Raw genomic sequence first — 57,671 nt, 5'->3', positions numbered from 1 at the left:
AGTACAGAATTTTCTTTTACTATAATTGGCCTAACTGATGCAAATACATCTTTTCCAGTATCTTCACTGATACCCAGAAGTTTTATACTGCACCCTCTTGTTTTAGCATATCTAAAATCATGATCATCAATATCTGTAATTCCTTCGATGCCCATATCCTTCCAATAAATTCTTTTGTTATATGCTATTGTAGAGAGTATTGATAATTTTCGTGCAGCATCATATCCCATAACGTCTGATTCAGGGTTTGCCTCTGCAAATCCAAGATCCTGAGCAAGTTTTAATGCCTCATCATATCCCATATTCTCATGATTCATCTTAGTCAATATAAAATTAGTAGTACCATTTAGAATAGCTCTTATACTCTTTATTTCATTTCCAACCAAACACTCATTCATGGATTTTAGTATAGGTATTCCTCCACCTACACTTGCCTCAAAATGAATAGAAACTCCATTTTCCTTAGCTAATTCCAAAAGTTCATGTCCACATTCTGCAATTAAATCCTTATTTGCTGTTACTACATGTTTTTTCATCTTTAAAGCTCTTTTAATATATTCATAAGAAGGATTTAGTCCACCCATAGCTTCTACTACTATATCAACTTTTTTCTTGAAAATATCTTCTATGTTATTTGTAAGTAATTCCTTATATTTACTGTTTTTATACTTTCCTACATTTCTTACCAGAATATTTGATATAGTAAGTTCCTCATCCAATCTACTTTTAAATTTATTTCTATTTTTTAATATAAGTTCAGCAACCCCGCTGCCAACAATTCCATATCCAAGCATAGCTATAACTGCCATATTCATTTTCCTCCTTAATTATGTACTTTTTTAACTAATTTAATATATAAAAAGAACTCATCCCTTACTGGGGCAAGTTCTACATGCGGTTCCACCCAATTTAACAGCAATTCTATATTATATTTACATAGTAATACTGTCATCTATTACAATTTAACGCAACCAAGCGGAAATACTTACTAAAATTCAGTATTCAATTCAAAGGTGATCTTCAATATTCTTACTTAAAGGATATTTCAGCATATTATCCTTTTCTCTACAAAAGCAGTTTATATCTACTCTTCCTCTTCATAATCTTTGATTTATTTTTATTCTACTGCTACCAACCTAACGTTTACTATACTATCTATAAGTTTTATGTCTTCAATCAATTCATTAATGTCTATTATAAGTTTGGATGCATCGAAAGTTATAGATACACTAGCTGCATTGTTTATAGGTATATCCTGATTTATAGTCAAGATATTACCGTGCTTTTGCGCTATTTTATCAATTATCTGTGATAGAGCTCCGGCTTTATGCAAAATCATAAATCCTAATGTAACTTTATGACCATTTACTCCTTCTGACATTGCAAAAACTGAGTCCTTATATTTATAATATGTGCTTCTACTTATTCCTACCTTTTTTACACCCTCCGATATATCTTTTACCTTTCCAGTTCTAAGAAACTCCTTTACCCTTATAACTTTCAAAAAAACATCTGGAAGAATATCTGAATCTATTATTAAAAACTTATTATTCATAAGCTCTCCTTATTTGTTTGTCATTCGCGTACATATGTATGTGAAAAATTATATTTCTAATAATATCACATAATAATTTAAAGTTCAATTATTATTTTGAATTATTTATTTCATTTATTGAGTATGTTATATTATGAATACGGTGCCTTTTATCTTATTGATAAATGATAACGTTATATGTAAATATATTTCAATTAATTATAATGATTAAATAAAAAATAGATAAAAATTTGTGAGCTCACAGATTTTTATCTATTAATAATCTCTATTTTTCAAATATTATATAAGGCACTGTTACTATGGCTATATTTCTTCTCTTAAGAAGTATGGTTTTAATTAAAAGTGCAGTCTGATTATGTAGTATGTTTCCCCACCACTTAGTGACTACAAATTGAGGTAAAACCACCGTTACCGTATCTTTAGGTCCAGCTGAATACTCTTCAGATTCTATAAATTTAACAAGCGGTCCAACAATACTTCTATAAGGAGATTTTTTTACTATTATAGGTATATCCATATTATACTCATTATTGTATTCATTCCATTTTTTCAATAGCTTTTCAGTTGCCGTGCCATCTACGGACACATGAAATATTATTATATTATCTGATATGGTTCTGGCATAATTCAATGCCTTTAAAAATGATTTATTCAAAGTATCTATAGGTACTATAACATATCTCTTTTGATCTTTAAAATTTATTTCTTTAGGCCTTTCATCTATAGATAATTTTAACTGTCTTGCAACTTCTGAATAGTGTTTTTTTATAATAAGCATAAAATATACAAGTATAGGTATAACTATAAATACTATCCACGCTCCACTGATAAATTTAGTTATTCCAAGTATTACTGCCGTTACAAAAGTTATAAATGCCCCAATTCCATTTATGATTGATTTACGTCTCCATGCATGTTGTTTTTTTCTTCTCCATCTAATAAACATACCCAATTGGGAAAGAGTAAATGATATAAATACACCTACTGCATATAAAGGCATTAAATAATGTGTATCACTTTTAAATATTATAACCAATATAATTGATATAATACTAAGAGTTACAATTCCATTGGAATATCCAAGTCTCTTTCCTCGTTTTGCAAATTGCCTTGGTGCAAATCCATCTTTAGCTATATAAGCAAGAAGCATAGGTAGTCCTGCAAATGCAGTATTACTTGCCAATATAAGTATAATTGCCGTAGCACCCTGAACTACATAAAATAATATATTATTGCCAAATACTTGAGACGCAATTTGTGCCACTACAGTTACTTGCGAATTTGGTACTGCGTGATAAAGTGTAGCGAGATAAGATAGTCCTCCAAATATTAAAAATACAACCAGAGACAGTAGTCCAAGCACCTTTTTCGCATTTTTCTGGGATGGTTCTTCAAAATTAGGTATAGCATTGCTTACTGCCTCAATACCTGTCAAAGCTGTACACCCGGATGAAAAAGCCCTTAGAAATAGAAACAATGTTATATCACCAGTAATCTGCGGAACTCTATAAACCGGCATAGGAGTATATCCTAAAATTTTAACTTTAAAAATCCCCCATACAATCATGGCCAATATCAATATCATAAATATATAAGTAGGAGTACCAAATGTCTTTGATGATTCTCTAAGGCCTCTAAGATTTCCAATTGTCATAACAATTATCAATAATATAGTTATTAAAACCTTATAATGCAAAATTTCTGGTATTGCAGATGTTATAGCCGCCGTTCCAGCAGATGCACTAACAGCAACTGTAAGTATATATCCTACAGTTAGTGATGCTCCGGCTACTAATCCAGGAATTTTTCCCAAATTATCTTTTGCAACAACATAGGAACCTCCTCCTCCAGGATATGCATCTATAGTTTGTCTATAAGAAAGAGTAACAACAAACATCAAAAATACAATACAAAGCGATGCAAGGAACATATATTTATAAGCCATCATTCCAATCACAGGTATGAGAACCCATAATATTTCTTCTCCTGCATAAGCTACTGAGGAAATTGCATCACTAGACAGTATAGGCAACCCCCAAAAAACATTTAATTTTTGGCCTTTTAACTCTTCAGTTTTTAAACTCTCTCCTATCAGAAATTTTCCTAATTTAAATTTCATTTTCTGCACCTCTAAAAGTAATTTTGTTTTCATTTGATACGGAATGATTATATATTATTATTTATTTTTAGCATAACTCTTTTTTTTATACTTAAAGACTATTTATAACTGTATTTATCTATCTTATGGTATACATATATGTTTTTATCTGTTTTTCACAATAATTCTCCCATTTTTAAATAACATAAGATCTAATTTTAATATTTATATAAAAATGTTATACTTAACCTAAATAATTATAATTAAGGATGATATCTATGGATGATAAATTTATTTCAAACAACAGTTTATTAAATTCAACATTTAAATCTATCTTTCAATCTGTATATGATGGGCTTATAATAACAGATGATAAATTCAATATAAAAAAGGCAAATTCAACTGCACTTAAAATATTTAATATAAAAGAAGACATTTTGTATAATACAAACTTGAAAAATATTTTAAAAGATACCATGTTGAATTCAATAATAATTACAGGTGAAAATATATTCAATGCAGATTGTATATTTCATTTAGGTAATAAAAAAATAAGATGTATAGTAAATATTGTGCCTATAAAGCTGGAAGATAAAGTATTGGGAATTGTTCTCTCCATAAAGGATACCAAAAGATTGCACAAAATAGTAAATAATGTGGTAGGATATAAAGCTTCATATACATTTCATGACATAATAACCCGCTCAGCAAAAATGGAATACATCGTTAAGCTTGCTAAAAAAGCCTCAAATACAGATTGCACTATATTGATTGAAGGAAAGAGCGGAACAGGAAAGGAAGTATTTGCACAATCTATACATAATTACAGTAATAGACATAATGGACCTTTTGTAGCTGTAAATTGTGCTGCTATTCCAAGAGAATTAGTAGAAAGTGAACTATTTGGATATGAAAAAGGGGCCTTTACGGGAGCTTCAAAAGGCGGCTATCCTGGAAAATTTGAATTAGCTGATGGTGGTACTATATTTTTAGATGAAATAGGAGAACTCCCTCTTGATATACAATCCAAGCTTTTAAGAGTACTTGATAATCTAAAAATAGTAAGAGTTGGTGCAACCTATGAAAAATCAATTGATGTCAGAATTATAGCAGCTACAAACAAATTATTAAAAGATGAAATAAAAAATAGAAATTTTAGAGGCGATCTATATTATAGGCTGAGTGTACTTAATTTAAATCTTATACCTTTGCAGGAAAGGAAGGAAGATATTGAAATTCTAGCAAGACATTTTATAGATAGATTAAATTTCAAAAATCCCAACTTTCCAAAATACTTGGATAATTCCTATATTGGAAAATTAATTTTATATAATTTTCCGGGCAACATAAGAGAATTGAGAAATATAGTGGAGAGATCCTACTACCTGTGCGAAGATTTATTAATAACTGATAAATATCTAATACATGAAAGCATTAATTTGGATTTTAAAATAGATCCGATTACCCCTGATATACCAATGCCTCTTGAAAAAGTAGAAAAGGCTTATATAAGTAATGCTTTAAAATACTTTCATGGAAACGCTTCCGAAACAGCTCACGCTCTTAAAATTGGTAAAGCTACCATATATAGAAAAATAAACAAATACAATATAGATATAAAAGCATTAAATAGTTGACAATATAAGTGAATCTAGTTATAATACATATGTATCAATCAGCTATGCGAGAGTGGCGGAATAGGCAGACGCGCACGTTTGAGGGACGTGTGGGAGACCGTACGGGTTCAAGTCCCGTCTTTCGCACCAAAATTTAAAAAGTATACTATTGACTTTTTAAATTACACGTTTTATAATGTGTATGTGGACATGATATTGTTTACATGTTTTAATATGATATTAATTGATTTTTTCTAGAATATGCGTAAGGCTTTAATTTGAACCTACATTACTAAATTGGGAGTTTAATATTTAGATGTGTATATGTAACCTTTGAGACATAGGAAGTGATAGATGCATCTGTGAGAACACCCACCTATCGAGAGATAGGTGTCAAATTAAGTTCAGCGGTATTTTGGAGTATCAATGAGAATGAAAGAGAGATTTTTATCTCTCTTTTTATTTTATAAAAAATAATTTTTCAAAATAAATACGGATTGAAATCAATCCGTATTTATTAATATAGATATTTATATACCTTGTAACTAACCTTAACTTTTTTTACGTACTTATCAGTTTCCTTAAAGGGTATATAATCCAAATTTTTTCCATCGTATGAATGATTTGAATTATTAAGCCATTTTTTTACATTTCCCCTTCCACCATTATAAGCTGCCAATACTAAATTCATATTGTTGTTGAACTCACTTTTTAAATCACTTATATACCAACATCCCATTTTTATATTGAATTCAGGATCATAGAGCATATCTTCATTAAAATTATTTATTGTCATTCTTTGTGCAGCCCACTCAGCTGTATCTGGTGTTATTTGCATAAGACCTATTGCATTTTTATTTGATCTTACATTTTCTTTAAATCCACTTTCAGTTTTGATTATAGCCATAACCATATATGGATCCAGGTCATATCTTTGAGAGTATTCTTTTATATATGATGAATATTTAAGAGGATAAAAACTTTTTGCTATATTTTTGGCATTTAATACTATCACTATAAGAATTATAATAGTTATTACTCTTTTTACAAATTTCAATGATGTATATGTCCTAAATATTTATTTCAGGACACTTCACCCCCTTATATTTTATGACTATCCATTCAAGTATATCCTTTAAATTCTTTTTGGTTGTATCAATATCTTTGGAATTATCCAATATATAATTGGAATACTTTTTCTTTTCATCTAATGACATTTGAGAATCAATTCTTATAATAACCTGGTCATATGTCAAGTTATCCCTTTCTTTAACTCTATCTATTTGGGTTATTCTGTCAATCCAAACCAATATAAGTTCATCTACATATTTTCTGAAATTATTTTCTATCAAGGTTGCAGCATCAAGTATGCATAATTTATTTCCTTCTTTATCTAATCTGTCCATTTCAAATAATATGTATTCTTTTATATATGGCATTATTATACTTTCATATTTACATCTTCTGTCACTACATTTAAATATATAATCACCAAATTCTCTTCTCTTAAGATTGTAATTTTCATCAAAAAACTTTTTTCCAAAAACATCCTCAATATTTTTAATTATATGTGGATATTTACTTAATACTGTTTTACTTATAAGATCTGCATCTATTACAGGTATATTGGCCTTTTTTAACATATTGGAAATTGTGCTCTTCCCACTTCCAATTCCGCCTGTAAGACCTATTTTTATCATAAATACACCGCCTTGCTATTTAATTTCGTACCAGTTATTTCCTGCGTTTATATCTACTTCAAGTGGAACTTTAAGAGAAACTGCATTTTCCATTTCTGTTTTTACAATATTTCTAACTACATCCAATTCATCCTTGAACAAGTTCAAAATAAGTTCATCATGTACTTGAAGTATAACTCTGCTCCTTAGATTTTTTTCTTTTAACTTATTATATACATTTATCATCGCTATCTTTATGATATCTGCTGCGCTTCCCTGTATAGGTGTATTCATTGCAAGTCTTTCACCCAAAGATCTGACTATTTTGTTGGAAGATCTTATTTCTTTTATAGCCCTTCTTCTATTCATTATAGTAGTAACATATCCATTATTTTTTGCCATATCAACAATATCCTCCATATATTTTCTTACATTGGGATACCTTTCAAGATAAGTTTCTATATAATTTTTAGCTTCAGCCCTTGATATATGTAAATCTTTTGCAAGGCTAAAATCACCTATACCATATATTATTCCAAAATTTACAGCCTTAGCATTACTTCTCTGACTCTTTGTAACCTTGTCTATTGGAATATTAAATACTTCTGATGCCGTTTTAGTATGAATATCACTATGATGTTTAAATGCATTTATAAGATTTTCATCATCTGCAATATGTGCAAGAACCCTAAGTTCTATTTGAGAATAATCTGCAGATAATATTATACAATCTTCATTTTCAGGTATAAATACCTTTCTTATTTCTTTCCCCATCTCATATTTTATGGGTATATTTTGAAGATTTGGTTCTGTACTTGAAAGCCTTCCTGTAGCAGTTACAGTTTGATTAAAATTAGAATGAATTTTGCCATCATCATCTATAACAGATTTTAATCCTTCAATATATGTTGAATATATCTTGGTAAGCTGTCTATAATATATTATTTTCTCTATTATAGGACTTTTATCTATAAGCTTTTCAAGTACCTGAGCATTAGTTGAATATCCGGTTTTAGTCTTTTTTATAACTGGAAGATCCAATTTTTCAAAAAGTATTTTACCAAGCTGCTTTGGTGAATTTATATTAAATTCTTCTTCGGAAAGAGCATATATCTCAGTTTTAACTTTTTCTATTTCTATTTTAAACTTTTCACTTAATTCATTTAATTTGTCCAGATCAGCTCTAAAACCTTCACATTCCATAGAAGATAATACCTTTGTAAGTGGCAATTCTATTTTATACAAAAGATCCTCCATATTTAAATCATTTATTTTTTTCTGTAAATTTATATAAAGTTTACTTAATAAGAAAGTTTCTTTTATCTTAAACTCACTGTCTTCTTCAGACAAATCAACTCCAGTATATTCCCTTATTATATCTTTCAAATAATACTTTCCTTTAGAAGGATTTAAGAGGTATGCTGCTATTTTTACATCAAATTCAACATTAGTCAAATCCAATCCAAGTTTATCAAGTATACTGTATTGCGATTTAATATCATATCCTACCTTTTTAATACCTATACTTTCAAATATTTTTTTTAAAAGTTCCAATGATTTTTCATTGTTTTCATCCATTATAGATTTCATATTTATTACATAATTATCGTTATAAATATTTATAAATATATTTTCAATATAACTATTAGAATAACTTCCTCCATTGCATATTTCAAAATTAAAATACAATATATATTTACTATTGTATTTTACTATTTTATTCACTGAATTTTGAAACTTGTCAATACTATCTATAACCTCAAATTCTAAATTTAATTGTTTTTGTTCTTCCTTCTCAATTACATCCAAGCCAGGGATCTTATTTATTAGTGATTTAAATTGAAGTTTTTCAAATATATTTTTCAATCCTAGAGCATCATAGTCCTCTTTGGACTCTATAGATTGCAAATCTATTTCCACAGGTACATCTATCATAATTGTGGCTAATTTTTTACTGAATACTGCCTGTTCCCTATACTCATTTAAATTTTCCTTTAACTTCTTGCCTTTTATATTTTCTATATTTTCAAGTACATTTTTAAGACTTTTATATTCCTGTATAAGCTTGAAAGCTGTTTTTTCACCTATGCCTGGAACTCCTGGTATATTATCAGAACTATCCCCCATAAGTCCTTTTACATCTATAAATTCAGTGGGTGTAACCCCATATTGCTCTATCATCCTATTTCTATCATATATCTCTTTTTCCGTAATTCCCTTTTTAGTTATAACTATATTGATATTATCTGAAGCCAGTTGAAGTAAATCTCTATCCCCTGTTACTATATAAACCTGTATTCCCTTGCTTTCGGCAAACACAGATAAGGTTCCCATAAGATCATCTGCTTCAAATCCATCTATTTCAAATATATTTATAGAAAGAAGCCCTAAAATTTCCTTTAAAATTGGAAATTGTTCTGCAAGTTCAGAAGGCATTTTCTTTCTTCCAGCTTTATAATCATCATATTGTTTATGTCTGAAAGTTGGTGCACTTCTATCAAAAGTGCAAACTATATAATCAGGATTTATTTCCTCCTTCATTTTAAAAAGCATATTTATAAATCCATAAACTGCATTTGTATGAAGGCCTTCATCATTAGTCAATTCTGGAAGTGCATAAAATGCTCTGTTCATCAAACTATGACCATCCAATATCAATAATTTTTCATTAGTCATTTAACTACTCCTTTTTAATCTTACTATTCCAACTAATATTTTATCACAAATATTAAAATAAGCTATTTCAAAAATATTAAAAAAGAACTAAACTTAACATATACAAAGGGGGATTTTTTTATGTCACTTAATTATAGCTTTTGTAATAATATTCCAATATTTAAATGTGATTCCTGTGGAAAATGTTCTAACACCATAGAATCTATTTCTTATACCTCTATCAAAAACAGAGGCTGTTGTTGGTATTTTCCAGAATACAGATTACTAGATATTAAAAATATAATAGATAATAATAAATTTAGTTTCATTTATTATTTAGTTTCTCTACCAAATTCTTTATTACGAAATTACTCTATAAAAATAAATGGCACTTTTTTAAAAAACAAATATAAAGACTTCAAAAACTCTTGTTTCAAAAAATATAGTAATTTTGATTCATCTCTTTTTTTTAAATTATGCCCGTTTTCATCTAAAAATGGATGCAGTTTAAGTTTTTTATTAAGACCTCATCCCTGTAATCTATATTTATGTAGAGAAATAATAAATTTATGCTCTAAAAAATACAAACCTTATTGTGACGAACGTAAAGACTACTTTGCTTACTGCAATTATTTCAACAAATGCATAAAACAAGACCTTATAGATAATCATGTAAGTCTAATCAGCAATATAAACAAGGCTGTAGAGGTAATAAAAAATTCCCATATAGAAAAGTTTCATGCAAGATATTTAAAACCTATAATTTTCAACTAATATACTAAAGAATTAAAATTTTTCTCTTTTTCTATTGAGATAGATTAATATATTTGATAGAATTAAATTGTTTGTGAATATATTTGCTCTTTGTGGGATAATTAAAGTCCCAGTGGGATAATTATAAAACCATATGCAAATATAATAATTTAACTTATTGTGTTAATTTAATTAAGTATATACAATTATTTACTAATACGATAGTTAATTATAAATCAGGAGGGAGATAAAAGATGATTTATTCAACAGAAGTAGATAGAATGTGCTGTGTAGCTAAAGGCCCAAATCATGGACCAGCTCCAATTCCAGAAGAAGGAAAATGGGTACAGGCTAAGGAAGTTAAGGATATTTCAGGATTAACTCATGGTGTAGGTTGGTGTGCTCCACAACAAGGTGGCTGTAAGTTAACTTTAAATGTTAAAGACGGTGTAATTGAAGAGGCTCTAGTTGAAACTATAGGATGTTCAGGTATGACTCATTCAGCTGCTATGGCATCAGAAATTCTTCCAGGAAAAACTATACTTGAAGCATTAAATACTGATCTTGTCTGTGATGCTATAAACGTAGCAATGAGAGAATTATTTTTGCAGATCGTTTATGGAAGAAGTCAAACTGCATTCTCAGAAGGTGGTCTTCCAATAGGAGCAGGTCTTGAAGATTTAGGAAAAGGCTTGAGAAGTCAAGTTGGTACTATGTATGGAACAAAAGCAAAAGGAACAAGATATCTTGAAATGGCTGAAGGTTACATAAATCACATAGCTCTTGACAAAAACAATGAAGTTATAGGATACGAATTTATAAGTCTTGGAAAAATGATGGATATGATTAAAAAAGGTACAGATCCTGCTGAAGCTATTAAAAAAGCTACTGGTACATATGGAAGATATGCTGAAGCTGCAAAAATTATAGATCCAAGAGAAGAATAAGGTATGGGAGGAGTAGATTGTTATGGCATTATTTGAAAGTTATGAGAGAAGAATAGATCAGATTATACCTGTATTAAAAAAATATGGTATGAGCTCACTCGAAGACGCTAAAGCTGTCTGTGATGAAAAAGGAGTAGATGCTTATAATATAGTTAAAGGTGTTCAGCAAATTTGCTTTGAAAATGCCTGTTGGGCATATACAGTAGGTGCCGCAATAGCTATCAAAAAAGGCTGTACCAAAGCTGCTGATGCTGCTGAAGCTATAGGTGAAGGCTTACAATCATTTTGTATCCCTGGTTCTGTTGCAGATGATAGAAAAGTTGGACTTGGACATGGAAATCTTGCTGCAATGCTTTTAAGAGAAGACACTAAATGTTTTGCATTTCTAGCTGGTCATGAATCCTTTGCAGCTGCTGAAGGTGCTATAGGACTTGCTAACTCAGCTAATAAAGTAAGAAAGAATCCATTAAGAGTAATATTAAATGGTCTTGGAAAAGATGCAGCTTTTATAATATCAAGAATTAATGGTTTTACTTATGTTCAAACTAAATTTGACTATTATACTGGAGAACTTAAAATAGTTAAGGAAACTGCTTATTCAGATGGAGAAAGAGCAAAAGTTAAATGTTACGGAGCAGATGATGTTAGAGAAGGTGTTGCTATAATGCATCACGAAGGAGTTGACGTATCAATAACCGGTAATTCAACTAACCCTACAAGATTCCAGCATCCAGTTGCAGGAACATATAAAAAAGAATGTGTTGCTCTTGGAAAAAAATACTTCTCAGTTGCATCAGGTGGTGGTACTGGAAGAACTCTTCATCCAGACAATATGGGTGCAGGTCCTGCTTCATATGGAATGACTGACACTATGGGAAGAATGCATTCCGATGCTCAATTTGCAGGTTCATCATCAGTTCCAGCTCACGTTGAAATGATGGGACTTATAGGAATGGGTAACAATCCAATGGTTGGAGCTTCAGTTGCAGTAGCAGTTGCTGTGGAAGAAGCAATGTCCAAATAATAAATAAAATACTAAAAGTTCTACTTAATTAGTTATAAACTAATTTGTAGAACTTCTTTTATTATTATAAACTAAATATTAAGTAATTTTTGACAATTCTGCAACTCGCCCTTATATAACCTACTGGAATGAGTTGCATAAGATTCTTCAATGATTTTATCATCTATAATATCCCTGGTATTCACATAGTTTTCAAAATCATATGCACACATAACAGAACTTCTAGTTTTATATATAATACCTAACATATCGGAATCAAACTTTAAAAAATCTTCTTTAGAGGAAATAGATATTATATGCTTCACATCTATAATGAATCTAATTCCATTATACCCTTTCTCAATAATTCCATTCTCATATTCAATTAATTTATTCCTAATTGATGATACTCCATAATATTTATAAAGATTTAATATTTTAGGAAAATTACATATGTTATGATACCAGTTTTCATATGCTCCTATATAACTTTCAATATTTTTATACACATCATTATTTACACATAACCATACAATTTCATTTTTTCTTATACCATTCTTTATATAATTATATATATTTACATAAAAATGCTCTAAGCCGAAGTAATAAAATGCAGAATTAACTCCAAAAATATTTTTATCATACATAATTTTTATCCCTTATCCTCACAATTAATTTATTATTTATATTCTACATACTATGCATATACTCCTCTTAATATTAATTAAATCAAATTAAATATTTTTATTATTTATCCCTAAAATATTCTACAATATCACTATTTTAGAATATTTTATATAATATTAGACATATATTCGATAAAACATATAAAAAAATACAATTTTATTATATATACATCATATAATATTGCAGAAAATTTCAATAATATTTTTTTATATTGACATTATACAAATATCATGATATAGTATATAAGTAATCGCAAAAAGAGCTTAATATATTATGCCGAAGTGGTGAAATTGGCAGACGCAACGGACTCAAAATCCGTCGCTGGTAACAGCGTGCGGGTTCAAGTCCCGCCTTCGGCACCAAGTGTTTTCAACGTTTAAGAGAGTATTATTAATTTAATACTCTCTTTTGATTTTTACTATTTGTCATCACTTTGTCATCACATTTATTAATATATGTTAAAGTATAAATTACTATAATAGGATTTGAAGGATTACATTTCTAAATTATTCACATAATAAGGTAGAAATTTTTATAAATATCTAAAACAAATAATATTAATTAAAAAAATATAACTCCAGCTTAATTTCAAGCTGGAGTTTCTACCTTTAATCTATATTCAACATTAGCCTTATATCATAGAATACCTACTTCATTTTTTTAGGTTGCACTCACTTTTCGATATAATTTATTTAAATCTTTATATGATTTAAGAAAATATTAAGGAAACAGATTTAAAATTATAGTAAAAATATAAAGGAAGTGTAATCATGTCTAATGACATTAGCTCGTTAATTCCATATTTATACACCAACAGTATAAATACAAGTAATCAAATTTTTCAGAATCCACTTTTAAATTCAGATGATGATTCTGATAATGCAAATGACTCAATTTCAAGTTTGGGTTTGGATTCAATGCAACTTAGTCCTGAAGCATTAAGTCATCATATCATTCTATTAGAGTATTTGGTCGTATAAAACTTAATATTACATATTTATATGCTGCGTTAGTGCTTTGTATTCTCATAGGTGCCGAATTTGGTTTTACTATAGTAAATATATTTTAATTACCTGGCTGCCCTACAATTGCATCAAAATCATTATGCTTTGGATTTTTACCTTCTATTTCTACAATAAGTTTATATGGAGCACATACAACATTATCACCGGGGTTTGATATCCACCCCATCTTCATCCCTATTTTCCGGGGACTATTGGAATCAGAAATACGTATTCTACCTTTTTCAACCTTGATCTTATTAAAACCTGATTTACCATATTTTATAGTGAATTCATAGGATTTTTCTACTTTATTCAGATCAATAGTTTTTATTGTATTTCCATTTTCTTTTATAACTGCTATTTTATTTGAACTACCTAAATGGTTTCTGTATGTATAAACTCCAGTTAAACTTATAATAATTAAAATTCCTATAATTAAAATAACAATTCTATCTCCTTTTTTCATACACAACCTCTTTTCAATCATCATAATTAAAATTTAACCATAATATCAATATTATTTGAAAGGCTCTGGAATAATCCAGAGCCTATATCAACCAATTATTTACAAACAGAATAATACTACTTAATTATTTAACAGACATAATAAAAATTTTATATCTATCTACATTTATTATATAGATATAATTCAATAAGTGACACTAATTATCCTACTTTATCCTGTAATTTTTTTATGCTATCTTTATTATTGTTTATTCTGCTATTGTATAACCTTAAACCAGTTATTAATACTGCTACTAAACACATAATTCCAGCAAATATATATACATATCTCATTCCATATATAAATATGTCATTTCTTCCTTTTACATAATCAATTACTCTATATCCAATTTTATGACTCATCTTATTATACAAAAGCAGAGTAGCCACAGCAGTACCTATAACCATTCCTATATTTCTAATAAGTGCATTTACACTTCCTGCAATTCCAAGCCTGTATTTAGGCACTGTTGACATAATTAGTGAATTGTTAGGTGCCTGAAACATTCCATTCCCTGCACTCATAATAACTATATAAAGTGTCACCATAGCCAATGAAGAATTTTGATTTAAACTTGATATAAGAAATAATCCTAAGGCCATAAATATAAGTCCAATTAATGTAATTATTTCTGATCCAATTCTATCTGATAAATGACCGCTTAATGGAGCTGCTATTGACAATACAATTGGTGATACCATCATAAACAGACCTGTAATGGCTGGAGAAAGTTTCATAGAATCCTGAAAATAAAATGGAATTATTATATTAAATGCACTAAGGGCAACAAAAGCAAGAAAACCACAAACTATACCTATGGAAAACAAACTATTGTTAAAAATTTTTAGTTGAAGCAGCGGAATATTCACTTTTCTTTCTACAATAATAAATAATATAAAACTTATAATTGAAATTACAAAACAGGAAATCATAATAATATTATTGTACCCCATACTCTGTCCCTGAATAAGTGCACCCATAAACAGAACAACAGCCATCATAAACAATATGGCACCTTTGCCATCAAGTTTTTCATTTACAACACTTTCTTGCTTTGGAAATACCTTGACAGTCATAATAAATGCGACTATTCCAATAGGCACATTTATTAAAAATATGTATTCCCATCCTACAACTGAAACTATAACTCCACCTAATGGAGGACCGGCCATGGCACCTAATGCTACAAAAGTCCCCAATATTCCAAGTGCACTTCCTCTTTCATTGGCAGGAAACACCTGAGTTATAATTCCTTGACTATTTGCCATTGCTGCTCCTGCTCCAATACCCTGTATGGTTCTTGCAGCTATTAAAAATATCAATGAATGTGTGAGTCCGCATAAAAGTGATCCTATTGTAAAAAGTACAACTCCATATCTAAATATTCTTGTTTTACCTTTTATATCTCCAAACCTTCCAAATATAAGTATAGTAGCTGAAATCGTCATTAAAAATCCCGTAACTACCCATTCTATTCCAGCCATACTTACATTGAGTTTGGATGACATATCAGGCAGTGCTACATTTACAATACTTCCATCCAATGTAGCCATAAATGTAAAGGAAAGAACAGTAAATAGTATTATCCATCTTTTTCTATACACTTCATCATCCACTTTATTCATATTTTTTTCATCTCCCTACAATTTTCTATTCTGTATTTTTTAGATTTCTTTGGAAAATGCTATTGAATTTATAATTTGTTCCTCATCACTCCCTGGAGCTAAAATATCAACCAACTTCTCAATAACATTAAAAATTTCAGATATTATATATTTTGCCTCATCAGTTATATATAATTTATATACTCTTATATCCTCTAGATTTTCCTTCTTTCTTATATATACCAGTCCTATTAACAATCTTATAGTTATTGCCAGACATTGACTGGTCTACATTAAGCTCCATTGGCTTATACCAGGATATTTGCTTAATACAAGCCAATATGGATATGTTCCTTTAGTCAGATTAAAATTCTTAAGTCTTTTATCAATATAAACTTTAGTACATTCATATATGATGTTAGTTAGTCTTATAAGGTGGGTTACCTTGTAATTCTTGCTCATATTTTTTCTCTCCATACAATAGAATAACATAATTAATAACAATATAGTTAACTATATTGTTATTAATTAATGTAACACTTTATATATATCTACATAAACTACTAACGTAACACCTAATTAAAAATTCTTTAATAAGGAGAGATACAAATTGAAAAACATTAAATTTATAATAGATGAAACAGCTATGGATTCAAACTATGAAGACTCATATGAATTACCTGGTGGATATGATAAAGAAGTTCGTCCAAAAGATAAGTGTCCTGAACCTGAAAAACCAAAGTTTTGCTGTACAATTTCTGTACCAAGAGGGCTTACTGTTATTCCAAAGAGTTTAAAAGCAGCTGTTGTAAAAGGAAAAGGATTTAAGATAAAACCTTATGGAGATATTGAAAAAGAAGTTTGTGGCTGTAAAATAAAGTTAAAAACAGTAAAACTCAGTGGTTGTGCCGAAGTATTCGTAAGTGTAGCTGTTAAAGATAGAAGTGGAAATATAAGTCATTTATGTTGTTCAAGTTGTGCATTCTTTGATGATGTAAAGATTACCTGCTGCGACGAGTGTAAAAATGACATTGAATTTAAAGTTAAGTTCTTCCCTATAAAACAGGTATTTGTAGACAAAGATGACTATGACAAAGATGGCTATGATAAGGATAAATGCCACGAAGATGATTATGATAAACCTTCTTCACCTGAGAAAGCTTGTGGCGAAAAAATATTCCAAACCTCAGGAAAAATTTTCACTATATGCAAAGATAATAAATATCCAAAAAAGTAGATATATGAGATTGAGTGCAGATTGGTGCAAAACACTAATCTGCACTCATTTTATAATCATCAGCTGTTAACTATGATTTTTCTCATGTCTCCTATCATATAAAGAGAGCCTGAAATTACTATGATATCATCTTCATCTGCACAAGAAAGAGCCTCTCTATATGCATCATCATAGCTGTAAAAAGCCCTGGATGTATCATTATATTTTAGTATTATTTTATTGAGTTCATCTGAACTTTCCGCCCTATAACTTTTTGGAGTAACAGCTATTACAGTTTTAGCCAATGGTACTATAGTCTCTATCATTCTGTCAACCTGTTTATCTCCAAGTATACCAAGTATCAATATAATATCTTTATATTCAAAATATGTTTCTATATTATTTCTAAGTGCCTCTATACCTTGTATATTATGTGCACCATCTATTACCACAATGGGATTCTTGTTTAAAATTTCAAGTCTTCCCATCCATTTTACCGTTGAAAGTGAACTGACTAGATTTTTTTTGTCAATATCAATTCCAATTTTAATAAGTTCCTTTGCTGAATATACAGAAGTAGCACAATTCAACATTTGATGTAAGCCTAAAAGAGACAATTTTATGTCATATACTTCATCTTCTATGAAAACCTCTATGTTCTGACAGTATTCAGAACTGCTATTGTTTATTTTGCTTGTCTGAACTGATTTTACCGAATCAACAGGAACTTTTATAAGTTTACAATTTCTTTTCATACATACTTCTTCTATAACCTTCTCTGAACTTTTTTCCTGAGGGTATGAGACAACAGGAATACCGTTTTTTATTATTCCTGCCTTTTCATATGCTATTTTATCCAATGTATCTCCTAAAATTTTCATATGATCATAACTTATGGATGTAATTACACTTAAAATAACTCCTCCGCCAGTAGATTTTGAAAATGGCTTAACTATATTTGTAGCATCCAATCTTCCTCCCAATCCAACTTCTACTACAGCAAAATCTACTTTAGAACTACAAAAATAATAGAACATTACACAAGTTTCTATCTCAAATTCTGTAGGATTGTCATAGCCAAGCTCTATTACTTTATCTACTGCTTTGGATACTTCTGTAACACATTCTGCAAGATCATTTCTAGAAATATTTATTTCATTAATCTGAAACCTCTCTTCAAATTGTTCCAGGTGAGGCGAAGTATACATGCCAACTTTATATCCACAATTATCCAATATTCTGCTAATCATTGCAGTTACAGAACCTTTTCCATTAGTACCTGCTATATGTATGATTTTTATCTTTTCCTGAGGATTATCCAAAAATTCAAGTAATTTTTGGACTCTTTCCAATCCTAGATTAGAACCAAATTTAGCTGTATCCTGTATATAATTCAATGCTTGCTTGTAATTCATAAATTCACATCCTAATGTAAATATTAACCCCATCTCTTCACAAAAGTAAAATGAGGTGGGGAATACTTAATATTTTATATCTATTTTAGGTCATTTATTCTTTCTAAAACTGATTCAAGCATTTCTTTATATTTGTCACCTTTAGACCTCTCTCCTTCTACTACAGCTTCAGGTGCTTTAGAAACAAATTTCTCATTTTTCAACTTTTTATCTACTCTTTCTATTTCAGATATAAGCTTTCCTTTTTCCTTTTCAAGTCTCGCAAGTTCCTTGTCCTTATCTACAAGATCTAAAAGCGGGATAAATAACTCTGCCCCTGTTGTAACTGCAGATACTGCATTTTCAGGTACATTGTTTTTATCTTCTAAAATTTCAAGTTCACTTGCTGATGCCAACTTTTGAAAATACTCTTCACCACTCTTAAAAGCATCAAGAGCCTGGTTTTCAGTTACATATACTATAAGTTTTGCTTTTCTTGAAAATGGAACATTCATGTCAGTTCTTATATTTCTAACAGACTTAATAGCTTCAATAATATAATCCATATCCTTTTCTGCCTTTTCGTCTTTTAATGATTCATCATATTCAGGCCACTTGGATATAGTTATGGATTCAGTTTCTCTATTATAGAGATGTGTATATATTTCCTCAGTTATAAATGGCATTACGGGATGAAGCAACTGCAGACTTACAGTAAGAACTCTATTTAATACATTATATGCTATACCTTTAGCCTTTTCATCTTCTCCATACATAACCGGCTTTACAAGTTCTATATACCAATCACAAAACTCGCCCCATATAAAATCATATATTTTCTGAGATGCTATTCCCAACTCAAATTTTTCTATATTATCTGTAACTTCCTTAACAACAGTATTTAATTTTGACAGTATCCATTTGTCTGCTTCAGTATAATTAATGCCGTCTTTATATTTATTCATCAAATCTTCGTCTAAATTCATAAGTACAAATCTAGATGCATTCCATATTTTGTTTGCAAAATTTCGTGAAGCTTCTACTCTCTCAGGATAATATCTTATATCATTTCCAGGAGCATTACCATTTATCAATGTAAATCTAAGTGCATCTGCTCCATACTTTTCTATTACATCTATAGGATCAACACCATTTCCAAGAGATTTAGACATTTTTCTTCCTTCAGAATCTCTTACTATACCGTGAATGAGTACATTTTCAAATGGAATATCATTCATACAATATAGTCCTGAAAATACCATTCTAGCTACCCAGAAAAATATTATGTCATAGCCTGTAACAAGTGTACTAGTAGGATAATAGTATTTTAAATCATCTGTGTTGTCAGGCCATCCCAATGTAGAAAACGGCCACAATGCAGAACTAAACCAGGTGTCAAGTACATCTTTGTCCTGCTCTAAATTATGAGAACCGCATTTTGTACATTCTGTTGGATCATCTACTGATACTATTACTTCTCCGCAGTCCTTGCAGTACCATACTGGAATTCTATGGCCCCACCAAAGCTGTCTTGAAATACACCAGTCCTGAATATTTTCCATCCAGTTAAAATACGTTTTCTCAAACCTTTTAGGAACAAATTTAACTTTTTCACTTTTAACAGCTTCAATAGCAGGTTTTGCCAATGATTTCATCTTTACAAACCACTGTTTTGACACCATTGGCTCAACAGTAGTTCCACATCTGTCATGGCAGCCAACATTATGTGCATGCTTCTGTGTTTTAACTAGAAATCCCTGTTGTTTTAGATCTTCTACTACTAACTTTCTGGCTTCATATCTATCTAGTCCATCATATTTAGTGTCTGGAAGTCTTATAGTTCCATCCTCATTCATTATTATGATTTCAGGAAGATCATGTCTTTTTCCAACTTGATAATCATTAGGATCATGAGCTGGAGTTATCTTAACCGCACCTGTTCCAAATTCCATATCAACATAGTCATCTGCAACTATAGGAATTTCTCTACTTATTATTGGAAGAATTGCCTTTTTGCCTATAAGTTCTTTATATCTTTCATCTTTAGGATTAACTGCAATAGCTGTATCTCCAAAAAGTGTTTCCGGTCTTGTAGTTGCTATTTCAAGATATTTGTCACTATTTACTATTGGATATTTTATATGCCAAAAATGTCCTTCCTGCTCTTCATACTCTATTTCAGCATCAGACAATGCAGTTTGGCATTTTGGACACCAGTTTATTATTCTATTTCCCTGATATATAAGTCCATCATTATATAATTTTACAAAGAACCTTCTAACAGCCTTGTTAAGCCCAGCGTCCATTGTAAATCTTTCTCTTGTAAAATCAACAGATGCTCCAAGTTTCTTTATCTGATTTCTGATTCTGTCTCTGTATTCATGTGTCCAATCCCAAGTTTTTTCCAAAAAAGCTTCTCTTCCTATTTCATTTTTCACAATACCATCTTTTAAAAGCTCTTTTTCCACTTTGACTTCAGTAGCTATACTGGCATGGTCTTCACCGGGAACCCATAGAGTACTATAACCCTGCATTCTCTTTGTCCTTATAAGTATATCCTGGATAGTATCATCCAATGCATGCCCAAGATGAAGCTTACCTGTAATATTTGGTGGTGGTATTACCATAGTATATGGTTTTTTATTTTTATCCGGCTTTGGAGTAAAGTATTTTTTCTCCTGCCATGTATTATAAATTTTGTCTTCAAATTCCTTTGGATTATATGTAGTAGATATTTCCTTCTTTTCAGACATCCAAACTCCTCCTTAAATATATAACTTTCAACTATATAACTGATTCAAATAATAAAAAAATGTCTCCATCCATAAAGGACGAAGACTCGCGTTACCACCTTTTTTTCTGCTGTAAATATGCAGACTCTCAAAAATCTAACGGCCAGAAACCGTCTCTGCCTACTCCATTCAGCAAAGAAACTCAAAAGCTACTTTCAAGATATTTCATATAGAAAACCTTTCAACTAATAGATTTTCCTCTCTTTATAATCTATTATCTCTACTTCTCTTTATCACAGCTAACTATAATAATTCAATTTATACAATATTATTATATCGTTAAATCAAGAACTGTCAAGAATTTTTCACTTATTTATTATATTATTTTACTGCCTCTTTAGCAAAAGAATTATCTACTATTTTATTAAAAGCTGGTCTTTGAGGTATTAAACTTGGTTTATATGACTGTATTATATCCATAAGTGTATCTAGATTGTCCTGGTTAATTTCAGGTGATGTGGCATAAGCACCTATGCTTCTATAATTTTTTATAACAGATTTAAGTATTTCTGTATCAGTACCTGGGAAAAACGATTTTACAGCATTTGCTACTTCCTCATCATTGTGTTTTTGAACCCAAACCTGTCCTTCGTAAATAGCCTTTGTAAATTTTTTTATAACGTCAGGATTTTTCTCCATATAGGATTTCGTCGCAAAATAACATGTATATGGCAGTTTGCCTGAAGCCTTTCCTACAGAAGATACTATATATCCTGATTTACTTTTTTCAAGCATGCTAGCTGTAGGTTCAAACAATGCAACATAATCTCCCGTACCCGCTTTAAATGCTCCTGATGTTGCTGTAAATGCAAGATTGGTTATTAAATTAACGTCTGTTCCAGGCTCAATCCCATTTTTTTTCATTGCATATTCCAATGCCATTTCAGGTACGCCGCCCGGTCTTCCTCCTATTACAGTTTTGCCTTTCAAACTCTTCCAATCAAAATTTTTCTGCTGTTCTCTTCCAACCAGAAAAGAACCATCAGTTGTAGTCATTTGGGCAAACAATATAGGATAATCCTGTCTCTTTTGATTGTAAATGTATATTACCTGTTCAGGTCCACAAAATCCTATATCAGCATTTTTACTCAACACCGTTTGCATTGTCTTATCTGCTCCCTGACCTGTAGTAATATCCAGTTCAAGACCCTGTTCTTTAAAAAATCCTTGATTTACAGCTGCATACATAGGAGCATAGAATACAGATCTGGCTACTTCATTTAATCTTATTTTCTTTACATTATTATTTCCACTTTTACCACTACATCCTGAAAAAATAGCACTTACAAATACAAAACTAAAGAAAATAGCCAATACACTTAATTTATGTTTTTTCATATATATCCTCCAATATAATTTTTATATCAATTCATAATATGAAAAAATATTATAGTTGTGTTAATTATAAATATAATTAAAAATGGATTTATACATTTTAGTACAAATCCGTTTTTAAAATCTATTTATTAATATTATTCATCAACACTTTTTCTGCCACAAATTGTCTATTTTCATTGTGAACTTTTTTCTCTTCTTTTTTAAGAGACTTAAATGCCACAGAAAGCATAAGTTTCAATCTATTTAGCTGATTTACCTCACTTGCACCTGGATCATAGTCAATAGCAGCTATATTACTGCCTGGATATTTCCTGCGCAATTCCTTAATCATTCCCTTTCCTGTTACATGGTTTGGAAGACATGCAAAAGGCTGCATACATACTATATTTTTAGTACCACTTTTTATAAGTTCTATCATTTCTGCTGTCAGGAACCAACCTTCACCAGTCTGATGGCCAAGAGATAATACCTTGGAAGCTCCTTCTGCCAATTCTGATATTGTAGATGGAGGTGAGAACCTTTTGCTCTTTCTAAGTGCATTCCTCATATGCTTTCTAAAATGTTCAATAAACTTTATTGCCACACCTTTTGACATTTCATCCATAAGTGTTCCGGATAATTTTTCACGTTTAAATTTAGCATCATAAGCACAGTATAGAAGAAAATCAGTCAAGTCTGGAACTACTGCTTCCGCCCCCTCATTTTCAAGAAGCTCTACAATGTTGTTGTTGGCTGTTGGATGAAATTTAACAAGTATTTCACCTACAACTCCTACTTTAGGTTTCTTTATATTTTTTATTTCAAGATTGTCAAAGTCATTTACTATTTGATATATATTTCTCTTGAATTCTCCATGCTTTCCATTTCTAACATTAGCCTTGCACTTTTCAACCCAGTTATTATAAAGTAAATTTGCAGAACCAGCTATCCTCTCATAAGGTCTAACTTTATAGAGCACATTCATAAACAGGTCGCCATACATAAGTCCCATTAATCCCTTATTAACAAGTCCCGGAGAAATTTTGAATCCTGGATTTTTTTCCATCCCTACTACATTTAAAGATATTACAGGTATATTCTCCATAGTGGCTTCTTTTAGAGCTTTTCTCAAAAATGCTATATAATTTGTAGCTCTACATCCTCCTCCGGTTTGCGATATTAAAACGGATGTATTATCCAAATCATATTTGCCAGATTTAAGAGCCTCTATTATCTGTCCTACAACTATTATAGAAGGATAACATGCATCATTATTTACATATTTAAGTCCTTCATCTACTGCCTTTTTATCTACAGAAGGAAGTATTTCCAGTTTATAACCTGATACATTAAAGCCTTCCTGTATAAATTGAAAGTGTATTGGTGACATTTGAGGACAAAGTATAGTATGATTTTTTCTCATCTCTTTAGTAAAAACTATCCTCTTGTTATTTTCTTCAATTTTATGAGGTTCAAATCCAGCCTTGTCTCTTTCCTCAAGTGCAGCTTTTAATGATCTTATTCTTATTTTTATAGCACCTAAATTACTAACTTCATCTATTTTTAATACAGTATATATTTTTTCATACCTATTTAGTATTTCCTGTGCTTGATCTGTAGTAACAGCATCCAATCCACATCCAAATGAATTCAACTGTATTAATTCTAAATTTTTCTGAGTTGCTACAAAACTAGCAGCTGCATACAATCTTGAATGATATACCCATTGATCTACAACTCTAAGTGGCCTTTCTATTACTCCAAGATGTGCTACAGAATCCTCTGTCAATACAGCCATGCCATATGAAGTTATTATATTAGGTATACCATGATTTATCTCAGGATCCACATGATATGGTCTCCCAGCTAAAACTATGCCCTTTTTACCAGTCTTGTTGAGATATTCTACTACTTCCTTACCCTTGTTTCTTATATCACTTTTTACCTTTTCATCTTCTTTATAAGCTAATTCTACTGCATCTTGAATTTCGCCTTCTTTTATGTGAAATTCAGCAAGTTCTTCTATAAGTCTTTTTATAAGCCTCTTTTTATTGTCCAATGGTAAAAATGGATTTTTAAAATTTACATTTTTTTCGGCTATAATATCCATATTTTTCTTTATAACTTCAGGATATGAAGTTACTATCGGGCAGTTATAATGGTTATCCGCCTTTTCCTGCTCTTTTTGCTCATAGGGAATAGATGGATAAAATATAAATTTAATTCCTCTATTTATCAAACTCATTATATGTCCATGTACAAGTTTAGCTGGATAACAAACGGATTCAGATGGTATAGTTTCTATTCCAAGAGAGTATAAATTCTTTGTAGAACGAGGTGAAATCTCTACTCTAAATCCTAATTTTGTGAAAAATGTAAACCAAAACGGATAATTTTCGTATAAGTTCAATACTCTAGGTATTCCTACCTGTCCTCTAGGAGCTTGTTCTTTTTTCAAAGGTATATAGTTGAATATTCTCTTATATTTGTACTCAAAAAGATTAGGAATGTTATTTTTTATACTTTCGGCTCCTATTCCCCTTTCACACCTATTACCTGAGACAAATTCCTTGCCGTCTGAAAACTTGTTTATTGTAAGAAGACAATTGTTTGCACACTTCCCGCATCTTCTCATAGAAACTTCTGTATTGAAACTATTTATATCTTCTGCCTTCAAAAGAGTAGTTTCATGTGAACTACTGAATCTTTCCTTGGCAATAATAGCTGCTCCAAAAGCCCCCATAAGTCCAGCTATATCCGGTCTTATAACTTCTCTACCCGATATAAGTTCAAAAGCTCTTAAAACTGCATCGTTGTAAAAAGTTCCACCTTGAACTATTATCTTTTTTCCAAGTTCCTTTGGATCTCTTATTTTTATAACCTTAAACAGGGCATTTTTTATTACTGAATATGAAAGTCCAGCAGATATATCACCTACAGATAATCCTTCTTTTTGAGCTTGTTTAACTTTTGAATTCATAAATACTGTACATCTGGATCCCAAATCCACAGGTCTTTTTGATGATTCAGCAACTTTTGCAAAATCCTGTATTTTCATATTTAATGAATTGGCAAAAGTTTCAATAAAAGATCCACATCCTGAGGAACATGCTTCATTTAACATTATACTGTCAATAACACCATTTTTAACCTTTAAGCATTTCATATCTTGTCCACCAATGTCCAATATGAAATCCACTCCTGGTTGGAAAAATTCTGCAGCCTTATAGTGTGATACAGTTTCAACTTCTCCTACATCAACAGAAAGAGCAGCTTTTATAAGTCCCTCACCATATCCTGTAACTGCTGAATTAGCTATTTTAACAGTCGATGGCATTTTCCCATAAATATCTTTTAGTATTTCAATAGATGACTTTAATGGATTACCATGATTGCTTCCATAAAAAGAATATAAAAGTCTTCCCTGATTATCTATGAGTACTGCTTTTGTAGTAGTCGAACCAGCATCCATACCAAGATAACAATTTCCAGTATAAGTATTCAAATTTCCTCTTTTTACTACACTCTTGGCATGTCTTTGTTTAAATTCAACTAATTCCTGTTCACTATTGAAAAGTGGATCCAAAGTCTGTACATCATCAGTTAAAAACTCATTTAAATGTGAAAGTCTGTCTATCAAACCTTTAAAAGAAATAACTTTTTCATCTTTAGATGAAAGAGCCGCTCCCTGAGCAACAAACAATTGAGAATTTTCAGGAAAAATAATTTGATTATCCGCAAGTCCCAAGGTATCTATAAATCTCTTTCTAAGTTCAGACAAAAAATATAGTGGTCCACCTAAAAATGCTACATTTCCTCTAATAGGTTTGCCACATGCAAGTCCACTAATAGTCTGATTTACTACAGATTGAAATATGGATACAGCAATATCTTCTTTAGCTGCCCCTTCATTTAAAAGTGGTTGAACATCAGTTTTTGCAAATACACCACATCGTGCCGCTATAGGATATATGACTTTATAGTTTTTAGCCATTTCATTTAGACCTTTTGCATCAGTCTGAAGTAAAGATGCCATCTGATCTATAAAAGCACCTGTACCTCCAGCACAAGATCCATTCATTCTCTGATCTATCCCGTCATCAAAAAATGTTATTTTGGCATCTTCTCCACCAAGTTCTATAGCCACATCTGTTTCAGGAATAATTTTTTCTATAGTATTAGTACACGCTACTACTTCCTGAATAAATGGTATATCAAGCCATTTAGATACTGATAATCCTCCAGATCCTGTTACCATTATAGTTATATCTGAATCCTTTAATTTATCATAAGCATCTTTAACAACTTGGACTATAGTACTTTTAATATCTGAAAAATGTCTTTGATATTTATTGTAAATTATACTGTCTTTTATATCAGATACAACTATTTTTACTGTAGTCGATCCAACATCAAGACCTACATGAAATAAATTTCTCATAAATTATCACCTTTTAATAATATAAATTTAATTAAAAGTTCTAAAATGCAATCTTTTAATTATATGTTACATTGTAATATATATTAATGAAATAATAAATACTATTTAATAATTTTTATTATTTTAGTGTAAATTCATACTCATAACAGAGTACTAAGTTAAAAAAATAACACTATTTATATTATAACATATACCAACGTCCATGCAATTTCATAAGCAAGTATTGTTAATTTTACAATATGAACATAAATAATTCAACCCTATATAATTTACTTTTTAGGACTTATACAATAAATGTGGTAAATAAAAGAGACTGTCTCAAAATATGTTTTGAAACAGTCTTCTTTATAAAACTAACGAATAAAATTAGTAAATATTTTATTTTCACTTTCTGGTTCTGAAACATTCTCTTTTCCATTTTCAACTAGTTGCATAAGCCATGCCATATTTTTACCAAGCACTCTCATTATCTGCATACCTTCTTCGTCCTTTAACGCATCTCCTGGTACTGTGCCACTTATAACATTCCAGTAATTTGAAGATGGCATCAACATCTCAGAATAATTTATGTAGTTATTTAGTTGATTAAAAACTGGTATTCCTCCTGCACGTCTTACAGCAACAACTGATGCACCGACCTTATGTCTAAGCATTCCCCCGTTGAAACCTGCAACATAAAAAAATCTATCAAGAAAGGACTTCATTGTTCCAGAAATTGCTGAATAATATGTAGGTGAAGCAAGTATTACACCATCTGCTTCTTTTATCTTCTGTATACATTCATTAACCCCATCTTCAGGAAGCACACATCTCTCATTTTTGTTTTTTGCACACTGATTACATCCTGTACATCCTCTAATTGCTCTATTTCCAAGATTAACAATTTCAGTTTCTATTCCCTGTTTTTCAAGTTCATCCAATACAATTCTTATCGCTTGATATGTATTGCCATTCTTATGAGAACTTCCATTAAAAGCTATAACCTTCATATATTTCACTCCCTATTCATATTATAATTAAAATATAGGATACTTTAATGTACAATACAAGTACGCACTTTTAAGTAACTAAGTCTACAAAAAGTAACAATCAACTTACCATATACCTCTATGCAGTATGCGATAGTTTTCCGGTCTTTTTCACATTTGAATTGCTATTTCCCTTTTTACCAACAATGCTAAATATAACTCCTCCAATAATAAGAATTGCACCAAGAACAAATTTTATATCAATTTTTTCTCCTAGGAACATGCATCCAAACAATACTGATACCATGGGTTGTATAGGATAAAACAATGAACAATTTCCAGCTTCCAACATGGATAGGCTTTTGTTCCAAAGTACATGCGCAATTGCAGTACAAAACAAACCTATATAAATTAATGCAAAAATAATATTCCAATCAAATTTAATATTAGGTGTTGTTATAACTTCATAAGCTGAAACTGGTAATGTAAATATACCTCCAATAATAATGCCATATGTTGTAATCTGAATGGCATCATACTTCTGGGTAATTCGTCTTGTTATAACGGCAACAATTGACCATGAAATTACTGAAAATAATGAAATCAGAATTCCAGTTGTCTGTCCCTTTCCATTTACGCCTCCAATAATAACATAAACACCAACAATGGCTAGAGCAATACATATTATTTTCTTTATAGTTAATTTTTCTTTTAAAATAATTGCAGCAAATATCATAATAGAAACAGGGTTCATAGAATTAATAAGTGATGCCAGTGAAGCATTGGATAACTTTGTTCCAAACAACTGCGCTCCTAGTGACAAAAAATATCCTACAAAACCTATTAAAAAAATATATTTGTAATCTTTTTTCTCTATTTTTTAGGTTTATTCATTTTTAATAAAAATAACAATATTATTCCTGAAATCAAATATCTAATAAATGAAACTGTAAATGGAGGAATTTTTCCAAGTACAAATTTACTAACTACATACAAGCTGCCCCATAAACAGAAAGCTATAGTTAAGTATAAATATGCAATTTTTCTATTTTTCATGTTTTATTTAGTGAAAGATTGTATTTATAAATACAAATCGATCTCTAAATTCGCCACACTTCATTAATACATATACGTATATATTAAACCTTTCACTTATGGTTTTCCACTTAAATATTTATAGTTTTATTATTTAATGGCTCTTTTAAATACTATTGAATCATTATCAAGTTTGCATGAATTTCCCAATGTTGGATAGTGCTTCTGTAAAACACCTACAAGCTCCCAACCATCTTTTCCATAATCATTTAGTGCTTTTTCTACATCTAAGCTTTTATTTAAGTTATAAAAATGTTCAATTGTAAATACTTTGTATTCCCATTTCATAATATATTAAACTCACTTTCTTATATATAATGTGTTCAATAATATTATGACAAAGATAACCAGTTATTATACATTCTCCAGTGCAATAAGAGCTGCTCCTAATGCTCCCACTATCTGTGGTTCATCAGGTATAAATATACTTTTCTGCAATTTCTCTTCCAGTAATTTTACAACGCCTATATTTTTTGCAACTCCTCCAGTCATCATATAATTTTCCTTCTTGCCTACTCTATTTACAAGAGATATTGTCTTAGTTGCAACTGATTTATTAAGTCCATGAATTATATCTGATATTTCCTTGTTTTGTGCAACAAGTGAAACAACTTCCGATTCTGCAAATACAGTACACATGCTTGTTATATCTATATCTTCTTTCCAGTTCAGAGATTTGTTTCCCATTTCATTCAATTGAACTTCAAGAGTTCGACTCATCATCTCAAGAAACCGTCCAGTACCTGCAGCACATTTATCATTCATGGCAAAATCAACTACATTGCCTCTATCATCCAACTTTATGGCTTTACTATCCTGTCCACCTATATCAATTATAGTTCTGACAGAATTGTTCAAAAAATAAGCTGCTTTACCATGGCACGTAATTTCAGTTATTTCTTTATCTGCAAAAGGAATGCTTACACGTCCATATCCTGTAGATATTATCTTAGAAAGCATGTCAATTGTAATCCCTATTTTGTTCAAAGCCTCCTTCATTGCATTTTCTGCACCATTTTTACTTTTAGCACCAGTTCTTACTATAGAATAAGATAATATTTTTCTTTTTTCGTTCATTACTACTACATTTGTAGAAGTAGAACCACTGTCTATACCTGCAACTAAAACGTCTTTGTTAGAGCTTTCACTTTTTATTATTCTTGATTTTTGTATATCTTCACTAACATTATGCTTTGTTTTAATAGTCTCCATAAAAGCTTCTATTCTAGTCTTCATTTGACCACTACCTTCTTCTGTATAATCAGTTTCTATCTTCAACATTGGTATGGAAATTATATTTTTAAGCTTTGCATATTCAAAAGAATAAACATCACAAAATTTAGTTGTATGATAAACTATTCCATCTATATTGGATAAATTTTCATTTATAACTTTAATCCTGTCACTGTTATCTACCATTCTCATGCATGGAAATGAATTTAATAAAAATGATGAATAACTTAAAAGGAAGTCCTCATCTCTAAAAAGTGTAGTAGTTCTTGTAAAATTCCCCGTACAAGTAAGATTATAATTTACAGAACCGCCTGCATCTTCAATTTGCCTGATAATAGAATTCTTTACTCGTGATCCTATGACTGCAATATTTATATTTGACTGCTTGTGATTTTTTATAACATGTTCCGAATTGACTATATCTATAAACTTATCACTGTCAAATTTTTTACCTGTAAACTCTTCTATTGCATTTATAAGTTTTATAATCTCATTTTTCATCAACAAGCTTGAAGCTCTATTTCTTTTTCTAGGTACATCTATGAGATGTACAAATTTAAAATAAGAACTTTCCCTAAGTACATCATATAATCTTTTTATACTATCACAGCAGTTTACAAGAATTACATTATGAATATCTGAATTCATACACTCTTCAAGTACTGCTTTTGCATATGTACATATACTGGGGTGCATCAAAGTGTCTGCTCTATCAAATCCTTTAACATTTGGATCTATTCTAACAACTTCTTCTCCAAATGCCTTTATTATATGAAAAGGAGTATATTTACAAACATAACCTATCATCTTTCCACCTCCGATTTCTTTTCCAGTATTTCCATGAATGCTTCCATCCTTGTCTTTATTTGTCCTTCATGTGCATTACGTCTATCAACCCCATCTCCATCAATAGATAAATATTGGATATTCTTTTTTCTAAGTACATCCTTTAAAATCATCGTTCCACCACTGCACTGTTTGCATCCGAACGAACAAAAATTTATAACTCCATCTGCATTAAAATCTTCTGCCATACTAACAACATTTTTTATTTTACCTTCAAAAGAACCATTTAATCTATTTTTAAGAAATTTTTTTGCAAGAGCTTCATAAGGATGATTATAGTCCATTTCATCCAAGTTATCGAAGTTGTAATCACAAACCAGAAGCTGACAATTTCTATTTAAATTCAAATACTCCTTTAAAGTTTCACTATAAAAAGGCATTATGTTACTCCATAAAATTCTCTTTCCCTTATAACTAGAGTATTTTTTTATATCCTCAGATTGCATTTTATAAAAGTTCAGGGTTTCTATTTTTCCTATTCCTAAATGTGAAGCAAATAATTTGAACATTTCCAGAGTAAGAGTATTGGGAAAATACTTAGATCTCAAATTTTTATAAAAACTGCGCATATATTTTTTGGTATCATTTTCAATTTTTATAACTTCCTTTAATTTTTCTTCATTAAACTTTAATTTCGTTACATCCTCAATAAACTCCACTATTTCATAGAGCTGATCCTCTACGTATTTTTCAGTATACTCATTGTACTCATAAGGTACATCGAGATAATAATAAGGTGCTTTATACTTGTCCGATATATATCTGCATGTATTTAGATTTCCATCACATATCATTGAAGAAGTTATGGAAAATTTCGCCTTGGGGGCTATTCCTGATTCCACGGCCCCTACAAATGCTTTGTGATAATTACATAATGTATCTGAAATACCACATTTTTCAGCATGATCTATAAATATATCTTCACAATAGGTTCCCGAAAGAAATGATGAAAATCCCTCAATTAAAAGCGGTTTTATACCCATTGCATGGAGAATTTCAACTGGTGAAAATATTGTAACAAATGCTGAATTATCAGGATGTTTAATAGGTTCAAGCATAAAATCCAAAGAAATCTTATTCAAATAATTCAATGAAGGTGGAAGTTCTTTATTTTTAAAAGTTGAAGCTAAAAACTTTGCAAGAGAAAATCCCCTTTTTATCAAATTAATTGCCTTGGTAGGATTGTCTATATTTTTTTTTATACATTTTCCATATGATTTAACCAAATTCATCTTTTTTACCTCTATAGTCTGTATTTAAATTCAAGAATTTTTATGCAATAAAATAATTAGGACAGATTTAATTTTCCCTCAAATCCATCCTAATTTCAACCCTAAAAAATCACTTTCTAACTCATAAATACTTTCATATACAATATTTATACCTAATAATCTTTTTAATAAATTCATTTCTTTACAGGAAAGTTTTAATTCCTTATACCATGGTTTTGATCTCTTGCTAATTCTCACAAATGAAGAATAGTATAAATGAAGAAGAAAGTGCCCAAAATATAAAAAGTCGTCAGAAAATATATATTTTTCATTATCAACAAATCTTGCGAGCCCAAAATCTATAAGATAAACATTCCTTTTATTAAGAATAACATTCGGTATTCTTATATCCCTGTGTACTATGTATCTTTTATGCAAATACTTCATTATGTCTATTAACTGTATTCCTATAGTATAAATTTCATTACGATTGAATTTATACATATCTCTGAAAATCATTTCCTCTATAGTCTTTCCTTTTTTATATTCTAGAATATATGCAAACGTATTATTATTTTTTATTGTATCGACTATTCTTGGAATTAGTGAATGATTAACTGTTGAAAGTATCTGTTCTTCAAATATAACCTTGTTTTTGTATTTTTTTACAGCCTTAGCTTTAATTTGTTTTAACACATATCTACTTCCATTTAATTCAACAAGATAACATATCCCAAATCGTCCTTCACCTATAAATTTTATAATTCTATACCCACCAAGCAAATATCCTGGTGGGTGTATATTGCTTTTAAAAAATGCAATCATGACCATGAACTTTTATAATTTTTTCTGTGATATCTTTTATTAGAATAATAATTCTTTCGTGAATTATAATAGTGTCCACTGTTATATTTACTTCTTGAATTAGAAAATGAACCGAACATTCTAAATAAGCGGCTAAAAAATCCTTGTCTTTTATAGTATTTACTACCTCTGTTTACATCTTCCCTATGACGCCCTTTTGATGATCTTGAAAAAAAGCTCATAATATCATCCTCCAAAACTGTTTTTTATCATTTTTATGGTATATTAATAATAGCATACAATTAACAATATATCAAATATTTAGACTATTCTTTAAAAATATTTTACACTTGTTTTTTTTAATTCTCTTATACTATACAGTACTCTGTAATCCTCAATTTCTGTATTATTAGCTATATTTTTAATGATTGTACTACACTTTTCCCTACTCTTTGCATGTACCATTGTATATAATTCATATTTCCACTCTCCAAACTTTTTTCTGCTGCAGCAGTGACTTATTTCCGGGATGGACGCCATATATCCTCCAATTGTATCCATATCCTTTTTATCCACATTCCAAACTACCATGGCATTGGCCTTAAATCCCGCCCTTCTATGATATAACACAGCCCCTATTCTCTTAAGTATTCCAACCTTATTATAGTATCTTATTCTATCTAAAAGTTCATCTTCACCTATACCAAGATCATCAGCTATATCTTTATATGGTCTGGAATTTACTGGAATTGAGTTCTGAAGCCTGCATATTATTTTTTTATCAAGTTTGTCAAGCATTTTAATTTTCCTCCATATTCAGATCTACTTTTATTTTAAATAACTTGGTTGCAGGCAAATTCATTATTTCCTTCAAACCAGTATTTGTCTTTATATCTTTTAGTATACTAATTAACTTTTCCTCAGAATAGGTTATAATTGTAAACCACATATTATATAATCCTTCTCTTATATAATTATGTGTTACTTCATCATATCCATTTATATATTCAGCAACTTCATCTATCCTGTAATAAGGTACTCTTGCAGCACAAAGAGTACTTATATATCCAAGTTTTTTTGAGTTGAAAATACCACCTATTCTCCGTATTATTCCTTCCTCTTTCAGTTTGTTTATCCTTTCAATTACTTCCACTTCATCAATGGACAATTTCCTGCTCAATATCTGAAATGGTCTTCTATCCATTGGAATTTCATCCTGTATTAAATTAAGCAATTTTTCATCTATATCATCCATAAATATCCTCCGTATAAATATCTAAATTTTACATAATCCATCTGATTCCATATAATTTCCACTATAATAGGACGCCCTCGCCCTGCAACCTCCACATGAATTCTTATGCCTGCATATACCGCACTTGCCAATATATTGTTGAGTTCTTAAGTCATTAAATAATTTACTGTTCTTCCATATTTCATTAAATGGTGTTATGCGTACATTTCCTGAAATGTCCCTTAAATATGCACAGGATTGCACATCCCCTTTGGGGCTTATTATGCAGTATTTTATACCTGCCAAGCATCCCCTCTTGAATCTTATATTCATGCCCATGTTTTCAGCAATTGGAACAAATTGAGGTGCGCATGTAGGTTTCAATTCTATATGAACCTGTTGTTGTTTTTTCATTATTGTTTTTAAAAGGATGTCATATTCTTTTGGACTCAAAAGCTCATCTTCCATATTATTTGCTCTTCCTGTAGGTATCATGAAAAATATATGATGTGCTGCTGCACCTATAGACACTGCAAAGTCGGTAATATCCATTATCTCGTCTTTATTCCACTCCATTACTGTAGTATGTACTTGAAATCTTATACCTGCTTTTTTACAATTTTTCATGGCAGAAACAGTATCTTCAAATGCTCCACTATAACCTCTGAAATCGTCATGTTTTTTTGGGTCCAAGCTATCAAGACTTATTCCTACTGCTGCAATACCTGATTGTTTCAATTGTTCTGCAATATGCATGGAAATCAAAGTACCATTACTGCCAAGTACAGGCCTGAGTCCGGATTTTGATGCATAATTTACAAGTTCGAATATATCTTCCCTCATAAGTGGTTCACCACCGGAAAATATCATTATTTTAAATTCTGCTTTTACAATTTGATCTATCAGCAATTTTGCCTCAAGTGTATCAAGTTCCCCTAAAAGCTGTTTTCCTGAGTCCCTATAACAATGACTACATTTTAAATTGCACTTATTTGTAGTATTCCATGATACTATCATCGTCTTATTATCTCCTCATCTGTAAGATAGCAGGCAGGATCCTGCTGCCAAAAGTCCCCATATACCGCTTCAGCTCTTGTTCTAAAATTTCCATTGCACAGGTCTATCCATCTACATTTCCCGCATCTTCCCTTGAGAAGCCCCTTTCTATCTCGAAGTCCTTTTAGTATTTTGTGAGAACCACTCTTCCATATATCACTGAATTTATTTTCTCTTATATTGCCAAAATTATACTGCCATGTAAATTGGTCTGAATGTACATTTCCATAGAAATCCACATCGGCAAAAGCCATACCGCATCTGTTTCCTCCATTTACTTTTAAAAGATTCAGTATATTCTCCGATCTATTTTTAAATAATTTTAATGACTTCAAATATGCATATACTCCATCTGCATGATTATCAACAGTAAGTATTTCCGTATTCTTTCCAAATTCAAGTGATTTTCTCATAATAAGATCCATAACCTCTCGAGTTTCATCTTTTGTAATATCTTCATCTATCATTCCAGTTCCTCTACCTGAATATACCAGATGATAAAAACATACTCTAGGTATATTCTCCTCTTTTATCAAATAAAAAATATCTTCCAATTCCCTGTAATTGTTTTTATTTATGGTAAATCTGAGACCAACTTTTTGACCTGATGATCTGCAATTCCTTATTCCAGTCAATGCACTGTCAAATGATCCTTTTACTCCTCTAAATTTATCATGGTTTTCTCCTATTCCATCAAGACTCACCCCTACGTATCCAACATTAAGCTTTTTCAATGTTTTGCATACATCCCTGTCAAGAAGCGTTCCATTAGTAGATATAGTACTTCTAATATGCTTTTTGTCTGCATATCCCAGTATGTCGAAAAAATTTCTTCTCATAAGAGGTTCACCACCAGAAAATAATATTACCGGCACATTAAAATCACTTAGATCATCAATGAACTGCTTCGATTCATCAAATGTCAGCTCTCCTTCATATCTTCTATCATCTGCATTTGCATAGCAATGTCTGCACTTTAAATTACAGGTTTTCGTACAGTTCCATACAACTACAGGACCTCTCCCTCTGCTAACTCCACATTTTTCAATAGAACTTCCTTTTATATATCTAAGATTGTCACCATAATTATGAGAATCACAAAGGAGTTTGCTTATACTTATCATTTGTATATGTCTCCTTTCCAATATTTATTATTTTTTCTATTATATTAATTAATATACATAAGGTCAAATCCATCTATTGACATTTGGTCTTATATTGTATATACTGTATATATTATAATATATACAGTATATACAATATAAGGAGTAACAATTATGAACATAATTATTTCAAATGTATCCAGGGATCCTATATATGAACAAATTACAAATCAGATAAAAGACAATATAGTAAGAGGAAATATTTCTGCTGGAGAACTTCTGCCTTCTATAAGAAATCTTGCAAAGGAACTGAAAATAAGTGTAATAACTACCAAGAGGGCCTATGAAGAGCTGGAGAGAGAAGGCTTCATTGAAACTGTACCTGGAAAAGGTTCTTATGTGTCATCACAAAACAAAGAACTTTTAAAAGAAAAAAAGATAAAGTCAATTGAAGACAAACTAATTGAAGCTATAGAAGAAAGTAAAATCATTGGATTTACAAAATCAGAATTAAAAGAAATGCTGGATATTCTATATGACAATATATGAATTGGAGAGGAAAATTTATGGACAATATTTTGGAAATTAAAAATTTAACTAAAATTTATAAGGGATTCACTTTGGACAATATAAATTTAAATCTATCTAAAGGCTATATAATGGGACTTATCGGTCCAAATGGTGCAGGAAAAAGTACTACTATAAAACTTATAATGAATCTCATAAAGAAAAGTTCCGGGTCTGTGAAAGTTTTTGGACTTGACAATATAAAATATGAGAAACAAATAAAGCAGAGAATAGGTTTTGTATATGATGAGAACTATTTTTATGAGGATTTAACTACAGTAAGTATGAAAAATATAATATCACGTTTTTATAAGGATTGGGATAATAGACTTTTCGATAAATATATGGATGAATTTGCTCTTCCAAAGAAGAAAAAAATAAAGCAGCTTTCAAAAGGAATGAAGATGAAATACTCTCTGGCAATTGCACTTTCTCATAATGCAGAATTTATAATAATGGATGAGCCTACTTCAGGTCTTGATCCAGTATTCAGAAGTGAAATGCTGGATATACTCTATTCTATAATTCAAGATGAAAATAAGGCCATACTATTTTCCACTCATATTACTACAGATTTGGAAAAGATAGCAGATTATATTACCTTTTTAAAGTCAGGGAAAATCGTATTTTCAGATACAAAAGACAGCATACTTGAAAATTACAGAATAGTAAAGGGAGACAAGGACCTTCTAAATAATAACATTAGAGATAAATTCATAGGAATACGTGAAAATTCATTTGGATTTGAAGCTCTTACAACCAACGTAGAGGAAGTTAAAAATTTTTTCAAAGATAGGGTTGTAATTGAAAGAGCCAGCCTTGATGACATAATGGTATATACAGTGAAAGGGGAATAAAAATGGGAAATCTTATTTTAAAAGATATATTAATACAGAAAAAAAGCTTTATAACAACAATTATATGCTCATTACCAATACTATTGAACTTTAAAAGTCTTGGTAATAATATTTGTATATTTGTTCCAATACTTATTACTTTCGTATTTATAACAAATGCTGTTTTACATGATGAAAAAGCTGAAATACTTTTAAACAGCCTGCCCGTAAAAAGGATACATATAATTTCAGCAAAATATATATCCATATTTTGTTTTACTTTAATAGGAATAATCACTATGTTTTTATTGGGAAATATCATACATTTTTTAGGATTTATTGATTTTCCAAGATCCTTGAATATTGAAGATATATTTATAACTTTTGTACTTTCTTTAGTTCTTAATTGTATAAATTTCCCCCTATATTTTAAATACGGATATCTAAAAGCAAGGTTTATACCCTTGATATTAATATTTGGTGTATTTTTTTTACTATCATCAATAGATGGGGTACTTCATAAATATATTAATTATGAGTTTATTATAAATAATTTAAACAATATGCCTGAAATTATACTAGACTCTATCATAGTATCGATATGCTGTATTGTTTTTATAATATCATTTTCACTTTCATGTAATATCTATAAAAATAAAGATTTATAAAAGAATTGTTTTTCAAGCAAGGGTCTTACCCTTGCTTATTTCTGAAATTTATTTGAACAAGTTTACTATTTCTTTTTCTGATAAAGCTGTAATTCCTGAATCTCCCGAAAGTCCATCTCCTATCAAACTATCTATGAGCTTCTTTTTTTCCCTTTGAAGTTGTATTATTTTTTCCTCAATAGTGCCTTTTGCCACAAGCTTTATAACTTCTACAACATGTTTCTGACCTATTCTATGTGCCCTGTCTGTAGCCTGTTCTTCTACAGCAGGGTTCCACCAGGGATCAAAGTGTATTACTACATCCGCAGATGTTAGATTAAGTCCTGTTCCTCCCGCCTTCAAACTTATCAAAAATACCGGATTATTTCCATTATTAAAATCTTCTACTATTTTCATCCTGCTCTTTGAAGGTACGGATCCATCCAAATAGCTATAATCTATACTCTCTGCAGCTATTTTCCCCGCAATATTTTTAAGTACAGAAGTAAACTGGGAGAATACCAATATTTTATGTCCTTCATTTATACTCTGAACTAAAAGCTCCATTAATGCCTCTATCTTAGCACTGTTACCCGTATAATTATCCATTACTATTGAAGGATCAAGACATAGCTGCCTTAGTTTTGTAATATATGCCAGTATTTCAATTTTACTACTTTTAAACTCATCATCTTCTACTTTCTTTTCAATAAGTGCCAATACATGTTTTGCATAAGTTCCATAAACCTTTTTCTGCTTCTTATCCATATTCACCATAATTGTCTTTTCTATCTTTTGAGGAAGTTCTTTTATAACATCCTTCTTTCTTCTTCTTAAAACAAATGGCTTTATAAGTCTATTAAGGTCCTCAATTACTACAGGTTCTTCCTTAAATCTCTTATAATACCTCACACTAAATCTCTTTTCATCATACAGATATCCAGGCATTATAAAATCGAATATGGACCACAATTCCATTACAGAATTTTCTATTGGCGTACCAGATAAGGCAAACCTTGTTTTTGCTCTTATCTTTTTAACACTTTCAGCATTTTGAGAATGGGAATTTTTTATATATTGCGCCTCATCTAAAATACAATAATCAAAGTCCATTTCTCCATACATTCCAATATCCCTTTTTAAAAGATTATATGTAGTTATAACAACATCCCATTTATCTATATTATCAATAAGTTCTTTACGTTCTTTTTTGGTACCATTAACTGCAGCAGCTTTCATATCTGGAGCAAATTTTTCAAATTCATGAATCCAATTATATACTAACGACGTAGGCACTACAATCAAAGATTTGCTGTTTGGATTGGAAATCAAAAATGCAATTGCCTGAAAAGTTTTTCCAAGTCCCATTTCATCTCCAAGTATACCGCCGAATCCTAAATAATCCAGTGTTTTAAGCCAATTATATCCTGTCTTTTGATAATCTCTCAATTTTTCTCCTAAATTATCAGGTTCCTTAAATTCAATGGTATCTATATTTTTTAACTTATCTCTTATTTTTTTAAGTTCCGACTTTCCTTTAATATATCTTATATTGTTCTCTTCTATATATTCATCCAGATATATTCCCTTGTTTTTAGGTATTTGAATATAATTCTCATTAATTTTCTTAGGTGAAACTACATCTAAAAGTTTTAAAAACTTTTTAAGTTCCAATTCCTCCAGGTCAAGATATTCTCCACTTTTTAATTTGTAATATTTAAGATTATCTCTAAAAGCTTGAAGTATAGCTGTTGTTTCATCTTCTGGTATATCTCCAAGCTTAAATTTCATTTCAAGATAATCATACTTTCCCTTTTGAATATTTCCACTGATATTTTTAGAATTAATGGATCTGATTCCTTTGAAATTCTCGGAATAAAAAACTCCTCCTACACTTTGAAGTTTTTCTATTTCACTTTTGAAAAATCTAAATACATAATCATCACCCCATATTAGGCGAAATTCATTGCCCATACGTTCAAATCCAAGAGACCTTAGCAATCCTAAAATCTCCAATTCTTTTTTAGAATCTCTATATATGATTTTTTCCCTGCAATCCTCAAATATATTAAATTCAAAGGATCCATATTTAACTTTAGTTGTAAGTGTAATATGTTTTCGTTTCTCATCAAAATAAAAGTTAAATTCACATTTTTCATTGACTATCTTGTTTTTTATGGGTCTTGAAATAGCCACACTATCAGACAATAAATTAAGCTGAGGGATCAAATTTCTAAGTATGAACTCCTCCTTAGATGCCGGTAACGCAACAGATCTGACACCATTGAAAACCGTAAGATAAGGATTTATTCTAGTACAGTATTCAGCATCTGGAATATATATAGTTGATCCATAAAAAAATACATTGTTTCGTGAACTCAGTGGAACAGGGGGTCCATTTTCCAGTTTGAGAATATAATTTCCCTTGGACATTCTTAAATCAAACTCTACAGGTGGGTACTTTTCCAATATTTCAGTTTCAACACATCTATATAAAAATCCCTCATCAAGATAAACCCTATGATCTTTTACGACTTGAAAGAATTCTCTTACAAGATAATCTGGTATATGGACATATTTTCCATCTATATTTGACTTTTTTATTTTACTTCTGTATGTATGACTTTCCTCTAAACTACTTAGCATTTGAATGAAATCTATAAGCACCTTGTCTTTTATGCTTAACTTGTTATTGGCCATATTAAAAGTAAATTTTTTCCCATAGCTTATTGGTATATTATTGTAAAGTGCCATCAAAAACTGTTTTAAATTTTTAAGCACATATAGTTCATTTGAATTCATGGTACTAAGTCCTATCCTAAACTCAGCAGAAATTTTATTGTCCCATTGATTTCTGTTTACATAGACTTCCATTTTTATTTCTTCTTTATGTTTTTCATCACCTAAAAGCATAGACAAAGTATCAACATTATTTTTTGTTTGGAAAATGTCTTTTCCTTTTTCATCATTAAAGAGAGAATTTTTTAGAATATCATCTACAGACTCATAAAATGTAGCTACTAAATGCTTACAACAGTAATTATCCCTTCTAAATTCATTGTTTTCATAATCCGGACAGCTGCAATAAGTTGAAACTATCTCTTTATTTACAGCATCTATTTCAATTTGCGTTTCATACTGATTAAAAAGACTCTCTGAAATAACATTGCCTTTTATATAAATAAGATTATCTTCACTTTCAATATTTACAGATGAAATCAAATCATTATTTATAATTCTCATTGCTTTAACATGGTTTTTACCACTTATTTGTTCATTAAATATTTGAAGCAACTTATCTCTATCCATTATATCACCTTAATAGTTAAGTATTTTTACTTACCATTATATATAATAAACTAAAAATTTTCTATAAATCATGGACTTTCTAGCACGTTTAATTTTATACATTTAGAAATATAACAAATTCATCTCCATATGTTTTAGTATAAAAACATTTCCAATATTAATATTAACACAAATAATATACTCTTATCATTAATTTCCCATTTAAAATACATGTTACCTTATTTGTTGTGATTTAAATGATATTTATTACCTTATTATATGATTTATATTTAAATTATATGTAATATTGTAAACTTGATATTTTTTTGAATCTATGCTACTATAATTAACATAAAATATAATATTGAATATTAAAAGGGAGTAATTGAAATTACAAAGTCAACAGTTCGATTTAGAATATCTAAATCTGGTTTTGTAAACCTTCGGGTAATAAGACTTTTATCATAATTCACATATAAAATAGAATTATGATAAAAGTCTTATTTTTTAAAAAATATTAAATTTAGGAGGGTAACTCTATGTCTACAAAAAAATCTTTAATACATCTAGGATTCTGGATAGGAATGGCACTTATATTTAATGCAGGGATTTATATATTCATGGGTCATGAAAAAGCCTTAGCTTTTTTAGGTGGATACATTATAGAACAAAGTCTTAGTTTGGACAATCTATTCCTGTTCCTCATAATATTTGAGTGTTTTGCCGTAAATCCCCAATATCAAAAAAGAATACTTACTTACGGAATTATAGGAGCAATAATTCTAAGATTTATATTTATAATCTTAGGTGTTACTATTATCAATCAATTTCACTGGATGCTATATATATTTGGCATAATACTTATAATAAGTGGAATCAAAATGATATTTAAAAATGATGTAGTAATTAATTTTAAAAATAGCCGAGTAATTGGATTATTGGAGAAAATAATTCCTGTTTCTGATAAGATTGAGGGAGAAAAATTTTTTATCAGGAAAAATAAAATACTATATGCTACACCTCTATTTGCCATATTAATACTTATAGAAGCTTCTGATATAATTTTTGCCATAGATTCAATACCTGCTATATTTTCAATAACTACAGATCCATTTATAGTATATACTTCTAATATATTTGCAATATTAGGCCTTAGAAATATGTATTTTTTACTTGAAAAACTTCATAATAATTTTGCATATGTTAAATATGGAGTTGCATGTATATTAATATTTACAGGTATTAAGCTTTCCATTACTTTCTTCCATATAAATGTTTCAGTAATAGCGTCTTTGGCAATTATATTCTCTATACTTTTAACAAGTATTTTTATATCCATTATTCTGAGCAAGAATAAAAAATCACCTGTCAATTCAGAAGCTTGTGAAGACATAGCCAAGTAAATATAAAATAATATTGTAACTTTATAAAACATATAAACATAGATTATATCATAATCAACTTTATGGAGTACTTATGTGAATTATAGAAATAGTACATCTTATTCCAAAGTTAACGCTGTAAATTATGCCGTTAAATATGCTTTAGAACCAAATCCAGATTATAAATATTTTTTAGTGTATGGTAACAATGGAGGGGATTGTACAAACTTTATATCTCAATGTTTAAGAGCTGGAGGTGCACCAATGGTAACTTCAGGGAAAAATCAGTGGTGGTACAATAATAGGAGCTGGTCTGTATCTTGGTCTACTGCCGGCTCCCTTTACTGGTATCTCAAAATTAATGATAAGGATAAACTATATGGTATTAAAGGCACAGAAGTGAATTCCATATCCATGATGGAACCTGGAGATATAATATTCTATCAAAATGCAAATGGAAGAATGCAGCATTCGGCAATTATAACATCATACTATGAAAACTATCCTTTAGTTTCCCAACATACCCCAAATATATTAAATATACCCTATAAAAAAGATTGGTCAGTTAAAATGCATTTTTTAAAAATACATCTTTAAAAAGTAATTTTAACCTTATTTTAGTGAAATTAGAGATGGAAACAAATCCTATGCTCTATTAAAAACTCTATCTGTAAGTTCAACCAAATAAACATAAAAAGCACTATGGATTCACTCCAAAAGTGCTTTTTATATAATAATACAAAATATTTATATCTATTTTAATCTCTTTTCAATTATTGATTTTATATCTTTAACCAATTTTATTGAAGCTTCAATTTCAACTTTTCTAATTGACAAACTTTCAATATTAAATCCAACTGGTATATCCTTCTCCAATGCAAAATCCAATAATTCTTCAACAATATTCTCTGATAAAGATACTGATTTATGCAATATATCCTGTGAATTCATAAGATCATTTTCCATCCATTTGGGAACATTTATTCCAAGCCATTTCATGAATTGCAATGTTTTTTTAGATCCACAAGGTGTAATAGTAAATATTATAGGTTTCATCTCAATATTATTATTTTTACAGTAATAATAATAATCCGATAAAAAATTCTTGGAATTTTCCAGATTATATATTACCTGTGAGACGAAAAATTTGCATCCTTTACCTACTTTATTGATTATTCTCATATGTTCATCTTTATGAGTCACATGTCTTTCAGGTATTACAACTCCACCTAAAATTAAATTTGGATTTAATTGTTCACTTATTCTATATGCTTCAGATAATTTCAGCTTAACTCCCTGTTTACTAGAAGATGCTCCAACAAATACAGAAAATCTATCGCTATCTTTATCAGATTTTATCCATTTTGAAAACTGATTTTCATCATATTTTCCTACACATCTGTATATAATTTTAGGAACAGCTAAATTCTTTAAATACTCCTCGTTATACAAATCTGGATCCAATGTTTCAATAAAAGGAAATGGCCTCTTTTCTTTCTGTCTGTCAATTTCATCTTGAATATCATAAATAATTAGACCATCTACATCAATGTTCTTTATCCGCTCTACCTGTTTTTGAGAAATTTCTACAATTTTTTGATGCAAATTGTTTAATTTTGGCGGTGTTATTGCATATGTTATTATTCCAGTTTCTCTATTCAATATTTTATCTTTAAGCATTCATTATCTCCTTAAAAAATAGTTTGATATTTATAATAAATTATACTATATAACAAAAATTTTTTCACCAATAAATGCCTCTACTAATTCTGCTATTATATTTCATGTTTAAGTGCTTAATAATTGTCAGGTAATTTTCCATTTACATAATATCTTTTGCCTTGGTATCTATTTCTTCCTTTACTTTAGAAATAAAATCATCAATTGCAAATGTTCCTAAATCTCCATCTTTTCTACTTCTAACTGAGATATTTCCTTCATTTACTTCCTTATCTCCTATTACAATCATATATGGAACCTTCTGCATTTGAGCTTCTCTTATCTTATATCCTATCTTTTCATTTCTTAAGTCGGACTCCACTCTAATATCATTCTCTTTTAATTTGTCTACTAAATTACCTACATAATCCAAATGTGAATCAGTTATATTCATTACTTCAACTTGTACTGGTGCAAGCCAAACCGGGAATGCTCCAGCATAGTTTTCTATTAAAATTCCTATAAATCTTTCTATAGATCCAAATACAACTCTGTGCAGCATAACTGGTCTGTGTTTTTCTCCATCTGATCCTATATAAGTCAAGTCAAATCTCTCAGGCATCTGGAAATCCAATTGAACAGTTCCGCATTGCCATGTTCTTCCTATAGAATCCCTCAAATGGAAATCTATTTTAGGACCATAGAAAGCTCCATCCCCCTCATTTACCTTATAAGAAAGTCCTCCAGCTTCCAATGCAGATTTCAATCCTTCAGTTGCAGCATTCCAATCTTCATCACTTCCCATGGAATCATCAGGTCTTGTAGACAATTCAACAAAATATTCAAATCCAAATACATTGTAGAAATTATCTATAAGTTTTATTACTTTAAGAAGTTCATCTTTAATCATATCTTTAGTTACAAAAATATGTGCATCATCCTGAGTAAAGCATCTAACCCTCATAAGTCCGTGAAGAGCTCCTGATTTTTCATGTCTGTGCACAATTCCCATTTCACCATATCTTATAGGAAAGTCTCTATATGAATGTATCTTGTTTTTGTAAACAAGTATTGAACCAGGGCAATTCATTGGCTTTATGGCATAATCTTCATCATCTATTTTTGTGAAATACATATTGTCTTTATAATGATCCCAATGGCCTGATTCATGCCAAAGTTTTTCATTTAATATAATTGGAGTCATTATTTCATCATAACCAGCTTTTCTATGAACTTCTCTCCAATACTGTTGAAGAGTATTTCTTATTACCATTCCCTTTGGATGGAAAAATGGGAATCCAGGTCCTTCCTCATGAATACTGAACAAATCCAATTGTTTTCCTAATTTTCTATGATCTCTCTTTTTAGCTTCTTCCATCATATTCAGGTAATCTTCAAGGTCCTTTTTCTTTTCAAATGCAGTTCCATATATTCTCTGAAGCATTTTATTTTTTTCATTTCCACGCCAGTATGCTCCTGCAATGGAAAGTAGTTTGAATGCTTTTACCTTTCCTGTTGATGGTAAATGTGGTCCTGCACAGAGATCAACAAAATCACCCTGTTTATAAAAAGATATAATCTCATCTTCCGGTAAATCTTCGATTAATTTTACTTTATATGGCTCATCCTTTTCCTTCATCAATTTTATTGCTTCATCTCTTGGAAGCTCAAATCTTTCCAATTTCTCATTTTCCTTAACTATTTTTTTCATCTCAGCTTCAATTTTTTCAAGAAGTTCAGGAGTAAATGAGAACTCTGCATCCAAATCATAATAGAATCCATTATCTATAGATGGTCCTATAGCCAATTTTACATCTGGATACAATCTTTTTACTGCTTGCGCAAGTATATGAGATGCAGTATGTCTTAATATCTTCTTGCCTTCATCATCTTCAAATGTCAATATCTCCAGTTTACATTCTTCGTCCACTGTCTGCATTAACTCTACAACTTTTCCATTTAATTTAGCTCCTAAAGCTTTTTTCCCTAAAGATATGCTAAGTTTAGAAGCTATTTCCGTTACCTTTGATCCCTTCTCAACTTCAATTGTTTTTCCATCTTTTAAAAATATTTTTATCATTTCTTTTTCCTCCTTCTATAAAGTAACTGGAACTACTAAATCCAATCAAAAAAACTCCTCCCATAACCATGGGACGAGTCGCCGTGTTTCCACCCAAATTAACAATAGCTACAAACTTCAACTGATAATAAAAATACTATTGCCATCTCTATATCTTTAACGCAGATTTACGAAAATGCTTACTAAAAAATATAATATATAAATTCAGCATTTGACTCAAAGGTGGTTTTTCAATAAATATTGCTTAAAAACCTCTCAGCTAATAAGTTTTTATCTCTTGAAACAATATTTTACCTACTTTTCCTTTTCATTGTCTTGGTTTATTCTATTATTTTATTATTCAAACATACATATGTCAATAACTAATTATAAAATATTACTTATTTTTAAACATTGCAGCTGTTATAAAATTTTACCCTGTCAGTAAAAACTTTCTGTATGGTATCTATAATCTCACTATTTCTGCAGTTTTCTACTGAATGTATACATATATTTTGTGGTGAATTAGTAATTAGAACACTTATAAGTAAATCTTCTGAGCTAACATCCTTATCAGTTTTAAACTCTGTCAATTCATTAAACAACTTATTTGTTATATCTATTCCCTGCTCATTTCTGACAATATAATCTCCATTATCTTCTATAACTATATCCATATATTCTATTTTGCTTTCCTGAATTTCCACAAAATATTTTAAAAGTTTTATAAACTCATCATATTCTTTTTCTACCATATACTTTTCTACTACTTTATCAATTATATTTTTCAAATCACTTAAAGTATTTTTCATCCTAAATGCTATAAATCCTTCAATATTTATATTATTAGATTCTCTCATACAATCTATTATTTCTTCCAATATATTATTTTTTTTATTTATACAGTAAATAGAATTTTCATCTATAATAGATATATCCCCCATAAGTAAATTATAACTTTCATTCTTCATATTATCTATTTCATCATTTTGAAGGAAAAAATAATTTTCCTGTAAGAATAAATCTATTTCCTTTTTATAAAATTCCTTTACTATTATTCCATATACTATATTAGCTATTTGTATATTAAATATATTAGCTAATCTTTTATTCAATTCACAATCACTATATATCTTTAGGAAGTGAGTACCAGACTCCATACTTTCAGATACACCAATATTTATATTTTTTTGTTTGAAATATTGTTTTAAAAATTTTACTCCATTTATTATATCCTCTCTTTCATTATTATAAATTAGATTTAATAGTGGCATTTTCTACACTCCCTTCCAAAATAGTATGTGTTGAAAGAAAATTCATATTCAAAATTTATTTGTCAAATTTCGACAAACTTATTTCTCATAGATTAGCTTCTATCAATATTATATTTATAGGTTTAAAAAATTGTACATAATTGTTATGGAAGGTATATTAATATAAAATCTAAAAATTATCTTTATTTAAAAATAGTATACAGTCTTCTTTATTTCTAAATTCTCTTGTAATTACTTTTCCTGTACAATTATCTATGGCTATCCATAATCCTCCATCCTTACTTATAAACTTTCCCAATGGTCTGTATAAGTTCATTATTCTAAGTGATGCTATATGATCCACTTCTTTTATATTCATAAAAATTCCTCCAAATATTTTAATGTCTCAATATAATTATTGACAATTATAATTTATTTTTAAAAATTAAAAAGAGCTCCTTACGAGCTCTTAATCATTTCAATAATTGTATTATATACTATTTTGAAATTATATATCCATCAAAATACAAAGATATTCCATCATAATTATGTTTATTTAGTTTAATATACTTTTCTTTTTTTAAATTTTCAGTTTTTTCAATATATTGTTTGGATGAATATTAATCCATAACATATCATTTAATAAAATCATCTTAGAAATTAATGCAGAATTTAATTAAATAGTTTATGATCTATTTAGGAATTTTTTCTTTTCATTACATACATTAAACACTCTTATCATATAACGATTTGTTACAAAATATAGTATTATTGTAAAAGCAATTACCACCGAAATAACTATGGGAAGCTTCAAAATAAGACTAGCAAATATAAGAATTATATCAATTGTTATACACAATTTTAATAATTTTTTTCTTGCCCTATTTAATACATTTTCATTGTATTTTACAAGCAAGTCTTTATATGCTCTAATTTCGTCTATACTGTACGTCTTGATTTTATTTTTATTATAATATAGATTATCAAGACAAATCTGTTTTGCATGACAGTCCTCAGCTTTATCGGAACATTTATCTTTATTGGAGAACTTATCATTTTTAATAATTCCGATCAATTTTTTAAACGATAAATCCATAATAGACACCCCTTTTTAAATACATTATAGCATCTATTGGATTTTTTTACCATATAAGCCTTAGCTTAATAATTTATTAGTTTTCTCTTTTCCAGTTCTTTTATCAATTTATTATATTTTGCCGTTTCCTTGATAAATTCATCTTTATTTTGTAGTATCAAATCAACTTCTATATTATTTCTCAATCTTTCTATATTTCTAACTAAATACTCATCATCGGATAACCATTCATATATTTTCATTTCACCGCTATTCATCTTAGTTTCCAACTGTTTATAATTCAAACAAATATTAAACCATTTTGATAAATACTTATCAATTATAAAGTTAATATTATTATACTTTTTTTTGTTTATAATGAACAAATCAGACTTTCTATATTTTGATTCTATCCAAACCTTTGAACCATTTTCAATTCTTATAATATCATCAAGATTATATACTTCTCCTTTCATATGCTCACCCTCTTATTATTAATATACTTTTATTGTAATCCTTTTCCAGAATAAATTCAAATTATATATAAAAAATATCAATTTAATATATAATTATAAATGAGATTATATTAACTATAAATATTGCTTTTTATTATAAGAAAAAACAAGTACTGGTTTATCACCAGTACTTGTTTTTTATCTGTTTATAATAGGGGGAACTATTATTTTTTTATTTTCTCTAAGTTATTTTCTTAGAACACTTATTATTATATGTGGTTTTTGTTACAACTTAATGTCATATTTATTAATTGTTTGTGAACACATGAGTTTAGTTTAACTTATAATTATTTATAAAATATAAAAGCTCCTGAAACTTTAACAGTTTCAAGAGTTTTTCTGGAGGCGCCACCCAGATTTGAACTGGGGATAAAGGTTTTGCAGACCTCTGCCTTACCACTTGGCTATAGCGCCATATAATGGAGCGGAAGACGAGATTCGAACTCGCGACGTTCACCTTGGCAAGGTGACGCTCTACCACTGAGCCACTCCCGCATAATGATGGTGGCCAGACCAGGAATCGAACCAGGGACACGAGGATTTTCAGTCCTCTGCTCTACCGACTGAGCTATCTGGCCAACTTAAAACAGGTCAGAATTAATCCAAGTCGTGAACTAAATAATTGAAAGCCAATTAAATAAGCAAATACTTTGGTGGGCACAACAGGGCTCGAACCTGTGACCCTCTGCTTGTAAGGCAGATGCTCTCCCAGCTGAGCTATGCGCCCAAGACATTCGCTAATACTTTACTAATTCGCAACTTGTTTTCCGCTGCAACAATTAACATTATATATGCTCAATTATATATTGTCAATACTTTATTTTAATTTTTTCTACAATTAACCTTTTAGTATTTATAAAGCATTTATTGCATTAATTTATTAACAAATGTCCTTTTTATTTTAGTTGTTGTTAATATAATTTAACAGTTTTCCAATTTGTTCATGAGTAAACTTATAAGCTTTATTACAAAAATTACACTTTAATTCTTCTGTCTTTCCTTCTTCATATATTTCACTTAAATCTTTAACTCCTATACTTATAAGTGCTCTTTCAACTCGCTCCCTTGAACAATCACATTTATAACACGGTTGCATTTCATCTAATATATTCAAGTCCATTCCCTCAAAAATGCTCTCTATTATCTTTTGACCATCCATTCCACTACTTATCATATCTGTTACAGAGGGTATATTCTTTAATTTATTTTCCAATAGGGCAACAGTATCTTCTTGTACCCCTGGCATCATCTGTATTATAAATCCTCCCGCTGCCATTATAGTAAGATCTGTATCTACAAGAACACCAAGTCCAACTGCAGATGGAGTCTGTTCTGAAACGGTAAAATAATAGGCAAGATCATCTCCTATTTCTCCTGTAACTATAGGTACTTGACCGGCATATGGCTCTTTTAATCCCATATCCTTTATTACGGACAGATTTCCATTTCCTCCAATGGCACCTCCAACGTCCAATTTTCCCTTACTATTTGGAGGAAGATCTACTGATGGATTTCCTATATATCCTTTTACACTTCCATCTGGATGACCTACCACAATTACGCTCTTAGCTTCTCCACCTCCTGCTATTTTAATGGTCAAACTGTCTTTTTCGGATTTAAGCATTGTACCCATCAAACTACCTGCTGTAAGCATTCTTCCAAAAGCAGCTGCAGCTGTAGGTGCACATTCATGCATCTTTACTCCTTTATTTACTAAATTTGTCGTAGTAGCTGAAATTATCCTAACAGTATTGTTATTTGCCATGGCTCGTACTATTTTATCTTCCATATCAATTATTCTCCTTTTTATTCACTACATAAACTATTCTTTCGGAATTTAATTTTGGAACCTTGTCACTGTAATTGTCTAATTTTTTCAGGACTTGAAAACCACATTTTGAAAGAATATCTTCCAATTGTTCACACTTGTATGCTCTTTCACTGTGATGTTCATCAAATCTTCTGTACAGTTGTCCTTCTTTAATAAAAAAAGTAAGATACATATCCACAATCTCATTTTCTAAATTATTATCCCATATATAGGTTATATTATCATCATCATAATCATATATATTATTTCCTAGTACTTCTGTTATTTTATAATAGGAATTTATATCAAATATAAATATACCATTAGGTTTTAAATGTTTAATTACTGATTTAAAATATTTTGTCAGTTCTCCATCTTCAATAATATAATTTGTGCAATCAAGGCAGCATGTTATCAAATCGAATTGTCTATTCAGATTCAATTCAGTCATATTTTGACATATCAATTTAACTTTTAGTTTTTTATCTATAAACTTTTCCTCTGCTTTTGTAAGCATATCGCTGGATAAATCTACACACCATGAACTTTTAAAATTGGGCACAATTTTCTCAGTAAGGTTTCCAGTACCACATCCTATATCCAAATAGTCTTTATTATCAATATTATTCTCTTTACAAACTTTCATTATTGTATTGAACCAAAGTTCATAGTTTATATCATTGTTTATTAAATCATCATATATATATGCAAAATTATTATAACAATCCATATCTCTAATAAATTAATTATCCTTTCTTTGATTTTTCAGTATGATTTCATTTTTAGGTATATTAAGTTGTTTTTTTCGTTTTGCCATCATTCCTCCAATTCTACCAGTCTCTTCAGAAGTCAACCCGCTCCATCCCTGTTCATTCACTTTATCTTTAAGTCCCAACTCATCGGCAATCTCATATTTTAATTTTTCTCTCAATTCTTCAGCTGCTGTAAGTTTTTTATTAGCCTTGAGTTTAGCCTTTATTATTTTTTTTAATGGTGTTTTTGACATATTTAACCCTCCACAGTTTTATATAAAGTATTTTTTCCTGAAAAGTGATATTTATACTTATATTCACTATTTTAAGGGTTAACTTTTTAACATCATCTGTTATAATTGTAAAAAGAACAAAAATATAGAGTTATTTAAATTATAACATTAATTTTTATATTTAGTGATATGAAATTTTAATTATAAATATTCAATATTGACTACATAAAAACATATTAATTTTCAATTATTTAAAATTTTAGTGTAAAATTTTTAGTATATGTGTACATATGCTATTGAATAGCACAGTTATTTAAAATATAATTAATAATTATAACTTATAATAAATACTAAGGAGTGGTAATTAATGGATTGCAATGTAGCAGTAGTAGGCTGCACAGGAATGGTAGGAAGAACATTTATCAAAGTTTTGGCGGAAAGAAATTTTCCAATAAAAAATTTATATTTATATGCTTCTTCTAAATCATCAGGTAAAGTATTAAAATTTAAAGGTAAAGATTTTACTGTGGAAGAATTAAAAGAAGATAATATAAAAAATAAAAAAATAGATATAGCTTTATTCTCTGCAGGTGCTTCTGTAAGTAAAGAATATGCACCTATATTTGCGCGCTATGGAGCAGTTGCAATTGACAATAGCAGTCAGTGGAGAATGGACAAGGATATACCTCTAGTTGTACCTGAAGTAAACCCTGAAGATATAGAATGGAACAAGGGAATAATAGCAAACCCTAACTGTTCTACAATACAGGCTATGCTTCCACTTAAGGCACTTCAGAAAAAGTACGGAATAAAGAGAATAGTTTATTCAACTTATCAAGCAGTATCAGGTGCTGGTGTTGGTGGATACAATGATCTACTTGAAGGATATAAAGGTGTCTCTCCTAAAAAATTTCCATATCCTATAGCTGGAAATGTACTTCCTCATATAGATGTATTCCTTGATAATGGATACACAAAAGAGGAAATGAAGATGATAAATGAAACAAGAAAAATACTTCATGATGACAATTTAAAAATAACTGCTACTACTGCAAGAGTTCCAGTTTTTTATGGTCACAGCGAAAGTATAAATATAGAATTGGAAAATAAATTTGAAATAGAAGATGTATTTAAATTATTTGAAAATACAAACGGATTAATTGTAAAAGATGATGTTAAAAATTTAGTATATCCAATGGCCGTTGATGCTGCTGGACATGATGAAGTTTTCGTTGGAAGAATCAGAAAAGATTTTAGTGTTGAAAATGGATTGAACTTATGGGTAGTTGCTGATAACATAAGAAAAGGTGCGGCATCAAATGCAGTAGAAATAGCAGAATGCATAATTAAAAACAAATAGCTGCAATTTGAATATAATATTATATAAATAATAAAATTAGAACGAGGTGTGTTTTTATGAGTTTATTTAAAGGCTCAGCAGTTGCAATTATTACACCATTTAAAAGTGATGGATCTGTAGACTTTAAAAAGTTGGAAGATCTTATAGAATGGCACATACAGTCAGGAACCAAAGCTATAGTCGTGTGTGGAACTACCGGTGAATCCTCAACTATGACTGTAGAAGAGGATAAGTCCACTATAAAATTTACTGTAGACAAGGTAAACAAGAGAATACCTGTAATAGCTGGTACGGGCAGTAATTGTACTTCCCATGCAGTATCTATGAGCCAATGGGCTGAAAGCATAGGTGTCGATGGACTTCTTGTAATTACTCCTTACTACAATAAGACTACACAAAAGGGACTTATAGAACATTTTAAAGCTGTAAATGATGCTGTAAAGGCTCCTATAATTCTTTACAATGTGCCTAGCAGAACCGGCCTGAATTTAGCACCAAAAACTCTAGAAAAATTATGTGATTTAGAAAATATAGCTGCTATAAAAGAGGCTAGTGGTGATATAAGTCAAATTGCCTACATGAAGGCAATTTGCAGGGATAAAATAGATATATATTCTGGAAATGATGATCAGACAATTCCAATTTTAGCTTTAGGTGGAGTTGGAGTTATATCTGTGGCAGCCAATATAGTTCCCGCTGATATGGAAAAAATGTGTGAACTATTCTTCAAAGGAGATACTGAAGGTGCTCTAAAACTCCAACTTGATTTATTTTCCCTTATTAAAGCACTATTTATAGAAACAAATCCTATTCCTATAAAGACAGCTTTAAATCTTCTAGGCAAAAATGTTGGAAATTTAAGACTTCCACTTTGCAACATGACAGATGGAAATCTTGACATACTAAAAAATGAATTAAAGAATTATGGGCTTTTAAAATAATTGCAATTGAATATTTTATATCTTGTGTTTAACGTGAAAGATTTAAATCTTTCACGTTAAATTCTTCATGTAAACTAAAATAAAATTATAGAGGTGTATAAATCAATGGTTAAAATTATATTAAATGGATGCAATGGCAGAATGGGTAAAGTCATATCTAAACTAGCAAGTACTATTGATGATGTATCAATAGTTGCAGGTATTGATAGAAATTCTGAAAAATCCAATTATCCAATTTTTGCATCCATATCAGATTGTAATATATCCGCAGATGTAATTTTGGATTTTTCAAGACCTGATGCATTAGATTCATTAATTGAATATGGAAAAGAAAATAATATTGGAATAGTATTTTGTACTACTGGATACAGCGATGAACAAATAAAAAAGATAAATGATCTTTCTAAAATACTTCCTATATTTAGATCTGCAAATATGTCTATAGGAATAAATGTAGTAAACAATATATTAAAAAATATAAGCTCACTGCTTTATAAAAATTTTGATATAGAAATAGTGGAAAAACATCATAACCAAAAAGTTGACTCTCCTAGCGGTACTGCTATCTTACTTGCAGACACCATAAAAGATGCAATTCCAGACAATATTGAATTTGTAAATGGACGTGAAGGTATTAAGAAAAGAGTTCATAATGAAATAGGAATTCATTCTATAAGAGGTGGAAGCATAGTTGGAGAACATGAAATAATATTTGCAGGACAGGGTGAAACTATAGAAATAAAACATACTGCAATTTCAAGGGAAGTTTTTGCCATTGGTGCTTTAAAAGCTTGTGAATTCATGTATAAAAGAAATGCCGGCCTATACAATATGGATAACGTTATTTCAAATAGCAAATAACAATTGTTATTTATCAATGCACAGTTTACGATTAATAAGGATTTTTCGGCATAATCTGAAAAATCCTTATTATTTTGCCACAAGCAAAATTTCATTAATTGTGAACCGGTCAAATCCATTTTTCTATTCTATCTGCCGCCGACTTAAGCTTATCCATATTTGATGCATATGATATTCTTATGTACCCTTCCCCACCTTTTCCAAAAGCAGAGCCTGGTACAATTGCTACTTTGGCCTCTTTCAAAAGCATTTCACAGAATTTATCACTTTTTATATTGAATTTTTTTATAGATGGAAACATATAAAAAGCACCCATAGGCAAATTAACATCGAAATTCATCTTTTTAAGCCTATTATAAAGATAGTCCCTTCTTTTTATAAACTCATTTCTCATATATTCTACATCCTGCATACAATTTTTAAGTCCATAGAAAGCTCCCCATTGAACGATTGACGGAGCACAGGATACATTATATTGATGAACTTTCATTATTTCATTCATAAACTTATTTTCGGCACATACATAACCTATTCTAAGTCCTGTCATAGAAAATATCTTAGAAAATCCACCTACAATTATAACTTTACTTTTTAAATCTCCAAACTGAGCTATAGAATAATATTTATCATCAAAACATAGAGCAGCGTACATTTCATCACTTACAGCAATAATATCATTATCCAAAATAATCTTATGTAATTTTATGCCATCTTCTCTAGAAAGTATTGCACCTGTAGGATTACATGGATATGAGATAACCATAATTTTAGGATGTTCCTCTTTGATTATCCTCTCTAAATAGTCAAAATCAACAGAAAAATCCTCTTTTAAACTGTAATTTATGATCTGACCACCTAGTATCTTTACACAACTTTCATAAGCGGGATAAGCAGGTGTTGGTATAAGTACTTTGTCATTCTTATTTATAAGTGCAGTAAAAACATCCATTAACCCTTCACTGCCACCTATTGTAAGACATATTTCCTCGCAATTATATTCTATTCCCATGCTTTTTAGATAAATGGATATCTCATCTCTAAGTTCAACAATACCTGCATTTGAGGTATATGAGGTTTTATTTTGCTCTATGGCCTCTATCATGGCATTTTTTATTCCAGAAGGTACATTGAAGTCAGGTTGTCCAAGAGTGAGAGATATAGCATCTGGATACTTTTGTACCTTGTTATAGAATTTTCTTATACCGGATATCTCTATATTTTGTACATTTTTAGATGTTAAATCATTCAAATTTTATTCCTCCTAGGCATGCTGTTTATTTAAAACCATACTACTTACAGCTTCTGCAAATTGATCCGGACATGAGGTTTCCTTTCCATTACATGAAATTCCCTTTAATCTCTTTGCCGCTTCTTCTACATTCATGCCTTCTATAAGTCTTGAAATTCCCTGAAGGTTTCCATTACATCCTCCAACAAAACTTACATGAGTAATTTTATTATTAACTACATCAAAACTTATTTTTCTTGAGCACACGCCCTTTGGTATATAATTATACATCGTCATCATCCTATCAAATATTTATATAAATTTATTATATATAATATATAAAACTTATACAAGAACTCATATAAAAAACTTCAATTCGTAATATAAAA

At 29.8% G+C, this 57,671-nt stretch carries 53 protein-coding genes, 6 tRNA genes, 1 other RNA gene and 3 other annotated features (1 of these 63 running past the window's edge); of the genes, 17 read left to right on the top strand and 43 right to left on the bottom strand.

What is annotated here, in order from left to right; all coding sequences use genetic code 11:
• The 3 genes from KM800_RS09455 to KM800_RS09445 form a co-directional block, all read right to left on the bottom strand.
• Positions 1–809 carry the 5' portion of a homoserine dehydrogenase gene (locus KM800_RS09455; protein WP_217812860.1) on the bottom strand. 436 nt of this gene lie to the left of the window's left edge, so the window shows 809 of its 1,245 coding nt (coding positions 1–809); its start codon is at positions 807–809; its stop codon lies beyond the left edge, outside the window.
• Between the two features lie 65 nt (positions 810–874).
• Positions 875–1,110: a binding site (T-box leader), on the bottom strand.
• Between the two features lie 7 nt (positions 1,111–1,117).
• Positions 1,118–1,555: an ACT domain-containing protein gene (locus KM800_RS09450; protein WP_217812859.1), complete on the bottom strand. Its 438-nt coding sequence runs from the start codon at positions 1,553–1,555 to the stop codon at positions 1,118–1,120.
• A 265-nt stretch (positions 1,556–1,820) separates the two neighbouring features.
• Positions 1,821–3,674, bottom strand: coding sequence for an APC family permease (locus tag KM800_RS09445; protein WP_217812858.1), 1,854 nt, complete (start codon positions 3,672–3,674; stop codon positions 1,821–1,823).
• Positions 3,675–3,931: 257 nt separating this feature from the next.
• Between KM800_RS09445 and KM800_RS09440 the strand changes: the two genes are divergently transcribed.
• The 3 genes from KM800_RS09440 (at position 3,932) to ssrS (ending at position 5,695) form a co-directional block, all read left to right on the top strand.
• A complete protein-coding gene (locus KM800_RS09440; protein ID WP_217812857.1) occupies positions 3,932–5,290 on the top strand; it encodes a sigma-54 interaction domain-containing protein in 1,359 nt (452 codons plus the stop codon).
• A gap of 46 nt (positions 5,291–5,336) precedes the next feature.
• A tRNA-Leu gene (locus tag KM800_RS09435) sits at positions 5,337–5,419 on the top strand.
• Between the two features lie 98 nt (positions 5,420–5,517).
• Positions 5,518–5,695, top strand: a non-coding RNA gene (gene ssrS / locus KM800_RS09430) — 6S RNA.
• A gap of 91 nt (positions 5,696–5,786) precedes the next feature.
• Here ssrS and KM800_RS09425 read toward each other — a convergent pair.
• Genes KM800_RS09425 through polA form a run of 3 tightly spaced genes read right to left on the bottom strand, consistent with a single transcriptional unit; the run spans position 5,787 to position 9,624 of the window.
• Positions 5,787–6,326 (bottom strand): lytic transglycosylase domain-containing protein, encoded by a 540-nt coding sequence (locus KM800_RS09425; protein WP_217812856.1) that lies wholly within the window; start codon positions 6,324–6,326, stop codon positions 5,787–5,789.
• 13 nt (positions 6,327–6,339) lie between these two features.
• A complete protein-coding gene (gene coaE / locus KM800_RS09420; RefSeq protein WP_217812855.1) occupies positions 6,340–6,969 on the bottom strand; it encodes a dephospho-CoA kinase in 630 nt (209 codons plus the stop codon).
• A gap of 15 nt (positions 6,970–6,984) precedes the next feature.
• A complete protein-coding gene (polA, locus tag KM800_RS09415) occupies positions 6,985–9,624 on the bottom strand; it encodes a DNA polymerase I (protein ID WP_217812854.1) in 2,640 nt (879 codons plus the stop codon).
• A 120-nt stretch (positions 9,625–9,744) separates the two neighbouring features.
• On the opposite strand from polA, the gene KM800_RS09410 reads away from it, so the two are divergent.
• The 3 genes from KM800_RS09410 (at position 9,745) to KM800_RS09400 (ending at position 12,327) form a co-directional block, all read left to right on the top strand.
• Positions 9,745–10,377 (top strand): hypothetical protein, encoded by a 633-nt coding sequence (locus KM800_RS09410; RefSeq protein WP_217812853.1) that lies wholly within the window; start codon positions 9,745–9,747, stop codon positions 10,375–10,377.
• A gap of 233 nt (positions 10,378–10,610) precedes the next feature.
• On the top strand, positions 10,611–11,303 hold the full coding sequence (locus KM800_RS09405) for an iron-sulfur cluster assembly scaffold protein (protein ID WP_217812852.1): 693 nt from the start codon (positions 10,611–10,613) through the stop codon (positions 11,301–11,303).
• Between the two features lie 22 nt (positions 11,304–11,325).
• Complete coding sequence (locus KM800_RS09400) at positions 11,326–12,327, top strand: GGGtGRT protein (protein ID WP_017751226.1); 1,002 nt, start codon at positions 11,326–11,328, stop codon at positions 12,325–12,327.
• Between the two features lie 71 nt (positions 12,328–12,398).
• Here the strand turns inward: KM800_RS09400 and KM800_RS09395 are convergent, their stop codons facing one another.
• A complete protein-coding gene (locus tag KM800_RS09395) occupies positions 12,399–12,953 on the bottom strand; it encodes an MEDS domain-containing protein (RefSeq protein WP_217812851.1) in 555 nt (184 codons plus the stop codon).
• A 315-nt stretch (positions 12,954–13,268) separates the two neighbouring features.
• On the opposite strand from KM800_RS09395, the gene KM800_RS09390 reads away from it, so the two are divergent.
• A tRNA-Leu gene (locus KM800_RS09390) sits at positions 13,269–13,355 on the top strand.
• A 408-nt stretch (positions 13,356–13,763) separates the two neighbouring features.
• The gene (locus tag KM800_RS09385) at positions 13,764–13,973 is read left to right on the top strand and encodes a hypothetical protein (protein WP_017894981.1); all 210 of its coding nucleotides are present in this window, start codon (positions 13,764–13,766) and stop codon (positions 13,971–13,973) included.
• A gap of 85 nt (positions 13,974–14,058) precedes the next feature.
• Here KM800_RS09385 and KM800_RS09380 read toward each other — a convergent pair whose 3' ends face one another.
• From KM800_RS09380 to KM800_RS15500, 4 genes are all read right to left on the bottom strand, one after another.
• Positions 14,059–14,463 carry a NusG domain II-containing protein gene (locus KM800_RS09380; RefSeq protein WP_017751223.1) on the bottom strand — a complete coding sequence of 135 codons (405 nt, stop codon included), beginning with the start codon at positions 14,461–14,463 and terminating at the stop codon, positions 14,059–14,061.
• A gap of 200 nt (positions 14,464–14,663) precedes the next feature.
• The gene (locus tag KM800_RS09375; protein ID WP_217812850.1) at positions 14,664–16,127 is read right to left on the bottom strand and encodes an MFS transporter; all 1,464 of its coding nucleotides are present in this window, start codon (positions 16,125–16,127) and stop codon (positions 14,664–14,666) included.
• A gap of 39 nt (positions 16,128–16,166) precedes the next feature.
• Complete coding sequence (locus KM800_RS15505; RefSeq protein WP_254906516.1) at positions 16,167–16,364, bottom strand: hypothetical protein; 198 nt, start codon at positions 16,362–16,364, stop codon at positions 16,167–16,169.
• Between the two features lie 30 nt (positions 16,365–16,394).
• Positions 16,395–16,568 carry a hypothetical protein gene (locus KM800_RS15500; protein ID WP_254906515.1) on the bottom strand — a complete coding sequence of 58 codons (174 nt, stop codon included), beginning with the start codon at positions 16,566–16,568 and terminating at the stop codon, positions 16,395–16,397.
• A 148-nt stretch (positions 16,569–16,716) separates the two neighbouring features.
• Here KM800_RS15500 and KM800_RS09365 point away from each other — a divergent pair, with 148 nt between their 5' ends.
• Positions 16,717–17,343, top strand: coding sequence for a hypothetical protein (locus KM800_RS09365; RefSeq protein ID WP_217812849.1), 627 nt, complete (start codon positions 16,717–16,719; stop codon positions 17,341–17,343).
• 59 nt (positions 17,344–17,402) lie between these two features.
• Here the strand turns inward: KM800_RS09365 and KM800_RS09360 are convergent, their stop codons facing one another.
• From KM800_RS09360 to nirJ1, 16 genes are all read right to left on the bottom strand, one after another.
• Positions 17,403–18,737: a bifunctional folylpolyglutamate synthase/dihydrofolate synthase gene (locus tag KM800_RS09360; RefSeq protein ID WP_217812848.1), complete on the bottom strand. Its 1,335-nt coding sequence runs from the start codon at positions 18,735–18,737 to the stop codon at positions 17,403–17,405.
• A gap of 80 nt (positions 18,738–18,817) precedes the next feature.
• On the bottom strand, positions 18,818–21,469 hold the full coding sequence (locus KM800_RS09355; protein ID WP_217812847.1) for a valine--tRNA ligase: 2,652 nt from the start codon (positions 21,467–21,469) through the stop codon (positions 18,818–18,820).
• Positions 21,470–21,540: 71 nt separating this feature from the next.
• Positions 21,541–21,754 (bottom strand) — a binding site (T-box leader).
• Between the two features lie 75 nt (positions 21,755–21,829).
• Positions 21,830–22,846 carry an ABC transporter substrate-binding protein gene (locus tag KM800_RS09350; protein WP_217812846.1) on the bottom strand — a complete coding sequence of 339 codons (1,017 nt, stop codon included), beginning with the start codon at positions 22,844–22,846 and terminating at the stop codon, positions 21,830–21,832.
• Between the two features lie 121 nt (positions 22,847–22,967).
• Entirely contained in the window at positions 22,968–27,266 is a 4,299-nt protein-coding gene (locus KM800_RS09345) for a 2-hydroxyacyl-CoA dehydratase (RefSeq protein ID WP_217812845.1), read from the bottom strand.
• Positions 27,267–27,619: 353 nt separating this feature from the next.
• Positions 27,620–28,255 carry a flavodoxin family protein gene (locus tag KM800_RS09340; RefSeq protein WP_217812844.1) on the bottom strand — a complete coding sequence of 212 codons (636 nt, stop codon included), beginning with the start codon at positions 28,253–28,255 and terminating at the stop codon, positions 27,620–27,622.
• 118 nt (positions 28,256–28,373) lie between these two features.
• Positions 28,374–29,057, bottom strand: coding sequence for a DMT family transporter (locus KM800_RS09335; protein ID WP_254906514.1), 684 nt, complete (start codon positions 29,055–29,057; stop codon positions 28,374–28,376).
• A gap of 50 nt (positions 29,058–29,107) precedes the next feature.
• Entirely contained in the window at positions 29,108–29,290 is a 183-nt protein-coding gene (locus KM800_RS15495; protein ID WP_254906513.1) for an EamA family transporter, read from the bottom strand.
• Between the two features lie 129 nt (positions 29,291–29,419).
• Entirely contained in the window at positions 29,420–29,617 is a 198-nt protein-coding gene (locus KM800_RS09330) for a DUF4177 domain-containing protein (RefSeq protein ID WP_217812843.1), read from the bottom strand.
• Between the two features lie 66 nt (positions 29,618–29,683).
• Positions 29,684–31,369 (bottom strand): acyl-CoA dehydratase activase, encoded by a 1,686-nt coding sequence (locus tag KM800_RS09325; protein WP_217812842.1) that lies wholly within the window; start codon positions 31,367–31,369, stop codon positions 29,684–29,686.
• Complete coding sequence (locus KM800_RS09320) at positions 31,366–32,640, bottom strand: 2-hydroxyacyl-CoA dehydratase subunit D (protein WP_217812841.1); 1,275 nt, start codon at positions 32,638–32,640, stop codon at positions 31,366–31,368. Before KM800_RS09320 ends, KM800_RS09325 begins: the two co-directional genes overlap by 4 nt.
• A 78-nt stretch (positions 32,641–32,718) precedes the next feature.
• Positions 32,719–33,444, bottom strand: a complete 726-nt coding sequence (locus tag KM800_RS09315) for a serine/threonine protein kinase (RefSeq protein ID WP_217812840.1) — start codon at positions 33,442–33,444, stop codon at positions 32,719–32,721.
• Positions 33,441–33,665 carry a hypothetical protein gene (locus tag KM800_RS09310; protein ID WP_039652031.1) on the bottom strand — a complete coding sequence of 75 codons (225 nt, stop codon included), beginning with the start codon at positions 33,663–33,665 and terminating at the stop codon, positions 33,441–33,443. The genes KM800_RS09315 and KM800_RS09310 overlap by 4 nt, the downstream gene beginning before the upstream one ends.
• Before the next feature lie 91 nt (positions 33,666–33,756).
• Positions 33,757–34,221, bottom strand: a complete 465-nt coding sequence (locus KM800_RS09305; RefSeq protein WP_217812839.1) for an Lrp/AsnC family transcriptional regulator — start codon at positions 34,219–34,221, stop codon at positions 33,757–33,759.
• A 1-nt stretch (position 34,222) separates the two neighbouring features.
• On the bottom strand, positions 34,223–34,678 hold the full coding sequence (locus tag KM800_RS09300) for an AsnC family transcriptional regulator (protein WP_217812838.1): 456 nt from the start codon (positions 34,676–34,678) through the stop codon (positions 34,223–34,225).
• Positions 34,679–34,699: 21 nt separating this feature from the next.
• On the bottom strand, positions 34,700–35,674 hold the full coding sequence (gene nirJ2, locus KM800_RS09295; protein ID WP_217812837.1) for a putative heme d1 biosynthesis radical SAM protein NirJ2: 975 nt from the start codon (positions 35,672–35,674) through the stop codon (positions 34,700–34,702).
• The gene (gene nirJ1 / locus KM800_RS09290) at positions 35,671–36,837 is read right to left on the bottom strand and encodes a putative heme d1 biosynthesis radical SAM protein NirJ1 (RefSeq protein ID WP_217812836.1); all 1,167 of its coding nucleotides are present in this window, start codon (positions 36,835–36,837) and stop codon (positions 35,671–35,673) included. Before nirJ1 ends, nirJ2 begins: the two co-directional genes overlap by 4 nt.
• 153 nt (positions 36,838–36,990) lie before the next feature.
• Between nirJ1 and KM800_RS09285 the strand changes: the two genes are divergently transcribed.
• The 3 genes from KM800_RS09285 to KM800_RS09275 are packed head-to-tail and all read left to right on the top strand — an operon-like array spanning position 36,991 to position 38,887.
• On the top strand, positions 36,991–37,365 hold the full coding sequence (locus KM800_RS09285; protein ID WP_217812835.1) for a GntR family transcriptional regulator: 375 nt from the start codon (positions 36,991–36,993) through the stop codon (positions 37,363–37,365).
• A gap of 17 nt (positions 37,366–37,382) precedes the next feature.
• Positions 37,383–38,240 carry an ABC transporter ATP-binding protein gene (locus KM800_RS09280; RefSeq protein WP_217812834.1) on the top strand — a complete coding sequence of 286 codons (858 nt, stop codon included), beginning with the start codon at positions 37,383–37,385 and terminating at the stop codon, positions 38,238–38,240.
• Positions 38,241–38,242: 2 nt separating this feature from the next.
• Positions 38,243–38,887 (top strand): ABC-2 transporter permease, encoded by a 645-nt coding sequence (locus KM800_RS09275; protein WP_217812833.1) that lies wholly within the window; start codon positions 38,243–38,245, stop codon positions 38,885–38,887.
• A 48-nt stretch (positions 38,888–38,935) separates the two neighbouring features.
• Here the strand turns inward: KM800_RS09275 and KM800_RS09270 are convergent, their stop codons facing one another.
• On the bottom strand, positions 38,936–42,175 hold the full coding sequence (locus KM800_RS09270; RefSeq protein ID WP_217812832.1) for a DEAD/DEAH box helicase: 3,240 nt from the start codon (positions 42,173–42,175) through the stop codon (positions 38,936–38,938).
• 518 nt (positions 42,176–42,693) lie between these two features.
• On the opposite strand from KM800_RS09270, the gene KM800_RS09265 reads away from it, so the two are divergent.
• Positions 42,694–43,557 carry a TerC/Alx family metal homeostasis membrane protein gene (locus KM800_RS09265; protein ID WP_217812831.1) on the top strand — a complete coding sequence of 288 codons (864 nt, stop codon included), beginning with the start codon at positions 42,694–42,696 and terminating at the stop codon, positions 43,555–43,557.
• Positions 43,558–43,632: 75 nt separating this feature from the next.
• Positions 43,633–44,133, top strand: coding sequence for an amidase domain-containing protein (locus KM800_RS09260; RefSeq protein WP_217812830.1), 501 nt, complete (start codon positions 43,633–43,635; stop codon positions 44,131–44,133).
• Between the two features lie 156 nt (positions 44,134–44,289).
• On the opposite strand, the gene KM800_RS09255 is transcribed toward KM800_RS09260, so the two are convergent.
• From KM800_RS09255 to KM800_RS09195, 13 genes are all read right to left on the bottom strand, one after another.
• Entirely contained in the window at positions 44,290–45,216 is a 927-nt protein-coding gene (locus tag KM800_RS09255) for a methylenetetrahydrofolate reductase (protein ID WP_217812829.1), read from the bottom strand.
• A gap of 142 nt (positions 45,217–45,358) precedes the next feature.
• Positions 45,359–47,275 carry a threonine--tRNA ligase gene (thrS, locus tag KM800_RS09250; RefSeq protein WP_217812828.1) on the bottom strand — a complete coding sequence of 639 codons (1,917 nt, stop codon included), beginning with the start codon at positions 47,273–47,275 and terminating at the stop codon, positions 45,359–45,361.
• Positions 47,276–47,341: 66 nt separating this feature from the next.
• Positions 47,342–47,595: a binding site (T-box leader), on the bottom strand.
• A gap of 66 nt (positions 47,596–47,661) precedes the next feature.
• The gene (ytxC, locus tag KM800_RS09245; RefSeq protein ID WP_217812827.1) at positions 47,662–48,528 is read right to left on the bottom strand and encodes a putative sporulation protein YtxC; all 867 of its coding nucleotides are present in this window, start codon (positions 48,526–48,528) and stop codon (positions 47,662–47,664) included.
• A gap of 169 nt (positions 48,529–48,697) precedes the next feature.
• Complete coding sequence (locus tag KM800_RS09240; protein WP_217812826.1) at positions 48,698–48,886, bottom strand: hypothetical protein; 189 nt, start codon at positions 48,884–48,886, stop codon at positions 48,698–48,700.
• Positions 48,887–49,192: 306 nt separating this feature from the next.
• On the bottom strand, positions 49,193–49,603 hold the full coding sequence (locus tag KM800_RS09235; RefSeq protein ID WP_217812825.1) for a hypothetical protein: 411 nt from the start codon (positions 49,601–49,603) through the stop codon (positions 49,193–49,195).
• 65 nt (positions 49,604–49,668) lie between these two features.
• Positions 49,669–50,058: a hypothetical protein gene (locus KM800_RS09230; RefSeq protein ID WP_217812824.1), complete on the bottom strand. Its 390-nt coding sequence runs from the start codon at positions 50,056–50,058 to the stop codon at positions 49,669–49,671.
• A gap of 379 nt (positions 50,059–50,437) precedes the next feature.
• Positions 50,438–50,511 (bottom strand) — tRNA-Cys (locus KM800_RS09225).
• Positions 50,512–50,517: 6 nt separating this feature from the next.
• Positions 50,518–50,592, bottom strand: a tRNA-Gly gene (locus KM800_RS09220).
• A gap of 7 nt (positions 50,593–50,599) precedes the next feature.
• A tRNA-Phe gene (locus KM800_RS09215) sits at positions 50,600–50,675 on the bottom strand.
• Between the two features lie 73 nt (positions 50,676–50,748).
• Positions 50,749–50,824, bottom strand: a tRNA-Val gene (locus KM800_RS09210).
• Between the two features lie 174 nt (positions 50,825–50,998).
• Positions 50,999–51,886, bottom strand: coding sequence for an Hsp33 family molecular chaperone HslO (gene hslO / locus KM800_RS09205; RefSeq protein ID WP_217812823.1), 888 nt, complete (start codon positions 51,884–51,886; stop codon positions 50,999–51,001).
• 1 nt (position 51,887) lies between these two features.
• On the bottom strand, positions 51,888–52,637 hold the full coding sequence (locus KM800_RS09200) for a class I SAM-dependent DNA methyltransferase (RefSeq protein ID WP_217812822.1): 750 nt from the start codon (positions 52,635–52,637) through the stop codon (positions 51,888–51,890).
• A 12-nt stretch (positions 52,638–52,649) separates the two neighbouring features.
• Positions 52,650–52,913: a small, acid-soluble spore protein, alpha/beta type gene (locus KM800_RS09195; protein WP_217812821.1), complete on the bottom strand. Its 264-nt coding sequence runs from the start codon at positions 52,911–52,913 to the stop codon at positions 52,650–52,652.
• Between the two features lie 346 nt (positions 52,914–53,259).
• Here KM800_RS09195 and KM800_RS09190 point away from each other — a divergent pair, with 346 nt between their 5' ends.
• The 3 genes from KM800_RS09190 to dapB all read left to right on the top strand — a co-directional run bounded on the left by KM800_RS09190 (position 53,260) and on the right by dapB (position 56,054).
• Entirely contained in the window at positions 53,260–54,252 is a 993-nt protein-coding gene (locus KM800_RS09190) for an aspartate-semialdehyde dehydrogenase (RefSeq protein WP_217812820.1), read from the top strand.
• A 56-nt stretch (positions 54,253–54,308) separates the two neighbouring features.
• A complete protein-coding gene (dapA, locus tag KM800_RS09185) occupies positions 54,309–55,193 on the top strand; it encodes a 4-hydroxy-tetrahydrodipicolinate synthase (RefSeq protein ID WP_217812819.1) in 885 nt (294 codons plus the stop codon).
• A gap of 105 nt (positions 55,194–55,298) precedes the next feature.
• Positions 55,299–56,054, top strand: coding sequence for a 4-hydroxy-tetrahydrodipicolinate reductase (gene dapB, locus KM800_RS09180; protein WP_217812818.1), 756 nt, complete (start codon positions 55,299–55,301; stop codon positions 56,052–56,054).
• Positions 56,055–56,163: 109 nt separating this feature from the next.
• On the opposite strand, the gene KM800_RS09175 is transcribed toward dapB, so the two are convergent.
• Positions 56,164–57,303, bottom strand: a complete 1,140-nt coding sequence (locus KM800_RS09175) for a pyridoxal phosphate-dependent aminotransferase (RefSeq protein ID WP_217812817.1) — start codon at positions 57,301–57,303, stop codon at positions 56,164–56,166.
• Between the two features lie 12 nt (positions 57,304–57,315).
• On the bottom strand, positions 57,316–57,573 hold the full coding sequence (locus KM800_RS09170; protein WP_217812816.1) for a TIGR03905 family TSCPD domain-containing protein: 258 nt from the start codon (positions 57,571–57,573) through the stop codon (positions 57,316–57,318).
• Positions 57,574–57,671 lie beyond the last annotated feature (98 nt).

Origin of the sequence: Clostridium tyrobutyricum (assembly GCF_019144085.1) — a bacterium.
In the GTDB taxonomy this organism is placed as follows: domain Bacteria; phylum Bacillota; class Clostridia; order Clostridiales; family Clostridiaceae; genus Clostridium_B; species Clostridium_B tyrobutyricum_A.
Note: the sequence above shows the minus strand (reverse complement) of the source record. Positions and strands in the feature narration are given on the sequence as shown.

Excerpts from the sequence above, each read along its gene's own strand:
- KM800_RS09450 (WP_217812859.1), bottom strand. The coding sequence starts at position 1,555 with ATGAATAATAAGTTTTTAATAATAGATTCAGATATTCTTCCAGATGTT.
- KM800_RS09445 (WP_217812858.1), bottom strand. The coding sequence starts at position 3,674 with ATGAAATTTAAATTAGGAAAATTTCTGATAGGAGAGAGTTTAAAAACT.
- KM800_RS09440 (WP_217812857.1), top strand. The coding sequence starts at position 3,932 with ATGGATGATAAATTTATTTCAAACAACAGTTTATTAAATTCAACATTT.
- coaE (WP_217812855.1), bottom strand. The coding sequence starts at position 6,969 with ATGATAAAAATAGGTCTTACAGGCGGAATTGGAAGTGGGAAGAGCACA.
- polA (WP_217812854.1), bottom strand. The coding sequence starts at position 9,624 with ATGACTAATGAAAAATTATTGATATTGGATGGTCATAGTTTGATGAAC.
- KM800_RS09410 (WP_217812853.1), top strand. The coding sequence starts at position 9,745 with ATGTCACTTAATTATAGCTTTTGTAATAATATTCCAATATTTAAATGT.
- KM800_RS09405 (WP_217812852.1), top strand. The coding sequence starts at position 10,611 with ATGATTTATTCAACAGAAGTAGATAGAATGTGCTGTGTAGCTAAAGGC.
- KM800_RS09400 (WP_017751226.1), top strand. The coding sequence starts at position 11,326 with ATGGCATTATTTGAAAGTTATGAGAGAAGAATAGATCAGATTATACCT.
- KM800_RS09395 (WP_217812851.1), bottom strand. The coding sequence starts at position 12,953 with ATGTATGATAAAAATATTTTTGGAGTTAATTCTGCATTTTATTACTTC.
- KM800_RS09385 (WP_017894981.1), top strand. The coding sequence starts at position 13,764 with ATGTCTAATGACATTAGCTCGTTAATTCCATATTTATACACCAACAGT.
- KM800_RS09380 (WP_017751223.1), bottom strand. The coding sequence starts at position 14,463 with ATGAAAAAAGGAGATAGAATTGTTATTTTAATTATAGGAATTTTAATT.
- KM800_RS09375 (WP_217812850.1), bottom strand. The coding sequence starts at position 16,127 with ATGAATAAAGTGGATGATGAAGTGTATAGAAAAAGATGGATAATACTA.
- KM800_RS15500 (WP_254906515.1), bottom strand. The coding sequence starts at position 16,568 with ATGAGCAAGAATTACAAGGTAACCCACCTTATAAGACTAACTAACATC.
- KM800_RS09360 (WP_217812848.1), bottom strand. The coding sequence starts at position 18,737 with ATGAATTACAAGCAAGCATTGAATTATATACAGGATACAGCTAAATTT.
- KM800_RS09355 (WP_217812847.1), bottom strand. The coding sequence starts at position 21,469 with ATGTCTGAAAAGAAGGAAATATCTACTACATATAATCCAAAGGAATTT.
- KM800_RS09350 (WP_217812846.1), bottom strand. The coding sequence starts at position 22,846 with ATGAAAAAACATAAATTAAGTGTATTGGCTATTTTCTTTAGTTTTGTA.
- KM800_RS09345 (WP_217812845.1), bottom strand. The coding sequence starts at position 27,266 with ATGAGAAATTTATTTCATGTAGGTCTTGATGTTGGATCGACTACAGTA.
- KM800_RS09340 (WP_217812844.1), bottom strand. The coding sequence starts at position 28,255 with ATGAAGGTTATAGCTTTTAATGGAAGTTCTCATAAGAATGGCAATACA.
- KM800_RS15495 (WP_254906513.1), bottom strand. The coding sequence starts at position 29,290 with ATGAAAAATAGAAAAATTGCATATTTATACTTAACTATAGCTTTCTGT.
- KM800_RS09330 (WP_217812843.1), bottom strand. The coding sequence starts at position 29,617 with ATGAAATGGGAATACAAAGTATTTACAATTGAACATTTTTATAACTTA.
- KM800_RS09325 (WP_217812842.1), bottom strand. The coding sequence starts at position 31,369 with ATGATAGGTTATGTTTGTAAATATACTCCTTTTCATATAATAAAGGCA.
- KM800_RS09320 (WP_217812841.1), bottom strand. The coding sequence starts at position 32,640 with ATGAATTTGGTTAAATCATATGGAAAATGTATAAAAAAAAATATAGAC.
- KM800_RS09315 (WP_217812840.1), bottom strand. The coding sequence starts at position 33,444 with ATGATTGCATTTTTTAAAAGCAATATACACCCACCAGGATATTTGCTT.
- KM800_RS09310 (WP_039652031.1), bottom strand. The coding sequence starts at position 33,665 with ATGAGCTTTTTTTCAAGATCATCAAAAGGGCGTCATAGGGAAGATGTA.
- KM800_RS09305 (WP_217812839.1), bottom strand. The coding sequence starts at position 34,221 with ATGCTTGACAAACTTGATAAAAAAATAATATGCAGGCTTCAGAACTCA.
- KM800_RS09300 (WP_217812838.1), bottom strand. The coding sequence starts at position 34,678 with ATGGATGATATAGATGAAAAATTGCTTAATTTAATACAGGATGAAATT.
- nirJ2 (WP_217812837.1), bottom strand. The coding sequence starts at position 35,674 with ATGATAGTATCATGGAATACTACAAATAAGTGCAATTTAAAATGTAGT.
- nirJ1 (WP_217812836.1), bottom strand. The coding sequence starts at position 36,837 with ATGATAAGTATAAGCAAACTCCTTTGTGATTCTCATAATTATGGTGAC.
- KM800_RS09285 (WP_217812835.1), top strand. The coding sequence starts at position 36,991 with ATGAACATAATTATTTCAAATGTATCCAGGGATCCTATATATGAACAA.
- KM800_RS09280 (WP_217812834.1), top strand. The coding sequence starts at position 37,383 with ATGGACAATATTTTGGAAATTAAAAATTTAACTAAAATTTATAAGGGA.
- KM800_RS09275 (WP_217812833.1), top strand. The coding sequence starts at position 38,243 with ATGGGAAATCTTATTTTAAAAGATATATTAATACAGAAAAAAAGCTTT.
- KM800_RS09270 (WP_217812832.1), bottom strand. The coding sequence starts at position 42,175 with ATGGATAGAGATAAGTTGCTTCAAATATTTAATGAACAAATAAGTGGT.
- KM800_RS09265 (WP_217812831.1), top strand. The coding sequence starts at position 42,694 with ATGTCTACAAAAAAATCTTTAATACATCTAGGATTCTGGATAGGAATG.
- KM800_RS09255 (WP_217812829.1), bottom strand. The coding sequence starts at position 45,216 with ATGCTTAAAGATAAAATATTGAATAGAGAAACTGGAATAATAACATAT.
- thrS (WP_217812828.1), bottom strand. The coding sequence starts at position 47,275 with ATGATAAAAATATTTTTAAAAGATGGAAAAACAATTGAAGTTGAGAAG.
- ytxC (WP_217812827.1), bottom strand. The coding sequence starts at position 48,528 with ATGCCACTATTAAATCTAATTTATAATAATGAAAGAGAGGATATAATA.
- KM800_RS09240 (WP_217812826.1), bottom strand. The coding sequence starts at position 48,886 with ATGAATATAAAAGAAGTGGATCATATAGCATCACTTAGAATAATGAAC.
- KM800_RS09235 (WP_217812825.1), bottom strand. The coding sequence starts at position 49,603 with ATGGATTTATCGTTTAAAAAATTGATCGGAATTATTAAAAATGATAAG.
- KM800_RS09230 (WP_217812824.1), bottom strand. The coding sequence starts at position 50,058 with ATGAAAGGAGAAGTATATAATCTTGATGATATTATAAGAATTGAAAAT.
- hslO (WP_217812823.1), bottom strand. The coding sequence starts at position 51,886 with ATGGAAGATAAAATAGTACGAGCCATGGCAAATAACAATACTGTTAGG.
- KM800_RS09200 (WP_217812822.1), bottom strand. The coding sequence starts at position 52,637 with ATGGATTGTTATAATAATTTTGCATATATATATGATGATTTAATAAAC.
- KM800_RS09195 (WP_217812821.1), bottom strand. The coding sequence starts at position 52,913 with ATGTCAAAAACACCATTAAAAAAAATAATAAAGGCTAAACTCAAGGCT.
- KM800_RS09190 (WP_217812820.1), top strand. The coding sequence starts at position 53,260 with ATGGATTGCAATGTAGCAGTAGTAGGCTGCACAGGAATGGTAGGAAGA.
- dapA (WP_217812819.1), top strand. The coding sequence starts at position 54,309 with ATGAGTTTATTTAAAGGCTCAGCAGTTGCAATTATTACACCATTTAAA.
- dapB (WP_217812818.1), top strand. The coding sequence starts at position 55,299 with ATGGTTAAAATTATATTAAATGGATGCAATGGCAGAATGGGTAAAGTC.
- KM800_RS09170 (WP_217812816.1), bottom strand. The coding sequence starts at position 57,573 with ATGTATAATTATATACCAAAGGGCGTGTGCTCAAGAAAAATAAGTTTT.